This is a genomic window from Kytococcus aerolatus (assembly GCF_900187395.1).
Taxonomy (GTDB): domain Bacteria; phylum Actinomycetota; class Actinomycetes; order Actinomycetales; family Dermatophilaceae; genus Kytococcus; species Kytococcus aerolatus.
In genome coordinates this window covers 1-57,671 of sequence record NZ_FYEZ01000001.1, presented here as the reverse complement: position 1 = coordinate 57,671, position 57,671 = coordinate 1, and the positions used below count along the sequence as shown (strand labels likewise).

The 57,671-nt window shown below is 72.7% G+C and carries 48 protein-coding genes and 1 pseudogene (1 of these 49 running past the window's edge); 10 read left to right on the top strand and 39 right to left on the bottom strand.

All coding sequences use genetic code 11. From position 1 onward, the window contains the following. Together CFT82_RS00245 and CFT82_RS00240 are read right to left on the bottom strand one after the other, a co-directional pair. Positions 1–410, bottom strand: the 5' end (the start) of a protein-coding gene (locus CFT82_RS00245) for an ABC transporter ATP-binding protein (RefSeq protein ID WP_088817113.1). It extends 1,411 nt beyond the left edge of the window; 410 of the gene's 1,821 nt are visible here — the first part of the coding sequence; it begins with the start codon at positions 408–410; the stop codon falls past the left edge of the window. Continuing rightward, complete coding sequence (locus tag CFT82_RS00240; protein WP_088817112.1) at positions 407–2,239, bottom strand: ABC transporter ATP-binding protein; 1,833 nt, start codon at positions 2,237–2,239, stop codon at positions 407–409. The genes CFT82_RS00245 and CFT82_RS00240 overlap by 4 nt, the downstream gene beginning before the upstream one ends. Before the next feature lie 96 nt (positions 2,240–2,335). Between CFT82_RS00240 and CFT82_RS00235 the strand changes: the two genes are divergently transcribed. Genes CFT82_RS00235 through CFT82_RS00225 form a run of 3 tightly spaced genes read left to right on the top strand, consistent with a single transcriptional unit; the run spans position 2,336 to position 4,910 of the window. Continuing rightward, on the top strand, positions 2,336–3,070 hold the full coding sequence (locus tag CFT82_RS00235) for a TIGR03085 family metal-binding protein (protein WP_088817111.1): 735 nt from the start codon (positions 2,336–2,338) through the stop codon (positions 3,068–3,070). Continuing rightward, positions 3,067–3,669: a nucleoside/nucleotide kinase family protein gene (locus tag CFT82_RS00230; RefSeq protein ID WP_200815013.1), complete on the top strand. Its 603-nt coding sequence runs from the start codon at positions 3,067–3,069 to the stop codon at positions 3,667–3,669. Before CFT82_RS00235 ends, CFT82_RS00230 begins: the two co-directional genes overlap by 4 nt. Then, entirely contained in the window at positions 3,666–4,910 is a 1,245-nt protein-coding gene (locus CFT82_RS00225; protein WP_088817110.1) for an FUSC family protein, read from the top strand. Before CFT82_RS00230 ends, CFT82_RS00225 begins: the two co-directional genes overlap by 4 nt. Here the strand turns inward: CFT82_RS00225 and CFT82_RS00220 are convergent. The 18 genes and pseudogenes from CFT82_RS00220 to efp all read right to left on the bottom strand — a co-directional run bounded on the left by CFT82_RS00220 (position 4,861) and on the right by efp (position 24,021). Next, complete coding sequence (locus CFT82_RS00220) at positions 4,861–5,331, bottom strand: PH domain-containing protein (RefSeq protein WP_234994200.1); 471 nt, start codon at positions 5,329–5,331, stop codon at positions 4,861–4,863. The two genes, CFT82_RS00225 and CFT82_RS00220, sit on opposite strands and share 50 nt — an antisense overlap. Further along, on the bottom strand, positions 5,324–5,992 hold the full coding sequence (gene rpe, locus CFT82_RS00215; RefSeq protein WP_088817109.1) for a ribulose-phosphate 3-epimerase: 669 nt from the start codon (positions 5,990–5,992) through the stop codon (positions 5,324–5,326). The genes CFT82_RS00220 and rpe overlap by 8 nt, the downstream gene beginning before the upstream one ends. Then, positions 5,992–7,494 (bottom strand): RsmB/NOP family class I SAM-dependent RNA methyltransferase, encoded by a 1,503-nt coding sequence (locus CFT82_RS00210; RefSeq protein WP_088817108.1) that lies wholly within the window; start codon positions 7,492–7,494, stop codon positions 5,992–5,994. Before CFT82_RS00210 ends, rpe begins: the two co-directional genes overlap by 1 nt. Next, complete coding sequence (gene fmt, locus CFT82_RS00205) at positions 7,487–8,437, bottom strand: methionyl-tRNA formyltransferase (RefSeq protein WP_088817107.1); 951 nt, start codon at positions 8,435–8,437, stop codon at positions 7,487–7,489. The genes CFT82_RS00210 and fmt overlap by 8 nt, the downstream gene beginning before the upstream one ends. Before the next feature lie 11 nt (positions 8,438–8,448). Continuing rightward, on the bottom strand, positions 8,449–10,569 hold the full coding sequence (locus CFT82_RS00200) for a primosomal protein N' family DNA-binding protein (RefSeq protein ID WP_159461802.1): 2,121 nt from the start codon (positions 10,567–10,569) through the stop codon (positions 8,449–8,451). A gap of 7 nt (positions 10,570–10,576) precedes the next feature. Beyond that, entirely contained in the window at positions 10,577–11,794 is a 1,218-nt protein-coding gene (gene metK / locus CFT82_RS00195) for a methionine adenosyltransferase (RefSeq protein ID WP_088817106.1), read from the bottom strand. A 117-nt stretch (positions 11,795–11,911) separates the two neighbouring features. Next, the gene (gene coaBC / locus CFT82_RS00190; protein WP_088817105.1) at positions 11,912–13,159 is read right to left on the bottom strand and encodes a bifunctional phosphopantothenoylcysteine decarboxylase/phosphopantothenate--cysteine ligase CoaBC; all 1,248 of its coding nucleotides are present in this window, start codon (positions 13,157–13,159) and stop codon (positions 11,912–11,914) included. A 173-nt stretch (positions 13,160–13,332) separates the two neighbouring features. Beyond that, a pseudogene (gene rpoZ / locus CFT82_RS12300) lies at positions 13,333–13,584 on the bottom strand (DNA-directed RNA polymerase subunit omega); the annotation flags it as partial. A 56-nt stretch (positions 13,585–13,640) separates the two neighbouring features. Then, positions 13,641–14,228 (bottom strand): guanylate kinase, encoded by a 588-nt coding sequence (gene gmk / locus CFT82_RS00180; protein ID WP_088817103.1) that lies wholly within the window; start codon positions 14,226–14,228, stop codon positions 13,641–13,643. Continuing rightward, positions 14,225–14,548 carry an integration host factor, actinobacterial type gene (gene mihF / locus CFT82_RS00175; protein WP_088817102.1) on the bottom strand — a complete coding sequence of 108 codons (324 nt, stop codon included), beginning with the start codon at positions 14,546–14,548 and terminating at the stop codon, positions 14,225–14,227. Before mihF ends, gmk begins: the two co-directional genes overlap by 4 nt. 62 nt (positions 14,549–14,610) lie before the next feature. Further along, positions 14,611–15,429 carry an orotidine-5'-phosphate decarboxylase gene (gene pyrF, locus CFT82_RS00170; protein ID WP_088817101.1) on the bottom strand — a complete coding sequence of 273 codons (819 nt, stop codon included), beginning with the start codon at positions 15,427–15,429 and terminating at the stop codon, positions 14,611–14,613. Then, complete coding sequence (gene carB / locus CFT82_RS00165) at positions 15,429–18,773, bottom strand: carbamoyl-phosphate synthase large subunit (protein WP_088817100.1); 3,345 nt, start codon at positions 18,771–18,773, stop codon at positions 15,429–15,431. The genes pyrF and carB overlap by 1 nt, the downstream gene beginning before the upstream one ends. Continuing rightward, entirely contained in the window at positions 18,773–20,020 is a 1,248-nt protein-coding gene (carA, locus tag CFT82_RS00160) for a glutamine-hydrolyzing carbamoyl-phosphate synthase small subunit (RefSeq protein WP_088817099.1), read from the bottom strand. Before carA ends, carB begins: the two co-directional genes overlap by 1 nt. Then, the gene (locus tag CFT82_RS00155) at positions 20,017–21,378 is read right to left on the bottom strand and encodes a dihydroorotase (RefSeq protein WP_088817098.1); all 1,362 of its coding nucleotides are present in this window, start codon (positions 21,376–21,378) and stop codon (positions 20,017–20,019) included. The genes carA and CFT82_RS00155 overlap by 4 nt, the downstream gene beginning before the upstream one ends. After that, positions 21,375–22,316 carry an aspartate carbamoyltransferase catalytic subunit gene (locus CFT82_RS00150; protein ID WP_088817097.1) on the bottom strand — a complete coding sequence of 314 codons (942 nt, stop codon included), beginning with the start codon at positions 22,314–22,316 and terminating at the stop codon, positions 21,375–21,377. Before CFT82_RS00150 ends, CFT82_RS00155 begins: the two co-directional genes overlap by 4 nt. Further along, a complete protein-coding gene (gene pyrR, locus CFT82_RS00145) occupies positions 22,313–22,903 on the bottom strand; it encodes a bifunctional pyr operon transcriptional regulator/uracil phosphoribosyltransferase PyrR (protein ID WP_268807399.1) in 591 nt (196 codons plus the stop codon). The genes CFT82_RS00150 and pyrR overlap by 4 nt, the downstream gene beginning before the upstream one ends. Before the next feature lie 144 nt (positions 22,904–23,047). Next, positions 23,048–23,461 (bottom strand): transcription antitermination factor NusB, encoded by a 414-nt coding sequence (gene nusB, locus CFT82_RS00140; RefSeq protein ID WP_088817096.1) that lies wholly within the window; start codon positions 23,459–23,461, stop codon positions 23,048–23,050. Next, a complete protein-coding gene (efp, locus tag CFT82_RS00135; RefSeq protein WP_088817095.1) occupies positions 23,461–24,021 on the bottom strand; it encodes an elongation factor P in 561 nt (186 codons plus the stop codon). Before efp ends, nusB begins: the two co-directional genes overlap by 1 nt. 155 nt (positions 24,022–24,176) lie before the next feature. Here efp and CFT82_RS00130 point away from each other — a divergent pair, with 155 nt between their 5' ends. From CFT82_RS00130 to CFT82_RS00105, 6 genes are all read left to right on the top strand, one after another. Continuing rightward, on the top strand, positions 24,177–25,784 hold the full coding sequence (locus CFT82_RS00130; RefSeq protein WP_088817094.1) for an FMN-binding glutamate synthase family protein: 1,608 nt from the start codon (positions 24,177–24,179) through the stop codon (positions 25,782–25,784). 160 nt (positions 25,785–25,944) lie between these two features. Then, on the top strand, positions 25,945–27,600 hold the full coding sequence (locus tag CFT82_RS00125; protein WP_088817093.1) for a peptide ABC transporter substrate-binding protein: 1,656 nt from the start codon (positions 25,945–25,947) through the stop codon (positions 27,598–27,600). A gap of 194 nt (positions 27,601–27,794) precedes the next feature. Continuing rightward, entirely contained in the window at positions 27,795–28,721 is a 927-nt protein-coding gene (locus tag CFT82_RS00120; protein WP_088817092.1) for an ABC transporter permease, read from the top strand. Then, positions 28,714–29,682: an ABC transporter permease gene (locus tag CFT82_RS00115; protein ID WP_234994199.1), complete on the top strand. Its 969-nt coding sequence runs from the start codon at positions 28,714–28,716 to the stop codon at positions 29,680–29,682. The genes CFT82_RS00120 and CFT82_RS00115 overlap by 8 nt, the downstream gene beginning before the upstream one ends. Before the next feature lie 9 nt (positions 29,683–29,691). After that, positions 29,692–30,762: an ABC transporter ATP-binding protein gene (locus CFT82_RS00110; protein ID WP_088817090.1), complete on the top strand. Its 1,071-nt coding sequence runs from the start codon at positions 29,692–29,694 to the stop codon at positions 30,760–30,762. Further along, positions 30,737–31,936 carry an ABC transporter ATP-binding protein gene (locus tag CFT82_RS00105; protein ID WP_234994198.1) on the top strand — a complete coding sequence of 400 codons (1,200 nt, stop codon included), beginning with the start codon at positions 30,737–30,739 and terminating at the stop codon, positions 31,934–31,936. The genes CFT82_RS00110 and CFT82_RS00105 overlap by 26 nt, the downstream gene beginning before the upstream one ends. A 90-nt stretch (positions 31,937–32,026) precedes the next feature. Here the strand turns inward: CFT82_RS00105 and CFT82_RS00100 are convergent, their stop codons facing one another. The 12 genes from CFT82_RS00100 to CFT82_RS00045 form a co-directional block, all read right to left on the bottom strand. Further along, positions 32,027–33,772 carry a bifunctional shikimate kinase/3-dehydroquinate synthase gene (locus tag CFT82_RS00100; RefSeq protein ID WP_088817089.1) on the bottom strand — a complete coding sequence of 582 codons (1,746 nt, stop codon included), beginning with the start codon at positions 33,770–33,772 and terminating at the stop codon, positions 32,027–32,029. After that, positions 33,769–35,007: a chorismate synthase gene (gene aroC, locus CFT82_RS00095; protein WP_088817088.1), complete on the bottom strand. Its 1,239-nt coding sequence runs from the start codon at positions 35,005–35,007 to the stop codon at positions 33,769–33,771. Before aroC ends, CFT82_RS00100 begins: the two co-directional genes overlap by 4 nt. Further along, positions 35,007–35,891 (bottom strand): shikimate dehydrogenase family protein, encoded by an 885-nt coding sequence (locus tag CFT82_RS00090; protein ID WP_143469436.1) that lies wholly within the window; start codon positions 35,889–35,891, stop codon positions 35,007–35,009. The genes aroC and CFT82_RS00090 overlap by 1 nt, the downstream gene beginning before the upstream one ends. Before the next feature lie 2 nt (positions 35,892–35,893). Next, positions 35,894–36,985 (bottom strand): endolytic transglycosylase MltG, encoded by a 1,092-nt coding sequence (gene mltG, locus CFT82_RS00085; protein WP_088817086.1) that lies wholly within the window; start codon positions 36,983–36,985, stop codon positions 35,894–35,896. After that, complete coding sequence (gene ruvX, locus CFT82_RS00080; protein ID WP_234994197.1) at positions 36,982–37,542, bottom strand: Holliday junction resolvase RuvX; 561 nt, start codon at positions 37,540–37,542, stop codon at positions 36,982–36,984. Before ruvX ends, mltG begins: the two co-directional genes overlap by 4 nt. Before the next feature lie 10 nt (positions 37,543–37,552). Further along, on the bottom strand, positions 37,553–40,234 hold the full coding sequence (gene alaS, locus CFT82_RS00075) for an alanine--tRNA ligase (RefSeq protein ID WP_088817084.1): 2,682 nt from the start codon (positions 40,232–40,234) through the stop codon (positions 37,553–37,555). Positions 40,235–40,364: 130 nt separating this feature from the next. Further along, positions 40,365–41,435, bottom strand: a complete 1,071-nt coding sequence (locus CFT82_RS00070; RefSeq protein WP_088817083.1) for an ABC transporter ATP-binding protein — start codon at positions 41,433–41,435, stop codon at positions 40,365–40,367. Beyond that, complete coding sequence (locus CFT82_RS00065) at positions 41,432–42,511, bottom strand: ABC transporter ATP-binding protein (protein ID WP_088818237.1); 1,080 nt, start codon at positions 42,509–42,511, stop codon at positions 41,432–41,434. Before CFT82_RS00065 ends, CFT82_RS00070 begins: the two co-directional genes overlap by 4 nt. A gap of 35 nt (positions 42,512–42,546) precedes the next feature. Further along, positions 42,547–43,542 (bottom strand): ABC transporter permease, encoded by a 996-nt coding sequence (locus tag CFT82_RS00060; RefSeq protein WP_088817082.1) that lies wholly within the window; start codon positions 43,540–43,542, stop codon positions 42,547–42,549. A gap of 153 nt (positions 43,543–43,695) precedes the next feature. Next, positions 43,696–45,504, bottom strand: a complete 1,809-nt coding sequence (locus CFT82_RS00055; protein ID WP_088817081.1) for an ABC transporter substrate-binding protein — start codon at positions 45,502–45,504, stop codon at positions 43,696–43,698. Positions 45,505–45,594: 90 nt separating this feature from the next. Then, positions 45,595–46,659, bottom strand: coding sequence for an ABC transporter permease (locus CFT82_RS00050; protein ID WP_088817080.1), 1,065 nt, complete (start codon positions 46,657–46,659; stop codon positions 45,595–45,597). Between the two features lie 201 nt (positions 46,660–46,860). Then, positions 46,861–48,273 (bottom strand): replication-associated recombination protein A, encoded by a 1,413-nt coding sequence (locus CFT82_RS00045; protein WP_088818236.1) that lies wholly within the window; start codon positions 48,271–48,273, stop codon positions 46,861–46,863. A 69-nt stretch (positions 48,274–48,342) separates the two neighbouring features. Here CFT82_RS00045 and CFT82_RS00040 point away from each other — a divergent pair, with 69 nt between their 5' ends. After that, positions 48,343–49,143: a GNAT family N-acetyltransferase gene (locus tag CFT82_RS00040; protein ID WP_088817079.1), complete on the top strand. Its 801-nt coding sequence runs from the start codon at positions 48,343–48,345 to the stop codon at positions 49,141–49,143. Between the two features lie 21 nt (positions 49,144–49,164). On the opposite strand, the gene aspS is transcribed toward CFT82_RS00040, so the two are convergent. The 7 genes from aspS to CFT82_RS00005 form a co-directional block, all read right to left on the bottom strand. Beyond that, entirely contained in the window at positions 49,165–51,000 is a 1,836-nt protein-coding gene (gene aspS, locus CFT82_RS00035; protein ID WP_088817078.1) for an aspartate--tRNA ligase, read from the bottom strand. A gap of 268 nt (positions 51,001–51,268) precedes the next feature. Beyond that, positions 51,269–51,946, bottom strand: coding sequence for an NUDIX domain-containing protein (locus tag CFT82_RS00030; RefSeq protein WP_200815012.1), 678 nt, complete (start codon positions 51,944–51,946; stop codon positions 51,269–51,271). After that, positions 51,943–53,586: a CTP synthase gene (locus tag CFT82_RS00025; protein ID WP_200815054.1), complete on the bottom strand. Its 1,644-nt coding sequence runs from the start codon at positions 53,584–53,586 to the stop codon at positions 51,943–51,945. The genes CFT82_RS00030 and CFT82_RS00025 overlap by 4 nt, the downstream gene beginning before the upstream one ends. Before the next feature lie 36 nt (positions 53,587–53,622). Beyond that, complete coding sequence (locus CFT82_RS00020) at positions 53,623–55,443, bottom strand: DNA repair protein RecN (RefSeq protein ID WP_088817076.1); 1,821 nt, start codon at positions 55,441–55,443, stop codon at positions 53,623–53,625. Beyond that, complete coding sequence (locus tag CFT82_RS00015; protein ID WP_088817075.1) at positions 55,436–56,404, bottom strand: NAD kinase; 969 nt, start codon at positions 56,402–56,404, stop codon at positions 55,436–55,438. Before CFT82_RS00015 ends, CFT82_RS00020 begins: the two co-directional genes overlap by 8 nt. Beyond that, complete coding sequence (locus tag CFT82_RS00010; RefSeq protein ID WP_088817074.1) at positions 56,382–57,248, bottom strand: TlyA family RNA methyltransferase; 867 nt, start codon at positions 57,246–57,248, stop codon at positions 56,382–56,384. Before CFT82_RS00010 ends, CFT82_RS00015 begins: the two co-directional genes overlap by 23 nt. Then, positions 57,248–57,463 carry a hypothetical protein gene (locus tag CFT82_RS00005; protein WP_143469435.1) on the bottom strand — a complete coding sequence of 72 codons (216 nt, stop codon included), beginning with the start codon at positions 57,461–57,463 and terminating at the stop codon, positions 57,248–57,250. The genes CFT82_RS00010 and CFT82_RS00005 overlap by 1 nt, the downstream gene beginning before the upstream one ends. Between the last annotated feature and the right edge of the window lie 208 nt (positions 57,464–57,671).

The window sequence follows — 57,671 nt, the reverse complement described above, 5'->3', positions numbered from 1 at the left end:
GTGCTCTGGGTGAGGACCGACAGGTCGTGGATGTGCCGGAAGGCCCGAGTGCGGAGGGTCGCCAGGCCGCTCTCGGCGGCGGTGAACAGGCGGATGTTCACCAGGAAGTTGGCCACCGAGAGGATCACCAGCAGCACGGCCGTGACGGCCGCGAGGCGGAGCACGTGCCCGACGTCCGGGCCCCCCTCGGCCAGCAGTCCGTGGTCGGTGGCCTGCTGCACGGCCACGGGGACGGCGAGCTTGCCGACCGTGGCCGCCCCGGCCAGGGCCAGGGTGAGCCCGAAGCCGCGGGTGAGCTCCGGGGACAAGGACAGCCCGCGACGGATCGTCGCCAGGGTGCCGGAACCGGACACGCCGATCCGGGCCCCCTCGGGCCGGGTGCTCACGGGCTCCGGGGTGGCGGGGCTCATCGGGCGGCCTCCCGCTCCGCGGTGCGCTCGGCGTGGTCCCGGGCGTAGGCCCCCACGACCCCGGCGTAGACCGGCTGGGAGCGCAGCAGCTCCTCGTGCTGCCCCTGGGCCAGCACCCGACCCCGGTCGATGACCGCCACCTGGTCGGCCAGGTGGATGGTCGCCATGCGGTACGCGATGACCACGACGGTCATGTCGGTGGTCCCCTCCCGCAGGCGGGTCAGGATCTGCCTCTCCACGGCCGGGTCCACCGCGCTCGTCGCATCGTCCAGGACGAGCAGCCGGGGGCGGCGGATGATCGCCCGGGCCAGGGCGATGCGCTGCCGCTGGCCACCGGAGAGGGAGCCACCGCGCTCACCCACCTGCTGGTGGAGCCCTCCCTCCAGCCCGTGGACGAAGTCAGCGGCGCAGGCGATCTCGAGGGCCTCCCAGACCTGCTCGTCCGTGAAGCGGTCGTCCCCGAGGGTGACGTTGAAGCGGACGCTGTCGTCGAACATGAAGGCCGTCTGCTCCACCAGGACCACCGCGCCCACCAGCGCCTCCGGGGAGAGCTCCTCCAGCGGGACCCCGTCGTAGCGGACCTCCCCACTGGTGGTGGGCAGCAGCCCGAGCAGCAGCGAGGCGAGGGTCGACTTCCCGGCCCCCGTCGGGCCCACGAGGGCCAGGGTGCGACCGGCGGGCACCGAGAGGTCCACGGCGTCCAGGGCCGCGCTCCCCGTCGCGTCCTCGTGGTGGTGGGAGACGCCCCGCAGCTCGACGGACAGGCCCCCCTGGCCGGGCAGCGCGCGCCCGCCCCGGGCCGGCCCGCCCGGGGTGTCCAGCACCGAGCGCACCCGGCGCCAGCCGACGGCCGAGGTGGGCGCCTCGGAGAGCACCCAGCCCAGCGCGCGGACCGGCATGGCCAGCAGGGTGAACAGGTAGGCGACCTGCACCACCTCGGCGGTCGTGACCTCCCCCTGCCGGGCGCGCAGCGTGCCGACCACGAGCACCGCCAGCGTGCCGAGCTGGGGCAGCACGTCGATGAGGGGGTCGAACACCCCCCGGACCCGGCCCATCGAGACCGCGGCGTCCCGCAGCTCCTGCGCGCTCCGACCGAAGCGTGCGGTCTCCCGCTCCTCCCGGCCCATGGACTTCACGAGCACCCCGGCCTCGAAGGACTCGTGGGCGATGCGGGAGACGTCCGCCCGGAGCTCCTGGGTCCGCTGCGCCCGCGGCGACATGCTGCGCTGGTACCAGTAGTTCAGACCCGCCAGCACCGGGAAGACCACACCCGCCACCGCTGCCAGGAGCGGGTCAACCAGGACGATCTGGATGCCGGCGAAGACCAGCAGGAAGATCACCCCGATGAACATGGGCAGCGGCATGAAGATGCGCCAGGTCGCGTCCACGTCGGCGTTGGCGTTGCTCAGCAGCTGCCCCCCGGGGTGGCGCCGGTGCCAGGAGAGGGGCAGCCGGAGGTAGGCGTCCGTGACCAGGCGGCGGAAGGTGGCCCCGAGCCGGAAGGTCACCAGGCCGCCGGCGATCCGTCGCACGAGCATCGAGGCGGCCTGCAGCAGGTAGGCACCCAGCACGACCCCGAGTGCCCCGGCGGCTGCCCGCCACCCGCCACCGGCTCCGCCGGCAGCCGGCTCCAGCACCTCGCCGGTGGCCCAGCCGACGGCGCGCGAGACCGCGATGATCGAGGCCGCCCACGCGATCGACCCGAGGACGGAGAGAGCGAAGAGCCAGGGCTCGCGGCGCACCCCCTCGACCACCACCCGGAGGGCCTCGACCGCCGAGACGTCCTCGGCCAGGAGGTCGCGGCGGGCCGACGGAGCCGTGGGGGGCATGGGTCTCTCCGTTCAGCGGGGGCCGGGGCAGGGGGTCAGGATAGGCCCCTCACCCTCCCACGCCACCCTCCCGGGCGGTGGTGCGAGGATGAGCCCATGGCTCCCGCGACCCGCCCCTCCCGTGACGCGATCCCGCCCCGGACCCCGGCCACGCCGCCGGTTCCCGTGCCCCCGGCACGGCAGCGCGGCGAGTCCTTCGTGGACACCGAACGGCGTGCCCTGCTGGACACCCTGCGCGGGCTCGGCCCGGAGGCCCCCACCCTCTGCGAGGGCTGGGACGCCCGCGACCTCCTGGCCCACATGGTGCTCCGGGAGTCGCGCCCCGACGCCCTGCCCGGCATCGGCATGCCGCAGGGCCCGGCCGGAGCGCACACCGCGCGCCTCCAGCGGGAGCTGGCCGCGGCCGAGTGGGGCACCCTGCTGGCTCGCTTCTCCCGGGGACCGGCCCGGTGGATGCCCTTCGCCCTGCCCGGCGTCGGCGAGGCGGTCAACAGCGCCGAGTACCTGGTCCACCACGAGGACCTGCGCCGGGCCCAGCCAGGGTGGATCCCCCGGACGGACCGCGCCGTGCAGGAGGCCGCCTGGTCGGCCGTCCGCCGAGCGGGCCGCGTCCTGCACCGCCGCGCCCCGGGTGGAGTCGTGCTGGTGGCCCCCGGGTTCGGCCGGAAGGCCGTCAAGCGCCCCGGTGAGGGGCGCTCGTCGGTCGTCCTGACCGGGGAGCCGGTCGAGCTCCTGCTCCACGCGTTCGGCCGGGACTCCGTCGCCCGGGTCGAGATCACCGGTGACCCCGGTGAGGTCCAGGCCTTCCGCTCCACCCCCCGAGGGGCGTGACAGCACCGGCCCGCTCCCCCCGCCTGCCCGCCTCCTGGGAGGAGGTGTGCGGGCGGGTCACCCCTGAGCGCCTGCTCGTCGTGGCCGTCGACGGCCGCTCCGGAGCGGGCAAGACGACCTGTGCCGACCGGCTGCGCACCGATGCCGCAGCCCGGCTCGGGTGCCCGGCGGAGGCGGTCGGGCTGGTCGCCGTGGAGGACATGTACGCCGGCTGGGACGGCCTGGCCGCCGGACCGGCGCTGCTCGAGCGCTGCGTGCTGGCCCCGCTGGCCGGGGGTGCGGGCGTCGTGAGCTGGCCCTGCTGGGACTGGGAGGCCGGTGCCTACCGGCGGACCGGGCGGCTGGAGCGGCCCTCCTCCGGCCTGCTCCTCGTCGAGGGGGTGGGCTGCTCCGCCCCACCAGCCCGCGCGCTCGTCGACCACACGTTCTGGCTCGAGGCCCCCGAGCCGGCCCGGCGGGCCGCCGTCCGCCGGCGGGAGGAGCGGGCGGAGGGGGAGCCCAGCGACAGGTGGTGGCCCGGCTGGGCCGCAGCCGAGGAGCGGCTCCTGGCCCAGCACCCCCCGGTGTGGGACGAGTGCCTCGAGGGGGTGCTGCCATGACCACCGGTCCCACCCCCATGCCTCCCGGGGCCGGTCCCCCGGGGCCCGCGGGAACGCACCCCCGGCGCACTCCCACCGGGACGGTCGTCCTGCCGCCGGACACCCAGGACGAGGCCAAGCGCCTCAAGGCGCTCGAGCGCGCTGCCCGCCGGTCGGCCGAGGACGCCCAGATGCGGTGGAGCCGCCTGCGGGAGCGCTTCCTGCGCCTCGCGCAGGCTGCCCTCGGTGCCGGCCTCTCCTGGTGGGTGGCCCGCAACGTCTTCGAGCACGAGGCCCCCATATTCGCCGGGGTGGTGGCCCTGATCTGCCTGGGCATGACCTTCGGCAGCCGCCTCACGCGCGCCCTGGAGATCACCGTCGGCGCCGCCACGGGCATCCTCACCGGCGAGCTCATCGTCCACTACCTCGGGGTGGGCGGCTGGCAGGTGGCGCTCATCGCCCTGCTGGCCATGGCCATCGCCACCTTCGCCGGCGCCGGTGGACTGCTCACCATCCAGGCCGGGGTGCAGGGGGTGGTCGTCGCGACGGCCACCGCCCTGCCCGGTGGTGCCCTCTCGCGCTGGATCGACGCCCTCATCGGGGGGACGGTGGCGATCGCCATCGCCATGCTCACCCCGACCTCCCCCCTGCGGCGCCCCACCTCCGTCGCCCGGCGGCTCACCCGGGAGGTCGCCCGGGTCTTCGACCGCACCGCGCACGGTCTCACCGAGCGCGACGAGACGATCGTGGCCACCGCCCTCCGCGACGCCCGGTACACCGATCGGCTCATGGACGAGCTCCGCAGCCAGGTGGAGGAGGGAATGGCCCTGGCCCGCACCGTCCCCTGGTGGTGGGGGCGCCGGAAGGACATGCGCCGGATGGAGCGGCAGCTCACCGCGTACGACCGCCTGCTCCGCAACGCGCGCGTCATGGTGCGCCGCGCGGACGCCGCCCTGCTGGAGGGCGAGCCGGTTCCCTCCGACTACGTGGAGCTGGTGGCCGAGGCCGGGGACATCGCCTCCGAGCTGGCCAAGGTGGTGGGGACCGACCAGAGCATGAAGCCGATCCGCGCCCAGCTGGGCGAGCTGGCCCAGCGGAGCAACGTCCGGGCGGCCCGGCCCTCCCTGAGTGCCGAGGTGATCCGGGCCCAGGTCCGCTCGTCGATCGTCGACATGTTCATGGTGACCGGGCTGTCCTACGGCGAGGCGCGGGTCAGGGTGCCGGCGCGTCGTCTGGACGAGGACGACGAGCCGCAGGACTGAGCGCCTGCACGATGCCTGCCAGCCGGGCGGCCTCCTGCTCCGAGCTCCGCCCGTCGGCGGCCTGGATGGCCATCACCGCGAGCTCCTCGTCGCCCCGACGGGTGAGGCGCGCCCAGGGGTCACCCGGGGAGAAGCGGACCCCGGTGACCTGGTCCCACTCCACCCGCTGGGTCGTGAAGAGATTGCGCACGGTCATGCCCGACCGGTCCGGCACCGCCCGGATCATCGCGTAGCGCCACAGGAAGGACGCGATGGCCACCCCCGCCAGGGCAGCGGCGATCCGGTCCGGCAGGTTCCACGAGCTGGCCTCCCAGCCGATCATCGAGAAGACCACGACCATGGCCACGGCGGCGACCATCGCCATCCACCGTCCGCGGCGGGAGCGGAAGGGACGCAGCGGGTCCTGCGAGCGGTCAGCCACGGCGGGCCTCCTCGGCGAGGGCACGGAGCTCCTGGACGGCGGCGGCCGGGTCCTGGGTGCCGTAGACCGCGGAGCCGGCCACGAAGACGTCGGCCCCGGCCTCGGCGCAGGAGGCGATCGTCTCGGCGGACACTCCCCCGTCCACCTGGATGGCGAGCTCGAGACCCGCGGCCCCCACCGCCCGGCGGACCTCGCGGACCTTCTCCAGCTGGTCGGCCATGAAGGCCTGTCCGCCGAAGCCGGGCTCGACGGTCATCACGAGCACCATGTCGACCTCCGAGAGGAGGTCGGCGTGGTCCGCGAAGGGCGTGCCGGGCTTCAGCGCCATCGCCGGGGAGGCCCCGGCGGAGCGGATGTCACGGCAGAGCGTGCGGGGGTCCCGGCTCGCCTCCACGTGGAAGGTCACCGACTGCGCACCGATCTCGGCGTAGCGGGGTCCCCAGCGGTCCACCTCCTCGATCATGAGGTGCAGGTCCAACGGGACCGGGGAGACGGCGCGGATCGCCTCGACGACGGGCAGGCCGAGGGTGAGGTTGGGGACGAAGTGGTTGTCCATCACGTCCACGTGGGCCGCCTCGGCGGTGCGGATGCGGTCCAGCTCCTCCGCCAGCCGCGCGAAGTCGCACGACAAGATGCTGGGGTGGATGGCCAGGGTGCTCATCAGTCCTCCGGGGTGGTCCTGCGCAGCAGGCAGATGTACATGGCGTCGGTGCCGTGGACGTGCGGCCACAGCTGCACCGAGCTGGCCCGGGAGCCCTTGCCCTCCGGCACCCCGGCGGCCTCGTGCAGGGCCAGCTGCGGGGAGACCTCCGCGAGGACGGCACCGGTGTCGACCAGCTCGACGTCCTGCCGGCCCTTGAGCACGTCGTCGACCACGACAGAGGTCTCCGCCGGGTGGGGCGAGCAGGTCACGTAGGCCACCACGCCGCCTGGGCGGACGAGGTCCAGGGCGGCGCCCAGGAGGGATCGCTGCGTGGGACCGAGGGTGGCCAGGTCGGAGAGCTGGCGACGCCACCGGGCCTCCGGGCGGCGGCGCAGGGAGCCCAGACCGGTGCAGGGCACGTCGACGAGGACCCGGTCGAACTGGCCGGAGCGGTCCGCGGCCAGGTCGGCGCCGTCGCCGACGGTGATCTCCACCGGAGGATCGAGCGGGTCGACCCCTTGCGGGTGGAGCGCCTGCCGCACGAGCTCCGCCCGGTGCGCGTGGAGCTCGTTGGCCACGAGACCGGCGCCCCGCTGCGTGGCGGTGGTCGCCAGCAGGGCTGCCTTCCCACCGGGGCCGGCACACAGGTCCAGCCAGCGGCCGGTGTCCTCCCCGGTGGTCGTGGCGGCGGCCAGCACGAGGGCGGAGAGCTGCGAGCCCTCGTCCTGCACCCCGGCCCGGCCCTCGGCCACGGCGCGCAGCGCGCTGGGGGCACCCTCGGTGAGGGTGACCGCCGAGGGGGCCCACCGGCCGGGCTCGGTGGCACCGTGCTCCAGCAGCTCCTCGGGGGTCGACCAGCCCGGACGGGCCACGAGGGAGACGAGCGCCGGGGTGTTCTGGGACTCCAGCACGGCCTCGATCTCGTCCACCGGACGGCCCCGGTCGATGAGCCCGGCCTGCAGGGCGCGGACCACCCAGACGGGGTGCGAGTGGGCGACGGCGAGCCGCTCGGCGCCGGTGAGGCCCTCCGTGACCTCGGCCAGCCAGGTGTCCCGGTCCTTCTCGGTCATCCGGTGCATGGCGGCGTTCACCAGCCGGGCCGGGCCCGCCCCGTTCGCCCAGCGGGCCAGCGCGACGGTCTGGTCGGCGGCCGCGTGCGGGGGCACGCGCATGCCCAGGGCCTGGTGCGCCCCCAGCCGCAGGGTGCGGAGCAGCTCCGGGTCGAGGGTGTCCACCGCGCGCCCGGTGGCCCGCGCGATCACCGGGTCGTACAGACCCTGCATGCGCAGCGCCCCGAAGGCGAGCTCGGTGGCGAAGGCCGCGTCCCGGCCGGAGAGCCGGAAGCGTCGCATCACGTGGGGCAGCTCCAGGTTGGCGAAGGCGCCCTCGTCGACCGCCGCGAGCAGCTGGTAGGCCGCGGTGCGGGCGCCGTCGGCGCGGCGGGCACGGTCCCGCGGCGCACGCTCGGTGCGGCCGGGGCGGCGCTCGGGCTGGGAGCGGGTCCGGTTCTGGTCACTCACCGAGGGTCTCCTCCTGCGTCAGGCGGGCCCCACGGGCCCAGGCGTCGGCGTCCATCGCCGGCTTCCCCGGCGGTTGCACCCGGAGCAGCTCGAGCTCCCCGGAACCGGTGCCCACGAAGAGCGACCCCCCACGGTCCGCGAGGCGGCCGGGCGGCAGCGCCGACTCCTCCCCGGTCGCCTCCACGGGGCGGGCCAGGAGCACCTTGAAGCGCTGGCCTCGGAAGGTCGTCCAGGCCCCCGGGGCCGGGGAGCAACCCGCGACCCGGCGGGCCAGGACGTGCGCGGGCTGGTCCCAGCGGAGCTCGGCGTCGGCCGGGGTGAGCTTCGGGGCCCTGGACACGCCGTCCTCCCCCTGCGGGCGGGGCTCGAGGCCCCCGTCCACCAGGCCGTGCAGGCTCTCCCCCAGGAGGCGCGGCCCGGCGTGGGCGAGGCGCTCCAGCAGGTCCCCTGCGGTGTCCAGCGGGCGGATCGTCTCGGTCATCACGCCGAGGACGGGCCCGGTGTCCATCCCGGGCGTCAGCACGAAGGTGGTGGCCCCGGTCACGTCGTCACCGGCCATGAGGGCGTGCTGGACCGGGGCGGCACCCCGCCACGCCGGGAGGACCGAGAAGTGCAGGTTCACCCACCCGTGGCGGGGGATCTCGAGCACGGACGCCGGCAGGAGGGCACCGTAGGCCACGATCGCCCCGACGTCGGGCTCCAGGGCCCGTAGCGCGGCGGCGGGCTCGTCCTCCCACGGCCGGTCGGACTCGATGACGGGGATCCCGTGCCGCTGGGCCGCCGCCTTCACCGGGCTGGGGCGCAGGGTGCGCCCGCGCCCGACGGGGGCGTCCGGGCGGGTCAGGACGCCCACGACCTCGTGGGCTCCCTCCGCGGCGAGGGCCACGAGGTGCTCCAGCGAGGGGACGGCGGGTTCCGGGGTTCCGGCGAAGACGATGCGCACGAGGCAGGAGTCTACGGAGCGAGCCACTCGTCGGGGTCGACGGTCACCAGCAGGTGCCCCCCGGCACGGCGGGCGGAGCGATGGGCCCGGAGGTGGTGCACCGCCCGGGCGAGCTCGTCGTGCTCGGCGTGGGGGGCCCGGACCCAGGCCTGCGCGGCCTCCTCGGGCTCCAGCCCCCACCGGGCCGGGATCGCCCCCACCCCCACGGGGACCGGCCCGAGCACCTCGTGCAGGGTGGTGGCGGCAGCGAGCTCCTCCAGGCCGCCGACCACGTCGTGCCGGTGCCCGAGCAGGTGGACCATCGACACCGCCGGGGGCAGCCGGGTCTCCCGCCGCTCCGCGAGCTGCTGACGCGCCAACCAACCCGGGGTGTGACGGACGAAGGCCTCGACGGCCGGGATGCCCCCGTGGGCCGGCACCCCGCAGAGGACGACCCCGGCTCCGTCCCGGCGGGCGTCGGCCGCTGCGGAGGACCAGCGGCGCATCGCCTCCCCCTCGGCGTCGGTGAGGGGGAGCTCCAGGCTCACCGCACCGTCCAGGAGCAGGACCGCTGCCCAGCCGACGGGCGTCCGCGGCTCGCAGCCCGGGGTGGCGATGACCAGGGCCGGTTCGGCATCGACCTCGTGCAGCGGGGACGCGGCGGTGGACTGCCGGACCGGGACCCCGGGGAAGGCCCGCCCCAGGTCGTGCACGGTCCGCGCGGTCCCCGGTGAGCCCCACCGCAGGCGCTGGCCACCGCAGTGCGTGCACTCCCACCGGTCCACGGTCTCCCCGCAGGTGCGACAGGCCAGGGACGCCTCCGGGCCGTCCTGCCCGAGCCGGCCCGGGCAGCGCGGGCAGCCGGCCTCACGGCGGCACTCGGCACAGCGCAGCGAGCGGGCGAATCCGGTGCGAGGCACCTGGACCAGCACCGGGCCGGTCTCCAGCCCCCGCCGAGCGGCCTGCCAGGCGACGCTGGGGATCCGCGCCACGTGGGCGCCGGCGTCCCGCTCCGCGTCCTGCCCCTCCCCCGCCACGTGGCGACCTGCACCGAGCCGGCGAGCTGTGGCGGGGTCGGCCTCCAGGTCCACCAGCCGCCCCTGCTCGACCCACTGCTGGACCGTGAGGGTGCGCGAGGGACCGGCCGCGACGAGGGCCGCCCCCTCCAGCTCCGCCCGGAGCGCGGCCACCTGTCGGGTGTGGGGGTGCGGGGTCCGCGGCTCGATCCACGAGTCGTCGGCGTCGTCCCACCAGGCGACCACCCCGAGATCACGCACCGGGGCGAAGGCGGCCGAGCGGGTGCCGACGACGATCCGGTGCCGCCCGTCGAGGACCCGCAGCCAGGTGGCGGCCCGGGCCCGTGGTCCGTCCGCCGCGGTGAGGCGGACGACCTCGCCCAGACAGCTCTCCTCCCGGGTCGCCGCCACCGCCAGCAGGTGCTCCACCTCCCGCTCGTCCGGCACCAGCAGGAGCGCGCCCCGGCCGCCGGCGTGCGCCGCGACCGCGAGATCGCAGAAGGCGTGGGCCCAGTCGGCCGCCGGATCACCGGCCGAGGGGGCCGCCACCCAGGCCGCCCCCGGGGCCTCGCCCGCGCTGATGCGCTGCAGGAGGGCCGCCGCCGCGGCCACGCCGCGCCAGGCCGGACCGGGGGACGGGGCGGCGGGTGCCGGGAGCGCGCCCGCTCCCTCCCTCGCGTCGGACACCCCCTCCGTTCCCGCCTGCTGCTCGGCCAGCCAGGCCTTCTCCACCGAGGCGTGCCGGGCCGGGAGGGCGAGGCGCACCACGTCGGCCACGGTCCCCCCGTAGTGGGCGGCCACCCGCCGGCACAAGGCGTGGAGCCGCTCGGTGAGCACCGGCACCGGCGAGACCACCGCGCGCAGCGAGGAGAGGCGTCCGGCGTGCTCGGACTGCTCGACCCGCTCGGTGATCCATCCTTCCTCGGTGCGACCGGCCATCGGGACGGTGACCCGCACGCCCGGCCGCGCCCGCTCGTCCAGGTCGGCTGGCACGAGATAGTCGAAGAGCCGGTCCAGGTGGGGCAGCGCCCCGGCCACGAGCACCCGCGCCACGGGCAGGTGCTCGGCCGGCTCGCCACCCCCGACGGGCTGCTGGGGCACGCTGAGCCCCGGCACCGGGAGCAGCGGCTCGGTCATCGGCGCCTCAGCGCTGCGCCACGCGCTGCAGGGCCTCCACGCGGTCGGTGTTCTCCCAGGTGAACGCCCGGGCCACACCGGGGGCCGCGCGGCGACCGAAGTGCCCGTAGGCGGCGGTCGGCTGGTAGATGGGTCGCTTGAGGTCCAGCGCCTCCACGATCGCGCCGGGCCGCAGGTCGAAGACCTCCCCGATGGCCTTCTCGATCCGCTCCACCGGGACGCGCTCGGTGCCGAAGGTCTCGACGTACAGGCCCACCGGGTGCGCCGAGCCGATGGCGTAGGCCACCTGGATCTCGCAGCGGTCGGCCAGCTCGGCCGCCACCACGTTCTTCGCCACCCAGCGCATCGCGTAGGCCGCCGAACGGTCCACCTTGGAGGGGTCCTTCCCGGAGAAGGCACCCCCGCCGTGGCGCGCCATGCCGCCGTAGGTGTCCACGATGATCTTCCGCCCGGTCAGGCCGGCGTCCCCCATCGGCCCACCGATGACGAAGGTGCCGGTCGGGTTGACCAGGACGCGCAGCTCGTCGGTCCCCAGGGCGATGCCGGAGTCCGCCGCCTGCTGGAGCACCGGGTCGATGACGTGCTCGCGCACGTCGGGGGTCAGCACGCCCTCCAGCGGGATGCCGGGTTCGTGCTGGGAGGACAGGACGATCGTGTCCAGCCGCACCGGGCGTTCGCCGTCGTACTCCACGGTCACCTGCGTCTTGCCGTCCGGGCGGAGGTAGGGCAGCGTCCCGTCCTTGCGCACCTGGGTGAGGCGCTGGCTGAGGCGGTGCGCCAGCCAGATCGGCAAGGGCATGAGCTCAGGGGTGTCCCGGCAGGCGTAGCCGAACATCAGCCCCTGGTCGCCGGCCCCCTGCCGCTCGTGGGCGTCGCCCTCGCCGCGACGGGACTCGTAGGAGTCGTCGACCCCCCGGGCGATGTCGACGCTCTGGTCACCGATGGAGACCTCGACCCCGCAGGTCAGGCCGTCGAAACCCTTCTCCGAGCTGTCGTAGCCGATGGTGCTGATCGTGTCGCGCACCACCTTCGGGATGTTCACGTACCCGCTCGTGCGCACCTCGCCGGCGACGTGCACCAGGCCGGTGGTCACCATCGTCTCCACCGCCACCCGGGCGTCGGGGTCCTGGCGCAGCATCTCGTCGAGGATGCCGTCGGAGATCTGGTCGCAGATCTTGTCGGGGTGACCCTCGGTCACGGACTCGCTGGTGAACAGGCGGGGCATGGCTTCTCCTTGGTGCAGCGGCTGCTGTCTGACGACGCGTCGACCCGACGCGCGGCACAGCCTAGGGGCAGGCCCCGACAGCCGGGGCTCCGCGCCGTGCTGCGGGGTGGACCGGTGTCAGGTGCGTGCGGGGGTGGGCAGGGCCTGCACCGCGTCCCAGACGGCCTCGGCCAGCTCGGTCTTCGGCGCCGGCCCGACCGTGCGCTCGCTGCCGTCGGCGCCGAGCAGGTGGACGGTGGCCGAGTCCTTGCCGAAGGTCGTGTCCACCCCGACCTCGTTCGCCACGAGCAGGTCCACCCCCTTGCGGGCGAGCTTGGCCCGGGCGTGCTCCAGGACGCTCGCGCCGTCGTCGCCGGTCTCGGCGGCGAAGCCCACGATGACCGGGTCCGGCCCACCCGCCGCACGCTCGGCGTCGCGGCGCTCCACGGCGCCGGCGAGGATGTCGGGGGTGCGCTCGAGCTCCAGCACGAGGCCCTCGTCCTCGCCCTGCTTCTTGATCTTGCTCTCCTCCACCCGGGCCGGGCGGAAGTCGGCCACGGCGGCGGCCATGACGAGCACGTCAGCCTGCCGCTCGAAGAGCTCCTCCGCGACGGCGAGCTCCAGTGCGGTGGCGTCCGGGGTCGGCACCACCTGCACACCGGCCGGGGGCCCCACGTCCATGGCACAGGCCAGCAGCACCACCTCGGCCCCGCGGTCCCGGGCGGCGGCGGCCAGGGCGACCCCCATCCGCCCGGAGGAGCGGTTGCCCAGGTAGCGGACCGGGTCCAGCGCCTCGCGCGTCCCCCCGGCGCTCACCACCACCCGGCGGCCGGCCAACGGACCCTCCGAGACGCCCACCGGGGCGTCGACCCGGGCGAGGGCCTCAGCGTGGATGAGCTCCGGGTCGGGCAGCCGGCCCGGACCGGAGTCCTTCCCAGTGAGGCGTCCCACGGCCGGCTCGATGACGTGGACCCCGCGCTCGCGCAGCGTCGCCACGTTGGCCACCGTGGCCGGGTGGTGCCACATCTCGGTGTGCATCGCCGGGGCCACCACCACCGGGCAGGTCGCAGTGAGTAGGGTGGTCGTCAGCTGGTCGTCGGCCAGCCCGGCGGCCATCCGGGCCAGCAGGTCGGCCGTGGCCGGGGCCACCACCACCAGGTCGGCCTCCTGGCCGACCCGCACGTGGCGCACGCCGGGCACGTCGGTGAACACGTCCGTGGCCACCGGGTGGCCGCTCAGGGCCTCCCAGGTCGGGGCACCCACGAAGCGCAGCGCGGCCTCGGTCGGCAGCACCGTCACCTCGTGGCCGGACTCGGTGAAAAGCCGCAGCAGGCTCGCGGCCTTGTAGGCGGCGATCCCCCCGGCGACACCGAGCACGACCTTCATCAGGCCTCCGGAGCCTCGTCGGTCGCGGCCTCGTCGGCCGGCGCCTCCACCGGGGCGGCGTCGGGCGCGTCGACGCTCACGTCCACGTTCTCCGCGGGCAGGACGACGTCCTCGTCCTCCTCCACCGCCTCGATCGCGGGCAGGTCGTCGGCCTCCTCGACCTCCCCGAGGACGGTGCGGACCAGCTTGTCCTCGTTGATCTCGCGCAGCGCCACCGAGAGCGGCTTGTCGGAGCCCTCGGCCTCCACCAGTGGGCCCACGTACTCCAGCAGGCCCTCCTCGCCCTGCTGCGAGTAGTAGGCGTTGATCTGGCGGGCGCGCTTGGCCGAGTAGATGACCAGGGCGTACTTGGAGTCGACGTGCTTGAGCAGGTCGTCGATGGGCGGGTTCGTCACGCCGATGGGGGCGGCCTTGGTGCCGGACATGGATCCTCCTGTGGATCGGGACTCTGGATGATGGGCGCCCCGGACGGGGCGGGAGCTCACGGGGTGGCGCGGCGCTCGGCGGGGACCGGCGGCGGGTCGAGGATCAAGTCTACGAGGTCGCGTCCTGCCTGCTCGACCGTCTCGTTGACGACGGTCACGTCGAACCAGTCCCGGGCGGCCATCTCGGTGCGGGCCGTCTCCAGCCGCCGCTCCCGCTCCTCGGGTCCCTCGGTCCCCCGACCGACCAGGCGGCGGACCAGCTCGTCCCAGGACGGGGGGGCCAGGAAGACGAAGAGCGCCTCGGGCATGGACTCGCGGACCTGTCGGGCGCCCTGGAGGTCGATCTCCAGCAGGGCGGGTCGGCCGGACCCCAGCGCCTCCTCCACGGGGCCGCGGGGGGTGCCGTAGCTGTGGACGCCGTGGACGACCGCGTGCTCCAGCATCTCCCCCTCCTCCACCATGGCCGAGAAGCGCTCCGGGTCGACGAAGTGGTAGGTGCTGCCGTCGACCTCACCGGGGCGGGGCTGCCGGGTGGTCGCCGAGACCGACACCCAGACCTCCGGGTGCTGCTCCATGACCCACCGGCACACCGTGCCCTTGCCGACCGCGGTCGGACCGGCCAGCACCACGAGACGTCCGCTCATCGCACTCCCTCTGCACATCGGCGCGCGAGGCGCTCTGACTGGTGGACACCCAGCCCCCGCAGACGGCGGGAGGGGGCGATGCCGAGCTCGTCGACGAGGCGGCCGGCGCGGACCGGCCCAATGCCGGGCAGGCACTCCAGGAGCGTGGTGACCCGCAGCTTCGCGACCGCCTCGTCGGTGCGGGCGACGGCGAGGACCTCCCCGATGCTCATCCGGCCCTCGCTGACGGCCTGCTTGACCTCGGCGCGCCGGAGCCGGGCCTCGACGGCCGCACGCGCGGCGTCCTGCCGCTGCTCGGCGGTGAGGGCGGGAAGGGACACGCAACTCTCCTGGGCGTCGGGACGGACCACTCCCCCGGACCGGGCCAGGGGGAGGTCGCAGTCTACCGCTGGCCCGCGAAGGCCGACGCCCAGCCGTCGACGGCCTCGACGAGCTCCTCGACCGAGCCGGCGTGGCGCAGCACGTCCCGGCTCACCGAGGCCAGCGACCGACCCGCGGCCGCCTCGCCGAGCACACCGACGAGATCAGCGGCCGCGCCGCCCTGGGCGCCGAAGCCCGGGACGAGCAGCGGAACCTCCCCCCGGTCCAGGTCCAGCTCCCGCCGGGCGTCGGCGACCGTGATCCCGACGACCAGGCCGACGTCCCCGTCGTGCCCGGCGGCCCAGCGCGCGACGGACCGGGCGACGGTCTCCCCCTCGGCGACGAGGGCCGTCTGGACCGCGGCCGCCTCCGGGTTGGAGGTCCGGCAGAGCACGAAGGCCCCCGCCCCGTCGGCCCGGGCCGCCGCGACGATCCCGTCCAGCGACTCCGGGCCGAGGTAGGGGGACAGGGTCACCGCGTCGCAGCGCAGGGGTGCGCCCTCGCCGAACCAGGCACGGGCGTACCCCGCGTTCGTGGAGCCGATGTCACCGCGCTTCGCGTCGAGCACCACGAGCGTGCCGGCGGCGCGCAACCCGGCGATCGCCTCCTCCAGCACCGCGATCCCCGCCGCCCCGAAGGCCTCGAAGAGTGCCGACTGGGGCTTGACCGCGGCCACCCGGCCCGCGAACGCCGCGACGCAGCGCTGCGTGAACTCCCGCAGCCCCTCGACATCGGCCTCCAGCTCCACCGACTCCAGAAGGGCCGGATGGGGGTCGATCCCCACGCAGAGCGGACCGTGCTCGGCCAGGGCGGCCTGCAGCCGCTCACCGAACCCGGCCATCAGGCGTCGGCCCCGGTCCGGCTGGCGGCCGCGATGCCGTGCAGGTCCAGCCCGGCGGTGTGGGCCTGCAGCGGCTTCACCTCGAGCTCGGAGTCGCGGAGCGACTCGATGGCCTGCACCGCGGCACCCAGCTGCTGCACGGTGGTGATGACCGGCACCCCGGCGGCCGCCGTGGCCGCCCGGATCTCGTAGCCGTCGGCCCGCGCGTCACGCCCCGAGGGGGTGTTGACCACCATCGCGACCTCGCCGGCGGTGATCTGGTCGATGATCGTGGGCTCCCCGTTCGGACCACGGCCCTCGCTGAGCTTGCGGGCCGGCTCGGCGGTGACCCCGTTGCGGCGCAGCACCTCGACGGTGCCGGCGGTGCCCAGCAGGCGGAAGCCGAGATCGGCCAGCCGCTTGATCGGGAAGATCACGCCCCGCTTGTCCCGGTTGGCCACGGAGACGAAGACCGTCCCGGACTCCGGCAGCGGCGTCGTGCGCCCCATCTCGGCCTTGGCGAAGGCCGTGCCGAAGATGCTGTCGATGCCCATCGCCTCGCCGGTGGAGCGCATCTCCGGGCCGAGCAGGCTGTCCACGATCTGCCCCTCCCGCGTGCGGAAGCGCTTGAAGGGCAGGACCGCGGCCTTCACCGAGACCGGGGCGTCCGGGGGCAGCAGCCCGCCGTCGGCGTGTGCCGGGAGCAGGCCGTCGGCCTTGAGCTCGGCGATCGTCTCCCCGAGCATGATGCGGGCCGCGGCGCGGGCCAGCGGGACACCGGTGGCCTTGGAGACGAAGGGCACCGTGCGGCTGGCGCGCGGGTTGGCCTCCAGCACGTAGAGGACCCCCTGGGCGATGGCGAACTGCACGTTGAGCAGGCCGCACACGCCGATGCCCTCCGCCAGCGCCCGGGTGGCCTGGCGCACCTTCTCCAGCTCCTCGCTGCCGAGGGTGACCGGCGGGATGACGCAGGCCGAGTCGCCGGAGTGGATCCCGGCCTCCTCGATGTGCTCCATGACCCCGCCGAGGTAGAGCTCGGTGCCGTCGTAGAGGGCGTCGACGTCGATCTCGACGGCCTCGTCGAGGAAGCGGTCCACGAGGATCGGCTTGTCGGGGGTCACCAGGGCGGCCCGCTCCACGTAGCCCCGCAGCGAGTCGTCGTCGTAGACGATCTCCATCCCCCGCCCGCCCAGGACATAGCTGGGGCGCACGAGCACCGGGTAGCCGATCTCCTGGCTGATCGCCACGGCCTCGTCGGCCGAGAAGGCGGTGCCGAAGCGGGGTGCCGCGAGGCCGGCCTCGGCCAGCACGCGGCCGAAGTGGCCGCGGTCCTCGGCGCGGTCGATCGCCTCCGGGGAGGTGCCCACCACCGGCAGGCCGGCGTCGGCGAGCTCCTGGGCCAGGCCGAGCGGGGTCTGCCCCCCGAGCTGGACGACCACCCCGGCGATCGGTCCCGCCTGGAGCTCGGCCTGGTAGACCTCGAGCACGTCCTCGAGGGTCAGCGGCTCGAAGTACAGGCGGCTCGAGGTGTCGTAGTCCGTCGAGACGGTCTCCGGGTTGCAGTTCACCATCACGGTGTCGTACCCGGCCTCGCGCAGCGCGAAGCTGGCGTGCACGCACGAGTAGTCGAACTCGACCCCTTGGCCGATGCGGTTCGGGCCCGAGCCGAGGATGATGACGGCCGGGTTCTCCCGCGGCGCCACCTCGGACTCCTCGTCGTAGCTGGAGTAGTGGTACGGCGTGCGCGCGTCGAACTCCGCCGCGCAGGTGTCGACCGTCTTGTAGACCGGACGGATGCCCAGGGCGTGCCGGACGCCGCGGACTACGGCCTCCTCCATGCCGAGCAGGAGGGCCAGCTGCGGATCGCTGAAGCCGTGTCGCTTGGCGTGGGCGAGCACCTCCGGGCGCAGCCGGCCGTGCCGCTCCACGTCGGCCACGATCGCGTCCGCGGTCTCGTTGAGGGAGGCGATCTGGTCGAGGAACCACGGGTCGATGGCGGTGGCGGCGTGGGCCTGGTCGACCGTCGCCCCGCCCCACAGGGCCCGCTGCACCTGCTGCAGGCGGCCGTCGGTGGGGGTGGCCGCCTCCGCCAGGAGCTCGCGCACCTCGTCGACGTCGGGGCGGTCCGCCGGGTCCCAGCGGAAGGAGGAGTCCTTCGCCTCGGTGGAGCGCAGGGCCTTCTGCAGCACCTCGGTGAAGTTGCGGCCGATGGCCATCGCCTCCCCCACCGACTTCATGGTGGTGGTCAGCGAGGGGTCGGCCGCCGGGAACTTCTCGAAGGCGAAGCGGGGCACCTTCACGACGACGTAGTCGAGGGTCGGCTCGAAGGACGCCGGGGTGGAGCCGGTGATGTCGTTGGGCACCTCGTCGAGCGTGTACCCGATGGCCATCTTCGCGGCGATCTTGGCGATCGGGAAGCCGGTGGCCTTGGAGGCCAGCGCCGAGGAGCGGGAGACGCGCGGGTTCATCTCGATGACGATCATCCGACCGTCCTCGGGGTGGATCGCGAACTGGATGTTGCAGCCGCCGGTCTCCACGCCCACCTCCCGGATGACCGCGATGCCGACGTCGCGCATCCGCTGGTACTCGCGGTCGCTGAGCGTCATCGTGGGGGCCACGGTGATCGAGTCACCGGTGTGCACGCCCATCGGGTCGAGGTTCTCGATCCCGCAGACCACCACCACGTTGTCAGCGTGGTCGCGCATGACCTCGAGCTCGTACTCCTTCCAGCCGAGGATGGACTCCTCGATGAGCACCTCGGTGGTGGGCGAGTCGCGCAGCCCGGCCTCGCCCATCCGGCGCAGCTCGGCCTCGTCGTGCGCGAAGCCCGAGCCCAGCCCGCCCATGGTGTAAGAGGGCCGCAGCACCAGCGGGTAGCCCATCTCGTCGGCGGCGGCGAGCATCTCGTCCATGCTGTGGCAGATGACGCTGCGGGCCGTGTCGGCCCCGCAGCGCTCGACGACGCCCTTGAACAGCTGTCGGTCCTCGCCGAGCTGGATGGCCTCGACGTTCGCCCCGATGAGCGGGCAACCGTACTTCTCCAGCACACCCGCCTCGTGCAGCGCGATCGCGCAGTTCAGGGCAGTCTGCCCGCCGAGGGTGGCGAGCACCGCGTCGGGACGCTCCTGGGCGATGATCCGCTCGACGACCTCGGGGGTGATCGGCTCGATGTAGGTGGCGTCTGCGAACTCCGGGTCGGTCATGATCGTGGCCGGGTTGGAGTTGATGAGGATGACGCGCAGGCCCTCCTCCTTGAGCACCCGGCAGGCCTGGGTGCCCGAGTAGTCGAACTCGCAGGCCTGGCCGATGACGATCGGGCCGGAGCCGATGACCAGGACGGACTGGATCTCAGGGTTGCGGGGCATCAGCGGGACTCTCCTGCGGTGGTCAGGGCGGCGATCTGCGCGCTGCGGTCGGCAGCGCTGCGCGTGGTCATGAGCTCCACGAAGCGGTCGAAGAGGTACTCGCTGTCGTGGGGCCCGGCGGCCGCCTCCGGGTGGTACTGGACGGAGAAGGCGGGGCGGTCGAGCATCTCCAGCCCCTCGACCACCTGGTCGTTGAGGCACACGTGGGAGACCCACACCCGACCCAGGCTCGCGTCGTGCGGCGCGGTGACCACGGCGTCCAGCGGGGCGTCCACCGCGAACCCGTGGTTCTGGGCGGTGATCTCCACCTTGCCGGTGGTGCGGTCCATCACCGGCTGGTTGATGCCCCGGTGCCCGAAGTCGAGCTTGTAGGTGCCGAAGCCGAGGGCGCGGCCGAGCAGCTGGTTGCCGAAGCAGATGCCGAAGAAGGGGATGCCCTGCTCGAGGACGCCCCGGAGCAGCGCGACGGCCTCGTCGGCGGTGGCCGGGTCACCGGGCCCGTTCGAGAAGAAGACCCCGTCTGGCCCGTCGGGGGTCGTGACCCCGGGCACCGCACGCAGCTCCTCCAGCGTGCTCTCCGCGGGCAGCACGTGCACCTCGATACCGCGGGCGGCCAGCAGACGCGGGGTGTTGCTCTTGATGCCCAGGTCCAGCGCGGCCACCGTGAACCGGTGCTCGCCCTGCGCGGGCACCACGACCGGCTCGGGAGTCGTGACGGCGCTGGCGAGCTCGCGGCCCACCATCGCCGGGGCGGCCCGCACCTCGTCCACGAGCGCAGTCACAGGGCGCTCGCCGGCCGGTCCGGAGAAGATGCCGGCCCGCATGGCCCCCCGGTCCCGCAGGTGGCGGGTCAGGGCGCGGGTGTCCACCCCGCTGATACCGACGACCCCGCGCTCGGCGAGGACCCCCTCCAGCGGCTGCTCGCTGCGCCAGCTCGAGGGCCGGGGGGCGGGGTCCCGGACCACGAAGCCCTCGACGAAGACGTCGCGGGACTCGTCGTCCTGGCCGGTCCACCCGGTGTTCCCGACGTGCGGGGCGGTCATGGCGACGATCTGCCCGGCGAAGCTGGGGTCGGTGAGCGTCTCCTGGTAGCCGGTCATGCCGGTCGTGAAGACCATCTCCCCCAGGGTCGTGCCGCGGGCGCCCCAGGCATGGCCGCGGTAGCGGGTGCCGTCCTCCAGGACGAGCACGGCGGGCTCGGGGCTGAAACGGTCCGGGGAGCCGGTGGGCTCGGTGGTCGCGGTCATGCGCGGTCCTCCTGGCTGGGAACGCCGCCGGTGGGCAGCTCGTCGAGGGTCGAGTGGGTGGCGCGGCCGGCGCGGAGCGTCGCGACGACGGCCCCGTGGAAGGTCTGGCCGTGCCAGGGGTTGTTGCGGGAGCGCGAGAGGGAGGCCTCGCGGTCGATGGTGCGGGCGGCCTCCGGGTCCACCAGCGTCACGTGGGCGGGTGCCCCCTCCACCAGGCCGGCCCCCTGGCGCCGGGCGCCGGGGAGCTCGTCGAGGCGGGCGATGCGGGCCGGGGCGCTGGACATGACCCGGGCGACGTCCGCCCAGTCGAGCAGCCCGGAGCGCACCATGACCTCGCTCACCACCGGCAGGGCGGTCTCCAGGCCGAGCATGCCGAAGGCGGCGTCGACGAAGGCGTGGTCCTTGTCCTGCCGGGCGTGCGGGGCGTGGTCGGTGGCCACGATGTCGATGGTCCCGTCAGCCAGCGCCTCGCGCAGGGCCTGCACGTGCTCGTCGGGACGCAGCGGCGGGTTCACCTTGAAGACGGGGTCGTAGCCCTCGAGTCGGTCGGTGGTGATGGCCAGGTGGTGCGGGGTGACCTCGGCGGTGACGTCGATCCCCTGCGCCTTGGCCCAGCGGACGACCTCGACACCGCCGGCGGTGGTCACGTGGGCCACGTGGACGCGGGAACCGGTGTGCTTCGCGAGCATCACGTCGCGGGCGATGATCGTCTCCTCGGCCACCTGCGGCCAGCCGGGCAGTCCGAGCCGACCGGAGGTCTCGCCCTCGTGGCAGCAGGCCGTGCCGTCGGCCAGGCGCGGGTCCTGGCTGTGCTGGGAGATCACGCCGTCGAAGGCGCGGAGGTACTCCAGGGCGCGCCGCATGAGCCGCGCGTCGCCCACGCACCTCCCGTCGTCGCTAAAGACGCGGACCCGGGCGCGGGAGCGGGCCATGAGGCCGAGCTCGGCGAGCTCCTCCCCCGCCAGCCCCTTGCTCACGGCGCCGACCGGGTGGACGTCCACCAGGTCGGCCCGCAGGCCGAGCTCGTGGACGTACAGGGCGCGCTCGGCGGTGTCGGTCACCGGGTTGGTGTTCGCCATGGCGAGCACGGCGGTGAAACCGCCGGCCGCGGCCGCGGCCGAGCCGCTGGCGACGGTCTCGGTGTCCTCGCGGCCGGGCTCCCGGAGGTGCACGTGCATGTCCACCAGCCCCGGCAGCGCCACCAGGCCGGCGGCGTCCACCCGCCGCGTGCCGGAGGGCGCGACCGCGGCCGCGTCGCCACCGACCGCACGGACCGTGCCGTCGACCAGCAGCAGGTCTCCCGGACCGCCGCCGGCCAGGTCCGCCCCGGTGAGGAGCAGGGAGGAGTTCTGGGTCATGAGTTCTCTCCGTTCAGCAGCAGGTCCAGCACGGCCATCCGCACCGCGACCCCGGCCCCCACCTGGTCGAGCACCCGGGAGCGCGCGTCGTCGGCGGCCTCGGTGGCGATCTCCAGGCCCCGGTTCAGGGGCCCGGGGTGGCAGATGGCGGCGTGGTCGGGCAGCAGGGCCAGACGGTCACGGGTGAGCCCGTAGCCGATCGTGTACTCGCGCGGCGTGGGGAAGAAGCCGCCGGCCATGCGCTCGGCCTGGACGCGCAGCATCATCGCGGCGTCGACCGTGGGGAGCACGACATCCAGGTCGTCGGCGATCTCGAAGCCCTCGGCCTGCGACCAGGAGCGCACCCCGCTGGGCAGAAGCGTCGGGGGCGCCACCACCGTCACCCGTGCCCCCAGGGCCCGCAGCGCAATGACGTTCGAGCGGAAGACCCGCGAGTGGGTCACGTCCCCGACGATCGCCACGTGCGCCCCCTGAAGGGAGCCGAGTTCCCGGCGCAGGGTGAGCGCGTCGAGCAGCGCCTGGGTGGGGTGCTCGTGGGTGCCGTCGCCAGCGTTGAGCACGGAGACGCCCGTGCCGGCCTCGTCCAGCCAGCGGGCCACCTGGTGCGGGGCCCCGGAGGCGGGGTGCCGCATGACGATCGCGTCCACCCCCATGGCCGCGATGGTCGCCGTGGTGTCGCGGAGGGACTCCCCCTTGCTCACCGAGGAGCCCTTGGCGGCGATGTTGATGGTGTCGGCGCCGAGCCACTTGCCGGCGATCTCGAAGGACGAGCGGGTGCGGGTGGAGTCCTCGAAGAAGAGGTTGATGACGGTCCGCCCGCGCAGCTCGTCGCGCTTCTTGACCCGCTCGGTCCGCAACGGGGCGAAGCGCTCCGCGGCGTCGAGGATCTCGACCAGGGTGCCGGCCGACAGTCCGGCCAGTCCGAGCAGGTGCTTCATGCGTTCTCCCGGGGGTGGGGGCGGAGGATCTCCACGGCATCGCGGCCGTCGTGCTCGGCCAGGCGCACCTGGACCCGCTCGTCGGTGGCGCTGGGGAGGTTCTTGCCGACGTGGTCGGCGCGGATCGGCAGCTCGCGGTGGCCGCGGTCGGCGAGCACGGCCAGGCGGATGGCCCGCGGGCGCCCCACCGCCGAGACGGTGTCCATGGCGGCCCGCACCGTGCGGCCGGTGTGCAGGACGTCGTCCACGAGGACGACTACGCGGCCGTCGACGCGCACCTGCGGCTCGAGGAAGGCTCCGGTCCCCGCCGGGCCGCCCACCGACCGGTCGGAGGGGTCGGCGGCGAGGTCGTCGCGCCGGTGGCGGGGGTCGATCGCAGCCACCGGCACCTCGATGCCCTCGATGGCGCGCAGCGCGTCGGCCAGGCGGTGGGCCAGCGGGAGGCCCCGGCGGGGGATGCCCAGCAGGACGAGGTCCTGCGGGCCGTGGTTGCGCTCGAGCAGCTCGTGCGCCATGCGACGGACGGCGCGGGCGATGTCGCGCTCGTCGAGGACGGCGCGCACGGGTTCGGGCAGGGTGGGTTCCACGGTCACTCCTGGGACTCCTTGCCCGCCTCACAGGACGGGTCGTTAAAGGACGTCGGACGGCCCAACCCTAGAGCATGCTCGAGGCCCCCGGCACCGGTGGTGGCGGGGGCCTCGAGGAGGGTCATGCTGCGGGGTCCGCCCTCCTCAGAGGACGGTGGCCTTCATCTGGCTGATCCGCGAGAGCAGCCCGGAGACGAAGTCCGGCGAGTCGTCCGTGGAGAGCGCCGAGGCCAGGGCCACGGCCTCGCTGATGGCCACCGCGTCGGGAACGTCCTCGGACCAGACGATCTCGTAGACGCCGAGGCGCAGGATCGCCCGGTCCACGGCTGGCATGCGGTCCACGGACCAACCCTGCGACCAGGTGGCCAGGGCCTCGTCGATGCTCGCCCAGTGCTCGACCACACCGTCGACCAGCTCGACGGTGAACGCCGGGATGCCGACCGGAGCCTCCGGGTCCTCGCGGCGGGAACCCATGAGGGCCCGGACGTCGATCTTGCGCTGGTCGGCCTCGTAGAGGAGGTCGACGGCGCGCTTGCGGGCCTTCGAACGGGCCGCCATCAGCTCACGCGGGAGATGTACGAGCCGTCGCGGGTGTCGACCTTGACGACCGTGTCCTGCTCCAGGAAGAGGGGCACCTGGATCTCGGCGCCGGTCTCCAGGGTGGCCGGCTTGGTGCCACCGGTGGAACGGTCGCCCTGGAGGCCGGGCTCGGTCTCGGTGATGCGGAGCTCCACCGACGGCGGGAGCTCGATGTAGAGCGGGTTGCCGTTGTGGGTGGCCACCATGACCATCTGGTTCTCGAGCATGAACTTCGCGGCGTCGCCCACGATGGTGGCCGGGACCATGAGCTGGTCGTAGTCGCGGGTGTCCATGAACACGTAGGAGTCCCCGTCGGCGTACAGGTACTGCATGTCACGGCGGTCGACGTTCTCCGTCTCGACCTTGGTGCCGGCGTTGAAGGTCTTGTCGACGATCTTGCCGCTCATCACGTTCTTGATCTTCGTGCGCACGAAGGCGGGACCCTTGCCCGGCTTGACGTGCTGGAACTCCTGCACCTGCCAGAGCTGGCCCTCGAGGTTCAGCACCATCCCGTTCTTGAGGTCGTTCGTCGTTGCCACGTCATCGTCCTTCGTCGTCGTCGGTGGCCAGCGGGCTCCTGCCCGGGACCGGCCGGGGTCACGGTCGGGGCCGACACAGCGGCCTCGTGCTCTCGCTAGTCTACCGAGGTGCTCCTCGCTGCCCGGCCCTCCTGCGGCACTGGTAGGAAGGTGCCATGCAGCTGATCAAGGTCCTCGCCCTCCCCGCCGCCGGCCTGGCCGGCTGGGCGGCCCAGAACGCCTTCCAGAAGAAGCACGCGATCCTGCGGAACTTCCCGGTGCTCGGCAACGCCCGCTTCGCGCTGGAGACGATCGGACCGGAGCTGCGGCAGTACATCGTCTCGGCGAACAACGAGGAGCGCCCCTTCACCCGCGACCAGCGTTCCTGGATCTACGCCTCGGCCAAGCAGCAGAACACGTACTTCGGCTTCGGCACGGACAACAACGTGGAGTTCGACGAGGGCTGGCTGGTGGTCAAGCACCGCACCTTCGCCAGCGAGGCGCCCCCCACCTCCCACGGTCACGGCGACGACCCGGCGATGATCCCGTCGGCCAAGATCCTCGGTGGCCCCCGTGGGCGCCGGCACGCCTTCCGCCCCGCGTCCATCGTCAACGTGTCCGCCATGAGCTACGGCTCGCTCTCCGGCGCGGCGATCCGCGCTCTGAACAAGGGTGTGGCGATGGCCGGGGCCATGCACAACACCGGCGAGGGCGGCCTCTCCGAGCACCACCGGCAGGGCGGCGACCTGATCCTCCAGGTCGGGACCGGCTACTTCGGCTGCCGGGACGAGCAGGGTCGACTCTCGATCCCGAAGCTCGTGGAGCTCACGGCCGACGCCCCCGTGCGCGCCATCGAGATCAAGCTCTCCCAAGGGGCCAAGCCGGGCCTGGGCGGCATGCTGCCCGGGGAGAAGGTGACCGAGGAGATCGCCGCCATCCGTGGCGTCCCGGTCGGCGAGGACGTCGCCTCTCCTTCCCGCCACACCGCCTTCCACGACGTCGACTCGATGCTGGACGTCGTCGAGGAGATCGCCGAGGCCACCGGGCTGCCGGTCGGGATCAAGTCCGCCGTGGGCGAGATGGGCTTCTGGGAGGAGCTCGCCGAGCTCATGCAGGACCGCACCCGCGGCGTGGACTTCATCACCATCGACGGTGGTGAGGGCGGGACCGGCGCCGCTCCCCTGCTCTTCGCCGACCACGTCGCCCTGCCCTTCCGGCTCGGCTTCGCCCGCGTGTACTCCACCTTCGCCCGGGCCGGGCTGGCGGACGAGATCACCTTCATCGGTGCCGGGAAGCTCGGCCTGCCGGCCAACGGCATCGTGGCCATGGCGCTGGGCGCGGACATGATTTACGTGGCCCGCGAGGCGATGATGGCGGTCGGCTGCATCCAGGCGCAGAAGTGCCACGCCGACAGCTGCCCGACGGGCGTGGCCACCCAGAACCCCTGGCTGGAGCGGGGGCTGGACGTGCCGAGCAAGGCCGTGCGCTGCGGAAACTACCTCCGTGCCCTCCGGGCCCAGCTGCTGCGGCTCTCGGAGGCGGTGGGCGTGGCCCACCCGGGCCTGGTGACCACCGACGACCTCGAGCTCATGTGGGGCACCCGCGAGGGGCGCAGCATCCGCGAGGTCTACGGCTACGAGCCGGACTGGGGATACGTCCACGGGCAGGCCCGGGAGCAGATCGTCGACATCATGCACCAGCTGGTGGCGCCGGACCCCCTGGACCACACCCAGGCTGACGAGCCCAGCACCGCGGGCCGCCAGCCCAGCACCGTGGCTCACTGACGGGAGCTCCGCCCCACGACGTGCCGCCCCTCCGTCGGGCGGCGTGTTGCATTTCGGTAACAGGGTGCTCTGGCGTTCGTGTCCCCACCCCACGCCTGTCTATGGTGAGCCCGGCCACACCGAGTCGTGTTGTGGCGTCCCGTCAGCTCAGGAGGATCCCATGCCCAAGACCAACAAGTGGCTCGCGTCGATCGCGGGTGCAGCAGCGCTGTCGATGACCTTGTCCGCCTGTGGTGGCGGCGACTCCGAGGGCGGCGGCGGCGAGAGCGGTGGCGGCGAGGGTGGCGGCAACGCCGAGGCCATCATCATCGCCAACGGCACCGAGCCCCAGAACCCGCTGATCCCCGCGAACACCACCGAGGTCGGCGGCGGCAAGATCCTGGACATGGCCTTCGCCAAGCTCGTGGACTACGACGCCGAGGGCGAGACCGTCATGGACGTCGCCAAGTCCATCGAGTCCGAGGACAACAAGACCTGGACCGTGAAGATCAACGACGACCGCAAGTTCTCCGACGGCACCAAGGTGACCGCGAAGTCCTTCGTCGACGCCTGGAACTGGGGCGCGCACATCGACAACAACAACTCCGCGGCCTACTTCTTCGAGCCCATCAAGGGCTATGCCGAGGTGCACCCCGAGGAGGAGGGCGCCAAGGCCAAGGCCGAGAAGATGTCCGGCCTGAAGGTCGTCGACGACACCACCTTCGAGATCACCCTCGAGGAGCCCTATGCCGACTTCCCGCAGCGCCTGGGCTACACCGCCTTCGCCCCGCTGCCCGAGTCCTTCTTCGACGACCCGAAGGCCTTCGGTGAGAAGCCGGTCGGCAACGGCCCGTACATGGTCGAGAAGTGGAACCACAACACCGACGCCAAGCTCGTGAAGAACCCCGAGTACGTGGGTGACCAGGAGGCCCAGAACGGCGGCGTCACGCTGAACTTCTACCAGAAGCAGGACGCCAGCTACACCGACCTGCAGGCCGGCAAGCTCGACGTGCTCGACGCCATCCCCGAGACGGCCCTGTCCACCTTCGAGTCCGACCTGGGCGACCGCGCGATCAACCAGCCGGCCGGTGTCTTCCAGTCCTTCTCCTTCCCGATGTACACCGACGCCCCCTACGCCGGTGACTCCGAGGACGCCAAGAAGATCCGCAAGGCGATCTCCATGTCGATCGACCGCGACAGCATCACCGAGAGCATCTTCCAGGGCACCCGCACCCCGGCCAAGGACTTCACCGCCCCGGTGGTCGACGGCTACGACGACAAGATCTGCGGCGAGCTCTGCGAGTACAAGCCCGACGAGGCCAAGAAGCTCCTCGAGGAGGCCGGCGGCTGGAAGGGCGACGCCCTGACCATCGCCTTCAACTCCGACGGTGGCCACCAGGCCTGGGTCGACGCGGTCTGCGGCTCGATCACCAACACCCTCGACATCGAGTGCAAGGGCAAGGCCTACCCGGCCTTCAAGGCGCTGCGTGACGACGTCTCCAACCAGAAGATGAAGGGCGCCTTCCGCACCGGCTGGCAGATGGACTACCCGTCCGTGGAGAACTTCCTCACCCCGCTGTACAAGACGGGCGCCTCGTCCAACGACGGCCAGTACTCCAACAAGGAGTTCGACAAGCTCCTGGAGGAGGGTGACGCCGCCAAGGACTCCAAGGAGGCCCTGAAGAAGTACCAGGAGGCCCAGAAGGTCCTCGTCGAGGACGCCCCGGTCGTCCCCTTGTGGTACTCCAACCTCACCGGTGGCTACGGCGAGACCGTGTCCGACGTCTCCTTCGACGTCTTCGGTGTGCCGGAGTTCCACCAGATCACGAAGAACTGACCTGTGGGGGAGGCGACTCCGGTCCTCTCCCCCACCCCCGGCGCAGCCCGCCTGCCGGTGGAGATCCGCACGGATCCCCGCCGGCAGGCGTGTTGTTGTTGCATGGGCCACATCGAGAGGTAGCCTTCCGCGTGGCCCGGGTCGGGTCATCTTTTCCCGACCCCGCCGGCCACCCGTCTATCCGAGGAGAAGTTGTGGGTACATACGTGCTCCGGCGGTTGCTCCAGATGATCCCCGTGTTCATCCTGGCCACGCTGCTGCTGTACGCGATGGTCTACGGACTCCCGGGCGACGCCGCCGCCGCCCTCTGCGGCGACCGCGGCTGTGACCCGGCGTTCATCGAGCGTTTCAACGAGCAGCACCACCTGGACGAGCCCCTGCTGGTCCAGTATGGGTACTACCTCAAGGGTGTGCTCACGCTCGACTTCGGTGAGACCTTCACCGGGCAGCCCGTCATCGACGTCATGAAGCAGACCTTCCCGGTCACCCTGAAGCTGGCCCTCATCGCGTGGGTCCTGGAGGTCCTCATCGGCATCCCACTGGGCCTGCTGGCCGGTCTGCGCCGTGGGACGCTGCTCGACAGCGCCGCCCTGCTGCTCAGCCTGCTCATCATCTCGATCCCGGTGTTCGTGCTGGGCTTCCTCGCCCAGTACTTCCTGGGGCTGCAGTGGAAGGTCTTCGAGCCGACCGTCGGCGGCGACGCCTCGTGGGGCAACCTGCTCCTGCCCGGCTTCGTCCTGGCCGCGGTGTCCGTGGCCTACATCATGCGCCTGATGCGCACCTCCATCGTGGAGAACAAGTCCTCGGACTACGTGAAGACCGCGCTGGCCAAGGGGCTGCCGAAGTCGCGCATCATCGGTGTCCACCTGCTGCGCAACTCGCTCATCCCGGTGGTGACCTTCCTGGGCACCGACCTGGGCGCGCTCATGGGCGGCGCGATCGTCACCGAGGGCATCTTCAACGTCCCCGGAGTGGGCAACCAGATCTATCGCGGGATCCTGGCCGGCGAGAACGCCACCGTCGTCTCGTTCGTGACCGTCCTGATCTTCGTGTACCTCGTCGCGAACCTGATCGTTGATCTGCTCTACGCCGTGCTCGACCCGAGGATCCGCCTTGACTGACCACCAGAACGTCGCCACCGAGCTCGAGGTCGAGGAGGGCATCGCCCCCGCGTCCGTCGACGATCCCAACGCGAACGTCGGCAAGCCGCGTTCCCTGGCGCAGGACGCGATGTCGGACCTGCTGCGCAACCCGATGTTCCTGGTGAGCCTCGCGCTCATCCTCGTCCTGCTCGTGATGGCCGTCTTCCCGCAGCTCTTCACGAGCGTGGACCCGCAGGCCCAGGACATCTCCAAGAGCCTCAAGCCGGCCGAGCCGGGCCACCCGCTGGGCTTCGACCGGCAGGGCCACGACATCTGGGCGCGCCTGGTCTACGGTGCCCGCGCCTCGATCTCCGTGGGCGTGCTCACCACCCTCGGCGTGGTCCTCCTCGGCGGCACCATCGGGGCCGTGGCCGGCTACTTCGGCGGCTGGGTCGACGCCGTGCTCTCGCGCATCCTCGACACCTTCCTGGCGCTCCCCCTCATCCTGGCCGGCATCGTCGTGATGTCCCTGGTGGAGCAGATCGACCTGCCGGGCATGGGCTGGCTGGGGCGCAACATCCCCACCGTCGCCCTGATGCTCGTGCTCTTCGGCTGGACCAGCGTGGCCCGCATCATGCGCGGATCGGTGCTGCAGGCCAAGCAGGCCGACTACGTCACCGCGGCCCGCTCGATGGGTGCGAGCACCTGGCGCATCCTCACCAGCCACATCATCCCCAACGCCATCGCACCGGTGATCGTCATCGCGACCATCTCGCTGGGCATGTTCATCGTGGCCGAGGCGACGCTGAGCTACCTGGGCATCGGGCTCGACCCGGAGTCCGTGGTCTCGTGGGGTGGTGACATCTCCACCGCCCAGGGCGAGATCCGCACCACTCCGCAGATCCTCTTCTGGCCCTCCCTGGCCCTGTCGCTGTGTGTGCTGAGCTTCATGCTGCTCGGCGACGCGGTCCGTGACGCCCTCGACCCGAAGCTCCGCTGAGAGGACCCCATGAGCACCAGCACCAATCCCCGCGGGGCCGAGAAGGCAGCCCGTGTGCTCCCGGAGGGCCGCGCCGCCGCCGGTGAGACCCTCCTGGAGGTCGAGGACCTCCACGTCGAGTTCAAGACCAAGGCCGGCATCGCTCGGGCCGTCAACGGGGTGAACTACACCCTCCGCGCCGGCGAGACCCTCGCCGTGCTCGGCGAGTCCGGCTCGGGCAAGTCCGTCACGGCGCAGGCCGTCATGGGCATCCTCGACACTCCACCCGGAAAGGTCACCGGCGGGCAGGTCCGCTTCCGGGGCAAGGACCTCCTGCAGATGAAGGAGTCCGAGCGCCGCCTGTACCGGGGCGAGAAGATCTCCATGATCTTCCAGGACGCCCTGAGCGCCCTGAACCCGGTGTACTCCGTCGGCTCGCAGATCGCCGAGATGTTCCGCGTCCACCGCGGCCTGGGGCGCAAGGAGGCCAAGGAGAAGGCGATCGAGCTCATGGACCGGGTGCGGATCCCGGCCGCCCGGGAGCGGGTGGACGACTACCCGCACCAGTTCTCCGGCGGGATGCGTCAGCGCATCATGATCGCCATGGCGATCGCGCTGGACCCCGAGGTGCTCATCGCCGACGAGCCGACCACCGCGCTCGACGTGACGGTGCAGGCCCAGGTCATGGAGCTCCTCGCCGAGCTGCAGCGCGAGATGAACATGGGCCTGATCCTCATCACCCACGACCTGGGCGTGGTCGCCGACGTGGCCGACCAGATCGCCGTGATGTACGCCGGCCGGATCGTGGAGCAGTCCCCCGCCCGGGAGCTCTACCGCAACCCGGCCCACCCGTACACCGAGCGCCTCCTGGCCTCCATCCCCCGCGTGGACCAGAAGGGTCAGCAGCTCACCGCCATCGAGGGCCTGCCCCCGATGCTCACGAACATCCCCCCGGGCTGCGCCTTCAACCCGCGCTGCCCGTACGCCAGCGACATCTGCCGCACCGACGTTCCGCCGCTCGAGCGCTTCGCCGCCGACCGCGCGTCCGCGTGCCACTTCTGGAAGGAGACGCTCGATGGGAGCCACCGCGCTGCGCGATGACCACGGCGACGCCGAGGACCCCCGCACCGGGATCCGCGGAGCCACCGAGGAGGAGATCAACCGCGACCACTCGGCGGAGAACCCCAACAACCCGGGGACCCCGGCCCGCGCGATCAGCCGGGAGGTCGACGACGTCCTCGCGACCGGCGTGTCCGAGGCCCGTCAGGGTGAGACCCCGGTCCTCTCGGGCCGTGGGCTCAAGAAGCACTACCCGATCACCAAGGGCGTGCTGAAGCGCGTCGCCGGCCACGTGCGGGCCGTCGACGGCGTGGACTTCGACCTCTACCGCGGGGAGACCCTCGGCGTCGTCGGCGAGTCCGGCTGTGGCAAGTCCACCCTGGGCCGCCTCATGATGTCGCTGGAGAAGCCCACCGAGGGCCAGCTCTTCTACAAGGGCCAGGACATCTCCACCATGAGCTCCAAGGAGTTCCGGGAGATGCGCCGCAACGTCCAGATGGTGCTGCAGGACCCGTACACCTCGCTGAACCCGCGCATGACGGTCGGCGACATCATCGGGGAGCCGTTCAAGATCCACCCGGACGTGCTCGACCGGTCCAAGCGCACCGCCCGGGTCCGCGAGCTCATCGACCTCGTGGGCCTGAACCCCGAGCACATCAACCGCTACCCGCACCAGTTCTCGGGCGGTCAGCGGCAGCGCATCGGCATCGCCCGCGGCCTGGCCCTGAACCCCGAGGTGATCGTCTGCGACGAGCCGGTCTCCGCGCTCGACGTCTCGGTGCAGGCGCAGGTCGTCAACCTCATGGAGGACCTGCAGCGCGAGCTGGGCCTCTCGTACGTGTTCGTGGCCCACGACCTCTCGGTGGTCCGTCACATCTCCGACCGCGTGGCCGTCATGTACCTCGGCCGCATGGTGGAGCTCGGCGACGAGGACCAGATCTACTCGCGCCCGGTCCACCCGTACACCCAGGCGCTGCTCTCCGCGGTGCCGGTGCCAGACCCGGAGATGCGCGGGAAGCGTGACCAGATCCGCCTCGAGGGCGACGTGCCCTCCCCGGCGAACCCGCCCTCGGGCTGCCGCTTCCGCACCCGCTGCTGGAAGGCGGTGGACCTGTGCGCCACCTCCGACCCGCAGCTGGAGGTCCGCGAGGGCACCGACCACCCGAGCCGGTGCATCTTCTCCGAGGAGCGCCAGGTGGTCGAGGCCGTCCGCTGACGCGGGCCTGCCCTATCACACCGAAGAGCCCCGCTGCGCGTCCGATCCGGACGCACGGCGGGGCTCTTCGCCGCTGTGGCGCGCTGCGCATCAGGTGACGGCGGCCCAGGCCCGCTCGAGGGCGGTCTCGTCCGGGGCGTCCACCGCCGTGGGCTCACCCGGCTCCTCGAGGAGGACGAAGCGCAGTGCGCCTGCGCGGGCCTTCTTGTCCCCCGCCATCACGGCCCGGACCTGCGGCCAGGTCGCGTCACCGGTGTAGCGGGTGGGCAGGTCCAGGCCCGCGAGGATCTCGCGCACCTCGCCGGTTCCCGGCCAGAGCCCGAGCTCCTCCCCCAGTGCCGCGGCGTAGACCATCCCGATGGCCACCGCGTCCCCGTGACGCATCCGGTAGTCCTCCACCTTCTCCAGCGCGTGACCGAGGGTGTGGCCGAAGTTCAGGTGCTCCCGGACTCCCGCCTCCCGGGTGTCGGCCGCGACGGCCCGGGCCTTGACGCGCAGCGACCCCTCCACGAGCCGGGCGAGCACCGGCCATGCGCGGGGGTCCTCGGCCGTGCGAGGCCCCTCGCGGAGAAGCTCGAGCAGCTCGGGCCCCTCGGTCTCGGCCGCGTCGATCCACCCGCACTTGGCCACCTCGGCCAGCCCGGCCCGCACGTCCTCCACCGGGAGCCCGTCAAGCAGGTCCAGGTCGGCCACGACGGCCCGGGGTTGGTGGAAGGCCCCGACGAGATTCTTCCCGGCGGCCGTGTTGATCCCCGTCTTCCCCCCGACCGAGGCGTCCACCATGCCCAGCAGGGTGGTCGGCAGGTGGACGACGTCGATGCCCCGCATCCAGGTGGCGGCCGCGAAGCCCGTCACGTCGGTGCAGGCTCCGCCACCGACGGAGACGAGCAGGGCACGGCGGTCCAGGCCGGCCGCCGCGCACGCCTCCCAGATGCCGGCGACCCCCTCCAGCTGCTTGCCCGCCTCGGCCGGCTCGATGCGGTGCAGGGCGACCGGGAGCGTCCTTCCCTCACCGGTCCGCAGCAGGTCACGCACCCGCGCGGCCCTCTCCTCCAGGCCGGGCTGGTGCACCACGAGCACCCCCGTCGGCGGCCGGCCGGTCGCGGCGACGAGGGCGGGCAACCCGTCGAGCACCCGGTGGCCCAGCTCGACGGGGTAGCTCCCCTCGGTGGTGGTCACCCGGATCCGCAGGCCGGTACCCCGGTCCACCGGCCACAGCCCGGCACCGAACGGCTCGCCGGGGTCCTCGGTGGTGTGCCGCTCCACGAGGCGCTGGCCCACGATCTCTGCGACCTCGTGGGCCGGTCGGCCGGTGGTGTCCACCTGCACGGTGGCGGACGCCGCCCAGGCCTCCTGTCGGCGTGCCACCAGCTCGCGCCACCGGTCCACGCCCGCCTCCCCGGCGAGCAGGGGCCGGCCACCGCCTGCGAGCCGGCCGGCCACCGCCTCCGGGGCGACCTGCAGCCACACCACGTCCCCGCCGGCGGTCACGTGCTCGGCCAGCAGCTCACACACCCGGGGGGTCTCCACGGCCCCGCCTCCGAGGCTGACGACGCCGAGCGGCAGGACCTGACCGTCCATGGTCCGCAGCGCCCGTTCGGCCGCCTCGGCCTCCAGCCGGCGGAAGCCCTCCTCCCCCTGGGCGGCGAAGACCTCCGGGATGGTCCGGCCCGCCGCACGCTCCACCATCTCGTCGGTGTCGAGCTGCTGGCCCCCCTCCCCGGCCAGGATCCGACCCACCGTGGTCTTGCCCACCCCCGGGGGCCCGACGAGCACCACGTCGGCCCGAGGCGCTGCGGGGGTCGACCGCCGCCACCCCGGCAGCAGCGGGCTCATGCGCCGCCCCCGGTGGCCGCGACGCGCTGCCGGTAGTGCTCCAGCGCCGCGACGGTGTCGTCGACGTGGTCGCCGCCGAACTTCTCCAGCAGCGCGCGCGCCAGCACGAGGGCCACCTCCGCCTCGGCCACCACCGCGGCTGCCGGGACGGCGCAGACGTCGGAACGCTGGTGGTGGGCGGTGGCCGCCTCCCCCGTGGCCGTGTCGACCGTCCGCAGCGCCCGCGGCACGGTGCTGATGGGCTTCATGGCGGCGCGCACCCGGAGCAGCTCGCCGGTGCTCATGCCGCCCTCCACGCCCCCGGAGCGGTCCGAGACGCGCCGCACATGACCGTCCTCCCAGACCATCTCGTCGTGGGCCCGGGAGCCGGGGGTGTCCGCCAGGTCGAACCCGTCCCCCAGCTCGACGCCCTTGATCGCCTGGATGGACATGAGCGCCCCGGCGAGCTGGGCGTCGAGCCGGCGGTCGCCGTGCACGTGCGACCCGAGACCCGACGGCAGCCCGGCCACGACGACCTCGACGACGCCCCCGAGGGTGTCGCCCTCCCGCTTGGCGGCGTCGACCGCCGCCACCATGCGCTCGGAGCTCGCCGCATCGGCGCAGCGCACCGGGTCGGCGTCCAGCCGGCTCCGTCCGGCCTCGGTGGTGAGCGCCGACCAGACCTCACGTCCCAAGGCCTCCGCAGGGACGTGCTCCCCACCGAGGGCCACGACGTGGCTGCCGAGCCGGATCCCGGTCGCCGCCAGCAGCTGTCGGGCCACCTCACCCAGGGCCACCCGCGCCGCGGTCTCCCGCGCGCTGGCCCGTTCCAGCACCGGGCGCGCCTCGTCCAGACCGTACTTCTGCATCCCGGCCAGGTCGGCGTGGCCGGGCCGCGGGCGGGTCAGGGGACGGTTGCGGGCCACCTCTCGCGCGTCCCCCTTCCCGGCGTCCACCAGGAGCTCCTCCGGCGTCACCGGGTCGGCCGACATCACCTTCTCCCACTTCGGCCACTCGGTGTTGTCGATGCGGATCGCCACCGGTGAGCCCATCGTCACCCCGTGCCGGACCCCGCCCACGAGGGTCACCCGGTCGGCCTCGAAGGACATCCGGGCCCCGCGGCCGTACCCGAGGCGCCGCCGCGCCAGGGCCCGCTGCAGGTGCTCGGTGGTCACCTCGACCCCGGCCGGCACCCCCTCCAGGACGGCGGTCAGGGCCTCGCCGTGGGACTCCCCAGCGGTCAGCCAGCGCAGCATCAGCTCTCCTTCGTCGTGCTCCCGAGGTCGTGCAGGGTCAGCAGGTCGGCCGGCAGGCCGGTGAGCAGATCCTCTCGCGTCGGACGGTGCCCCGTCATGAGCTCCACCTGGTCCACCGCCTGCTCCACGAGCAGGGACAGACCGCTGAGCACCCGTCCACCGGCCGAGGCCACGGCCGCTGCCCACGGGTGGGGCCAGCCACCGTACTGGGCGTCCAGCCACCGGACCCTCGACAGGTCCGCAGCCGCCAGACCGTCCGGGACGTGCTCCCAGGCCGCCGTCGGCACCGTGCTCACCACGAGCGTCCCGGCCCCCAGCGCCGCGGGCAGCTCGTCCGGCGTCAGGCAGCGGTGGGTGACACCCAGCAGGTCGGCCAGCTCGATCCACTCACGCCGGGCACCGCGGCGCACCACGAGGGAGAGCTCCTGCACCCCGCAGCGGGCCAGGGCCACGGTCGCCGACCGGGCGGTCGCGCCGGACCCCACGAGGACGACCCTGGCCGTGGGCCCCTCGACCAGGAACCCGTCGAGCAACCGCTCCAGGGCGGTGACATCGGTGTTCGCCGCCCACCATCCGCCGTCACGGCGGACCAAGGTGTTCGCTCCCTGCGCCTGCTCGGCGGCCTCGTCCGCCCCGACACCGACCAGGCCCGGGGCCTCCCCCCGGCCGATCGCCAGGGCCTCCCCCTTGAGCGGCATGGTCACCGAGAGCCCCGTCAGCCCCGGGCGGCCGGCCAGCAGGGCGGCGAGCCCCCCGGCCTCCACCCGCTGCCGGTCGTAGTGCCCGCCGCCCAGTCCGAGAGCGGCCCAGGCGGCCCGGTGCAGCTGCGGGCTGAGCGAGTGCTCCACCGGGTCCCCCACCACCACGGCACGCGGCGACTGCATCGTCAGCACATCTGCTCGTTCTGCGAGCACCAGCGGTTGAACATCTTCACGTACCTCTGGTGCTGCGCGAAGTCCTCGGAGAACTTCGTCTCCCCGGTCGCCGGGTTGACGGCCACGAAGTACAGGTAGTCCGTGTCGTCCGGGTCCACCGCCGCGTCCAGCGCCGCCTTGCCCGGGCTGTTGATCGGGCCCGGGGGCAGGCCCGTGCTCGTGTACGTGTTGTACGGGCTCTTCGCCTGCCGCTGCTCGTCGGTGGTGCCTGCCTTGCCGCGCTCCTGGGCGATGAAGTGGATGGTGGAGTCCATACCCAGGGCCATGTTCGCGTCCAGACGGTTCATGATCACCGAGGCGACCTTGCCCCGGTCGGCCTGCCCGGAGCTCTCGGCCTCCACGATCGAGGCGATGGTGAGGGTGCGCTGCCACTCCTCCGCCGGCACCTCCTCGCGCTCCAGCTCCTTCGTGGTCTGCTCGACCATCTTCGAGACCTGGGTCCGGGCATCGTCGTCGATGTCGAAGGCGTAGGTGGCCGGGAAGAGCCACCCGTCCAGCCGGCCCTCGGCCTCCGGGGGCAGCCCGACCTCCTCCGGGGTGAGCTCGTCGTACTCCGAGCGGGGGACGCCCGTGCCCTTCGCGAGCCGATCGAGGGTCTCGTCCACCCACAGCCCCTCGGGGACCACCACCCGGTCCACCCGGAGGTTCCGCTCGTCGAGGAGCGCCTCCACCGCGGCCACGGAGCTCATCTGCTTCTTCATCACATAGGTGCCCGGCTGGAGGCGTGCGATGCGGGGCTCCAGCCGGGCGAGCTCGTTGAAGGCCTCCGGCGAGGCCACGACGTCGGCCTCGGCGAGGATGCTTCCCACCCCGGAGCCGCTCGTGCCCTCGGGCACCTTCACCTGCACCTCCCCGGTGCCGGGCCCCTCGTAGTCGGGCGCGCTGGCGAGGTCCGGGATGGCCACGGCCGACAGGACCGGGGAGAGGGTGTCCCAGGTCAGGGCGGCCCCCACCCCCGTCAGAGAGAGGGCACCGGCGAGGACGGCCGCGACCCGGGCCTTCGGCGGACGGGCGGGTGCGCTGCGGTGGGTGACCTTGCTCATGCGTTCTCCCCGGGGTGCGTGGGCTGGGCCGACCTGCGGTGACGGCTCTTGCGACCGGTCACCCGCTCCCCCGGCAGCGTGCCGGAGGCGCGGGCGTCGAGGACGGTCTGGAGGATCGCCACGGCGGCAGCCTGGTCGATCCGATCGCGCTGCTGGGCGGCCGCCACACCGGCCGAGCGCATGGCCCGGGAGGCGACGACCGTGCTCATCCGCTCGTCGACGAGACGGACCTCGACCCCGACGCCGAGGGCCCGGGCCAGGTCACGGGCCCAGTGGCGGGCCAGCGCAGCCGAGCTGCTCTCGTGACCATCGAGGTGGCGGGGCAGGCCGACGAACACCCCGACGGTCCCGGGCTCGGCCCGCACCAGCTCCAGGACGCGCTCGAGGGCGCTGCTGCGGTCCTCCGGCGTGGTGGGGACGGTCTCGACGGGGCTGGCGAGGATGCCCGCGGCATCGCTGCGGGCCAGACCGACCCGGGCGGTGCCCACGTCGAGTCCCCAGAGCACCCCCGCCCCGGAGGGCGAGGGTGACTGCTGCGGCTCGACGAGTTCGCTCACGCTGCTCCCGTCAGGCCCCGGCCACCGCGGCGCGGATCGCCTCGAGGGCATCCGGCGCCTTGCTGGCGTCCTGCCCACCGCCCTGCGCGAGATCATCCTTGCCCCCGCCGCCGCCGCCGAGAGCGGTGGCGGCGGCCTTCACCAGCGCACCGGCCTTGACCCCCTGCTCGCGGGCGGCCGAGGTGGTGGCCACCACGACGACCGGCTTGGCGCCGGCGGTGGAGACGAGGGCCACTGCGGCCGCGGTGTCGCCCAGCTGCTGGCGGACCTCCTGGGCGACGGCGCGGAGCTCCCCGCCGTCGATGCCGGGCAGCACCTCGGCCACGAGCTGGACGCCGCCGACCTGCTGAGCCTTCTGGGCCAGGTCGGCGGTGGCGCCCTTCGCCTGCTCGCGCTTCAGCGCGGTGATCTCCCGCTCGGCCTCCTTGAGCCGGGACACCATCTGCGAGACCCGGTCCTTCAGCTCGGTGGGCTGCACGCCGGCGATGCCGGAGAGCTCGGCGACCAGCGCCCGCTCGGTGGCCAGGTGGCGCAGGGCGTTGAGGCCGACGAAGGCCTCCAGCCGGCGCAGGCCGGAGCCGACCGAGGACTCCCCGGTGAGGGTGAGGGCCCCGATCTGGCTGGAGTGCTGGACGTGGGTGCCACCGCAGAGCTCCCGCGACCAGGGTCCACCGATCTCGATGACGCGCACGTCCTCGTCGTAGGTCTCGCCGAAGAGCGCCAGGGCGCCCCACTCACGGGCCGCGGGCAGGCTCATCCAGTGGGCGGAGACGGGCAGGTCGTCCCGGACCGCGAGATTGGCGATCTCCTCGAGCTCCGACTTCGTGGCCGCGTCCAGGGCGCCGGTCCACTGAAAGTCCAGGCGCAGGTATCCGGGCTTGTTGTACGAGCCCGACTGCAGGGCCGAGGGGCCGAGCACCTGGCGCAGCGCAGCGTGGACGACGTGGGTGCCGGAGTGGGCCTGGGCGGCCTCGATGCGCCAGGTGGGGTCCACCTGGGCGCGAGCGTCGACGCCCTCCCGCAGCTCACCCTCGACGACCTTCACGGTGTGCACGACGAGGCCCTTGACGGGGCGCTGCACGTCGGTGACCTCGAGCCGTCCCCCGTCGAAGGTGATGAGGCCGGAGTCGGCGATCTGGCCACCGGACTCGGCGTAGAAGCTCGTGGTGTCCAGCACCACCTGGCCGGTCTGCCCGGGCTCGAGGGCCTCGACCCGTTGCCCGTCGCGCACCAGGCCGACGACGCGACCGTCGGTCTCCAGGTCGGTGTAGGCGCGCCAGTCGGTGGCACCGGCCTCGCGCAGCTCGCGCCACACGCCGGTGTCGGCGTGACCGGACTTCTTGGCCCTGGCGTCGGCCTTGGCCCGCTCCCGCTGCTCGGTCATGAGCGTGCGGAAGCCCTCCTCGTCGACCGAGAGCCCCTGCTCGGCCGCCATCTCCAGGGTGAGGTCGATCGGGAAGCCGTAGGTGTCGTGCAGGGCGAAGGCCTTGGCCCCGGGGAGCACCTTCCCGCCGGTCTTGCGGGTCTCGGTGGCAGCGACGTCGAAGATGCTGGTGCCCGCCTCGAGGGTGCGCCGGAAGGCGTCCTCCTCGGCGTAGGCGATCTGGCTGATGCGCTCCCAGCCGCTGACGAGCTCCGGGTAGGAGGTGCCCATGAGATCGCGGGAGATCGGCAGCAGCTCGGGCAGGGCCGGCTCGGTGACGCCCAGCAGGCGCATGGAGCGCACCGCGCGGCGCAGCATCCGGCGCAGCACGTAGCCGCGCCCCTCGTTGCCCGGGGTGACGCCGTCGCCGATGAGCATGAGGCCGGAGCGGACGTGGTCGGCCACCACGCGCAGGTGCACGTCGTGCGGGTGGCTGCGGGAGGCGACCTGCTCCTGGGTGGCGCCGTACTCCACGCCGGCCATCTCGGCGGCACGGTCGAGCACCGGGAAGACCTGGTCGATCTCGTAGAGGTTGTCGACACCCTGCAGGATGGAGGCCATACGCTCCAGGCCCATGCCGGTGTCGATGTTCTGCTGCGGCAGGTTGCCGGCGATGTCGAAGTCGGACTTGGAGCGCACCGCCGAGAGCTCGTGCTGCATGAAAACGAGATTCCAGATCTCCATGAAGCGGTCCTCGTCGACCGCCGGGCCCCCGTCGCGCCCGTACTCCGGGCCGCGGTCGAGGAAGATCTCCGAGCTCGGACCACCGGGCCCGGGCACGCCCATCGACCAGTAGTTGTCCTCCTCGTCGCGGCGGACGATGCGCTCGGCGGGCAGGTCGGTGAGCTGCAGCCACAGATCGTGGGCCGCATCGTCGTCCTGGTAGACGGTGGCCCACAGGCTGTCCTTGCGCAGCCCCAGCCCGCCGGCGGACTCCGGCGAGGTGAGGAACTCCCAGGCCATGGAGATCGCCTCGGCCTTGAAGTAGTCGCCGAAGGAGAAGTTGCCGTTCATCTGGAAGAAGGTGCCGTGGCGGGAGGTCTTGCCGACCTCCTCGATGTCCCCGGTCCGGACGCACTTCTGGACGCTCGTGGCCCGCGTGTAGGGCGGGGTCTGCTGGCCGAGCAGGTAGGGCTTGAAGGGCACCATGCCGGCGTTCACGAAGAGCAGGTTGGGGTCGTCGTGGATCAGCGGGGCGCTGTCCACCACGGTGTGACCCTTGCCCTCGAAGTAGGCGAGCCACCGGCGGCGGATCTCAGCGGTTTCCATCGCGTCTCTCCCTGCGTTGCGTCGAGTCTGTCTGGGCGGGTGCGTCCGGCGGGCCTCCCGGAGCTGGTCGGGCCGGACACGCCTGCACCGTCGACCCCTTGGGGCCGACGGTGCAGGATATCGCGCTGTCTCAGGCGCCGATGCCGTCCGTCGTCAGCACCCGCGACTCCGGGAAGTGGCAGGCGATGCGGTGCCGCTCGTCACCGGGGTCGGGGCTCAGGTCAGGACGGGTGGAGGCGCAGACGTCCTGGGCCTTCCAGCAGCGGGTGCGGAAGGTGCATCCGCTCGGCGGGTCGATCGGGCTGGGCACGTCGCCCTCGAGCCGGATCCGCTCCTGCTTGGCCAGGCCACGCACCACGTTGATGTCCGGGGCGGCCGAGAGCAGCGCCTGGGTGTAGGGGTGCTTCGGGTTGCCGTAGATCTGCTCCCGGTCCCCGATCTCCACGATCCGGCCGAGGTACATGACGGCCACCCGGTCGCAGAAGTGCCGCACCACGCCGAGGTCGTGGGCCACGAAGACGAAGGCCAGGTTGAACTCGCGGCGGAGCTTCTCCATGAGGTTCATGACCTGCGCCTGGATCGAGACGTCCAGGGCGGAGACTGGCTCGTCGGCCACGATGACCTGCGGCTCGACGGCCAGCGCCCGGGCGATGCCGATGCGCTGGCGCTGGCCGCCGGAGAACTCGTTGGGGTACCGGTTGATGTGTTCGGGGTTGAGCCCGACGAGCTCCAGCAGCTCCTGCACCCGGCCCTTGATCTGCTTCTCCGGCAGGAGCTTGTGCACCCGGATCGGCGTGGCGATGATGTTCCCCACCGTGTAGCGCGGGTTCAGCGAGGCGTAGGGGTCCTGGAAGATCATCTGCAGCTCGCGGCGCAGCGGTCGCAGCTTCCCCTCGGAGAGGTCGGCCAGCTCCTGCCCCTGGAAGGTGATGCTGCCGGCGGTGGGCGTCTCCAGCCGGGTGATGAGGCGGCCGGTGGTGGTCTTCCCGCAGCCGGACTCCCCGACCAGGCCGAGGGTCTCCCCGGCTGCCAGGTCGAAGCTCACCCCGTCGACCGCCTTGACGGTCTTCTTCTTCGGCAGCAGGCCCTCGTACTCGGTGATCGGGAAGTACTTCTGCAGGTCCTTGACCTCCAGCAGCACCTCCCGGTCGGCGGTGGCGCGGCGGGGGTGGACGATCGCGTCCTCCAGGCGGGTGCTCATCGCAGGCTCTCCTCTCGGGCCGGCAGGGCCTCCTCGGGGGTCAGGCCCAGGTCGGCCAGGTGGCATCGGACCAGGCGGCCCTCGGTGCCGGGCGGCGGGGTGAGCCCCGGGATCTCGGTGAGGCACCGGTCGTGCGGCACCGCCTGGGCGAACTCGCAGCGCGGGTTGAACGAGCAGCCCGGGGGCAGGTTGGTGAGGCTGGGCGGCGCGCCCTGGATGGGGGTGAGCTCCTCGCCGATGGTCTCGGAGATGCTGGGCACCGAGCCGAGCAGCCCGCGGGTGTAGGGGTGGCGGGGGTCGGCGAGCACCGCGTGGGTGGCCCCGCGCTCGACGCCCCGGCCGGCGTACATGACCAGCGTGTCGTGGGCCACCTCGGCCACGACGGCCAGGTCGTGGGTGATGAGGATGATCGCCGAGCCGAACTCGTCCTGCAGGTCCTTGAGCAGGTCGAGGATCTGCGCCTGGACGGTGACGTCCAGGGCGGTGGTCGGCTCGTCGGCGATGAGCAGCTTCGGGTCGTTGACCAGGCCCAGCGCGATCATGGCGCGCTGGCGCATGCCGCCGGAGAACTCGAAGGGGTACTGCTCCGCCCGCTTCCTCGGGTTGGGGATGCCGACGCGGTCGAGCATCTCCACCGCCCGGGCCATCGCCTTCCCCTTCGAGACGCGGTGGTGCACCCGGTAGGCCTCCACGATCTGGTCGCCCACCCGCTTGTAGGGGTGCAGGGAGGACTGGGCGTCCTGGAAGATCATCGAGGCGACGTTGCCGCGGATCTTGCGGAACTGCGCCTGGGAGGCGCCGACGAGCTCTCGCCCGTCGAGGACGATCGAGCCGGACATACGGGTCCGCTTCGGGTCGTGCAGGCCCATCACGGCCATCGTCGAGACGGACTTGCCGGAGCCGGACTCCCCCACCACCGCGAGGGTGCGTCCGGGGTAGACGTCGTAGCTCAGGCCGTTCACCGCGCGGACGAGGCCGTCCTCGGTCGGGAAGGCGACCTGGAGGTCGCGGACGCTGAGCAGGGGGTCCCGGCCGTCGCGCTGCTGGACCGGTAGGGAGGTGGTCTGGGTGGTCATGGTGTTCTCCTCGGGGAAGGTGCGTCGGGCCGAGCTCACTGGAGCTTCACGCGCGGGTCGAGGACGCTGTACAGGATGTCGACGACGAGGTTGCCGATCGTCACCAGCACCGCGCCGACGATCACCGTGCCGGCGATGACCGGCAGGTCGTCCTGCTCGAAGGAGTTGATGGCCAGCAGGCCCATGCCCGGCAGGCCGAAGATCCGCTCGGTGAAGATCGCCCCCTGCAGCTCCATCGCCACCGACATCCCGACGAGGGTGACGAAGGGCGTGATCGCGGCACGCAGGGCGTGCTTGGCGGAGATGATGAACTCCGAGAGGCCCTTGGAGCGCGCGGTGCGGACGTAGTCGGAGTTCTGCACGTCGATCATCGAGGCGCGGACGTACCGGATGTAGCCGGCCGAGGCCCAGATGCCGTAGAAGACCCACACGCCGAGCAGGCCGGTGAACCACCTCACCGGGTCGCTCCACGGCTCGGTCCAGCCGGAGCGCGGCACGATGCCGGTGTAGACCATGCCGTAGAGGAAGAAGACCAGGGCACAGACGTAGTACGGGATCGAGGTGACGAACTGGCTGAAGCCGACGATCACCCGGTCGACCCAGGTGCCGCGGAACTTCGCGGCGAGCACGCCCAGGGCGAGGGCGGCGAGCACGTAGACGACCATGCCGCCGACGACCAGCGAGGCGGTGACCGGGAAGGCCTCGGTGATCATGTCGCGGACCGGGCGGTCCTGGGCGTAGGACCAGCCGAGGCAGGGGGCCGGGCACTCCTTGACGAACTCACCCTGGCTGATGGTGCGGCCGGTGAAGATCCCGCCCACGAAGTCGGTGAACTGCTGCGTCGCCGGGACGTCGAGACCGAGCGACTGCCGGATCTCCTCCACCCGCTCCGGGGTGCACATCGGGTTGTCACCGCAGATGGCACCGGCAGGGTCGCTGGGACCGAGGAAGAAGACGACGAAGGTGATGACGGTCACCGTGAAGAGCACGGCCGCGGAGATCGCGAGTCGGCGGAGGATGTAGACGAGCACCAGGACTCCTGGGGTGGCGTGTGGGCGGGTGGGGTGCTGCTCGGGGCGTCCACCCGCGGGGGGCGGGGTGGTGGGATCGCTCCCACCACCCCGGGCTCAGCGGTGGAGGTGCCCGGTGGGCCGGCGCTCAGGGCCGGCCCACGGGACGGTGGATCACTTCTCGACGTAGACGCCCGCCAGGTCCGGCATGCCGGAGTTCGGGTCGAGGTTCACGTTGTGCACCTTGGTGCCGAAGATCGCCGCGGACTTGGTGTAGTCGGTCGGGATGGCCGGCAGGTGCTCCTCACGGAGCTTCTTGTCGAACTTCGCCCACTCCGGACCCTGCTCCTCGGCCGGCAGCTCCTTGATCCGGTCCATCTCCTTGTCGAGCTCCTTGTCGGCGAGCATGCCGACCGAGTGGCCCGACTTCTGGATCGCGGAGTCGAAGATCGGCGGGTACACGGCGTCACCCACGGGCCAGTCGTAGCACCAGCCGGCCGGACCGGTCATCATGTTGACCTTCGGCTCGGGCTGCGCCATGAGCTCACGCATCTCGGCGCGCGGCACACCCTGGTCCTTGACCGTGAAGCCGGCCTGCTCGAGGGCCTGCTTGCGGACCTGGTTGCCCTTGACCGCCACCGGGTTGTCGACCGAGTAGTACCAGGAGAGCTCGAAGCCCTCCTTGCCGGCGTCCTGCAGCATTTTCTTGGCCTTGGCCGGGTCGCCCTTGCCCTCGCCGGTGAGGCCCTCGGTGGGCTCCGGCTCGAAGCCCGGGACGGTGTCGGTCATGTAGGAGATGGCCGGCTCGTAGTCGAACTCCGTGGCACCGGTGGCGGTGCGGATCTGGTCGATCGGGTAGGCCGCGGCGATGGCCTTGCGGACCTCCAGCGGGATCTTCTCGGTGTTCATGTTCACGTAGCTGACGCACGGGCCCTGGGTGTTGGCGATGCGGTCCTTGTTCTCGCCCTTGAAGGACTCCGCGACGGAGGCGTCGACACCGTCGTAGATGAGCGCGCTTGCGTCGGGCCCGTTGGAGGCCTCGACCTGCTTGTTGATGGCCACGAAGTCCTGGGCGAACTTGAAGTCGATCTTGTCCGGGTACTGGTGGCGCGCCGGGTCGGTCTTCGGATCCCAGTTCTCGTTCTTCACGAGGGTCAGGCTGCGGCCCTTCTTGTAGTCGCCCTCGAACTTGTACGGGCCGGAGGCCACCGGCTTGTTGCCGTACTTCTTCTGGGTGTCCTTGTCCTGCGGGATCGGCCCCATCTGGGTGAAGCCGGCGAAGTAGGGCAGCGACGGCCACGGCTTGGAGAGGTGGATCTCGATGGTCTTGTCGTCGACAGCCTTGGCGCCGGCGAACTCGCCCTTGTCCTTGAACGGGCCCTTGTACTTGTCGCCGCCCTTCAGGTACTCCATCTGGAAGGCCGGGCCGCCCGGGAGCTCCTCGGTGGCGAAGGAGCGCTTGATGCCGTAGACGACGTCCTCGGCGGTGATCGGCGATCCGTCCTCGTACTTCAGGCCGTCCTTGAGCTCGAAGGTCCAGGTCAGACCGTCCTTGGACTCCTTGCCCAGGTCCTTCGCGAGGTCCGGCACCAGCACGGAGCTGCCGTCCGGCTCGACGCGGTACTGCGTCAGCCGCCGGTTCGTGAGGTTCATGATGGCGTTGACGTCCTGGTAGTACTGCGCCGAGGGGTCGAAGTGCTCCGGCGCCGCGGCCGACAGGATGGTCAGGGTGCCGCCCTCCGTGGCGCCCTCAACCTCGGGGGCCGGGCCCTTGGCGTCGGCGACCATGCCGGCGGAGGACTCCTTCTTCTCGGTGCCGCCCTCCTCGCCGGAGCCGGACTCGCCCCCGGAGCCGGACTCCTTGCCGGCGCCGCTCTCGGGCTTCTCGGCCTCGCTCTCCTTCTCGGCCGGGCTGCCTCCGCCGCAGGCCGCCAGGGTCAGGGAGCCAGCGGCCGCCAGGGCTGCGAACTTCGTGAGTCGCATGGTGTTTCTCCTCTCCGAACCCCTGGCTGATCCAGGGGACGTACGGGGTCGTCGGCCAGTCGACCGGCGACGAGTCAGGGGTCGCTCGGGTCAGCGACGGGTGTGGGGGTTGAAGGCGTCGTTGATCGCGTCACCCAGCAGGCTCAGCGAGAGCACGAGCAGGCAGAGCCCGATCACCGGCATCCACATGTAGATGGGGTGCTCCATGAAGGAGTTCTGGGCGGACTGGATCGTCAGCCCCCAGGAGATCGACGGCTCGCGGAGCCCCACGCCGAGCAGCGAGAGGCCGGCCTCGGTCGCGATGTACGCGGGGATCGCGGTCGTGAGGGCCACGATGATCGGGCTGATGAGATTCGGCAGGATCTCCTTGAAGAGGATCTGGCTCGTCGGCACACCCAGGGCGCGCGCCGCCTGCACATACTCCCGCTCCCGGATCGAGATCACCTCACCGCGGATCAGGCGGGCCAGTCCCGCCCAGCCGAACATGATGAGCACGAAGACCAGGACGCCGAAACGGATCGAGGCGAGCTGCTCGTCGGTCACGAACTCCCCCTCGCCGACGCCACCGATGCGGTTGGTGGCGATGGGCATGAGGGCGATGGCGAAGAGCAGGAAGGGCAGCGAGAGGACGACGTCGATGATGAAGGAGATGACGTTGTCGACGATCCCGCCCAAGAAGCCCGCGAGCAGGCCCATCACGGTCCCGATGATCGTGGTCGCGATGGCCGCGGAGAAGGCGATGATCAGCGAGGGACGCATCCCGAGGATCCAGCGGCTGAAGAGGTCGCGCCCCATGCCGACCTCGACGCCGAAGGGGTGCTCCCAGCTCGCGACGAAGATCGGGTACCCGTTGGAGTTCACCAGGTCGAAGCGCTGCTCGGTCGGGTTCAGGCCCAGGGCGCCGTTGATGACGTCGGCGAAGATCGCCAGCAGGATGAACAGGAGCGCCGAGCCCAGCGACATCATGGCCACCTTGTCGTAGGCCAGCCGACGCAGCGCGATCTGCACCGGCGAGCGGCTCTGGTACCGATCGGCCTCGTCGCCCTTCACCCGCTGGGCCGCCGCCACGTCCCCCTCGTGCTCACGCTCCAGCAGGTCCCCCTCCAGGGCGGCACCAGCCTCGCTGGTGGGGTTCAGACCGGGATTGGTCGTCACGGGTGTGCTCCTCGGTGGTGGTCGGGGCCGGTGAGCCGTCAGGGCTGAGCGGCTGGCTTCATCCTGAGCCCCCGGAACCCCCTGCGCCACACCTCGCCACCCGATGCAACCGATTTGTTACCAAGCAGTGATCGCCCCGCGATTTCGCGGGAACGAGTGCCTCGCACGCACCTGCTCCCCCGTCGCTGCGCCCCGGCCCGGTCAGTCGCGCAGCCGGTCGCGCAGGCGCTCCCAGCGCTCCGCGAGGCGCGCCTCGAACCCACGCGTCCCCGGGCGGTAGTACCGCGCCTCGACGAGATCGTCCGGGAGGTGCTGCTGCGCGGCCACACCGTCCGGGGCGTCGTGGGCGTAGACGTACTCCGTCCCGTGCCCCAGCCCCTCGGCCCCGGCGTAGTGGGCGTCACGCAGGTGGGCGGGCACCGGGCCCCCGCGCCCGGCCCGGACGTCGGCCAGCGCGTCGTCGACGGCCCGGTAGACGGCGTTCGAGGGCGGGGCCAGGGTCACGTGGACGACCGCCTGGGCCAGCACGATCCGCGCCTCGGGCATGCCGATCTGGGCCACGGCGTGCATCGCGGCCACCGCGGTCTGCAGGGCGGTGGGATCGGCCATGCCCACGTCCTCGCTCGCCGCGATGACCACCCGCCGCGCGATGAAGCGAGGGTCCTCCCCCGCCGCGATCTGCCGCGCCAGGTAGTGCAGGGCCGCGTCGACGTCCGAGCCGCGCATGGACTTGATGAAGGCGCTGGCCACGTCGTAGTGCTGGTCCCCCGCGCGGTCGTGGGCCACCACCGCCTGGTCCATGGCCTGCTCCAGGTGGGCCCGGGTGATCGGCAGCGGGTCACCGGTCCCGGCCTCCTGCTCGGCTCCCGGGGGCACCTCGGCCTCCGCTGCCCCGGCCGCGGCCTCGAGGGTCGTCAGGGCCCGGCGGGCGTCCCCGCCGGCCAACCGGAGCAGCCCCTGCCGGGCGTCCTCCTCCAGCGAGAACCGCCCCGCCAGCCCGCGGTCCTCCGCCAGCGCCCGGTCGAGCAGGCCGGAGAGCTCGTCGGGCGTGAGGTGCTGCAGGCGCACGAGCAGGGAGCGCGAGAGCAGCGGGGTGACCACGGAGAAGCTGGGGTTCTCGGTGGTGGCGGCCACGAGGATCACCGTCCGGTCCTCCACGCCGGGCAGCAGGGCGTCCTGCTGGGCCTTGCTGAACCGGTGGATCTCGTCGAGGAAGAGCACGGTCTGGCGCCCGTACATCGCCTTCTCCCGCCGCGCGGACTCCATGACGGTTCGGACGTCCTTGACCCCGGCCGTCACCGCGGACAGCTGGACGAAGGTGCGGTCGGCCGCGGTCGCGACCAGCCGGGCCAGCGTCGTCTTCCCTGTCCCGGGCGGTCCCCAGAGGATCGCCGAGGAGGAGGCGCCCACGCCGCTGCCCCCCTCGATGAGGCGCCGCAGCGGGCTCCCGGCGCGGAGCACCTCGGTCTGCCCCACCACCTCGTCCAGGCTGCGGGGGCGCATCCGGGCGGCGAGGGGCTGCCCGGGGTCGACGCCCACCTCCACCTCCTCTCGGGTGCGGGAGCCGGTGGCCGGAGCGCTGGCCGCGGCGGCGGAGAAGAGGTCGTCTGTCATGGCACCGGCCACCGTATCCCGCACGGGGCGTCCGTGGCCGTTGCCTCCCGTCGGTGGCACCATGCCCTCGTGCACGAGATCACCGACCACGCCCAGCTGACCGCCCTCCTCGGCGACGACCCGTACCTGCGCTGGGGCGTCCCCCAGGAGCTCCCCGCGCCCGCGGTGGTGGCCGGTGAGGCGGTGGCCACCCTGCGCGTCCGCCACCGGCTGGGCCAGGTGCGGCGCAGCGCCTTCGTCCTCGGCGACGGCCCGGGCGTGGCCGAGCTCGTGGCGCTCCTGGTGCGGGGCGGGCTGCTCACCGCCTGGGAGGCGACCGGCATTAGCGTGCCGCAGGCGCACGGCCACCTGCTGGACGCCCACGGCATCGCCCCCGGCGGGCGCTGGGACTGGATGTGGGTGGACTCCCCCACGCCCCGCACCACCGACGACCAGCGCAGCGTGGTGCTCACCCTCGCCGACGCCACTGACGCCCCGGAGATGGCCGCCTTCTCCGAGCGCTGGAGCCCCACCGCCGAGGGTGAGCCCGGCACCGGGTTCTCCACCCTGTGGCGAGGCGTGCGCGCCGGTGCGCTGGAGGGCGACCCCACCGCCGGGGAGCTGCTCTCCCTGGGTGCGAGCCAGCCCTTCACCGACGGGGTGCCGCACCTGGCCGGGATCGTGACCCACGGGCAGCACCAGGGGCGGGGCCTGGCCCGACTGGTCACCGAATCGCTCACCCTCACCGAGGTGGAGGCCACCGGGGTGTGCACCCTGGGCATGTACTCGGACAACGCCGTGGCCCGGCGTCTCTACGAGAGCATCGGGTACCGGGTGGCCTGGGCATGGGACAGCCGGCGGTGGGACGGGACCACCGCCGGCTGCGGGTGAGGCAGGCGGGCCTGCCGCAGGTCAGCTCTGCGTGGAGTTGACCTCCTCGGCACCCTGCGGGGCCGGGGCGTCCTCGTCCTCCTCCGGCTCGAAGTCCACACCGGCCTCTTCGCGCTGCTGCGCGGTGATCGGGGCCGGGGCGTCGGTCAACGGGTCGTACCCGCCACCGGACTTCGGGAAGGCGATGACGTTCCGGATCGAGTCCGAGCCGGTGAGCAGGGAGACGACGCGGTCCCACCCGAAGGCGATGCCGCCGTGCGGCGGGGCGCCGAAGGCGAAGGCGTCGAGCAGGAAGCCGAACTTCTCCCGGGCGGTCTCCTCGTCCAGGCCCATCACCCCGAAGACGCGCTCCTGCACGTCGCGGCGGTGGATACGGATCGATCCGCCGCCGATCTCGTGGCCGTTGCACACCATGTCGTAGGCGTAGGCCAGGGCCTCGCCGGGGTTCGTGTCGAAGTCCTCGAGACACTCGTCCTTCGGCGAGGTGAAGGCGTGGTGCACGGCGGTCCACTGACCCGAGCCGACGGCGACGTCCCCGGAGGCCACGGCGTCGGCCGCCGGCTCGAACATCGGGGCGTCCACCACCCAGAGGAAGCTCCAGGCGTCCTCGTCGATGAGCCCGCAGCGGCGGCCGATCTCCAGGCGGGCCGCACCGAGCAGGGCACGGGCCTCCTTGGCGGTGCCGGCGGCGAAGAAGATGCAGTCGCCCGGCTGCGCACCGGTGTGGGCGGCGATACCGGCCTTCTCCTCCTCGGAGATGTTCTTGGCCACCGGCCCGGTGAGCTCGCCGTCCTCACCGACGAGCACGTAGGCCAGGCCCTTGGCGCCCCGCTGCTTGGCCCAGTCCTGCCAGGCGTCGAGCTGGCGACGGGCCTGCGAGGCACCACCGGGCATGACCACGGCGCCCACGTAGGGGTTCTGGAAGACGCGGAAGGGGGTCTCGGCGAAGAACTCGGTGCAGTCGACCAGCTCGTTGCCGAAGCGCAGGTCCGGCTTGTCCGTGCCGTACTTCTCCATCGCCTCGCGGTAGGTCATGCGCTGGAAGGGGGTGCTCAGCTCCACCCCGATCAGGCTCCACACCTCCCGGGCGATCTCCTCGCCCAGCGCCATCACGTCGTCCTGGGTGACGAAGGACATCTCGACGTCCAGCTGGGTGAACTCCGGCTGGCGGTCGGCGCGGAAGTCCTCGTCGCGGTAGCAGCGTGCGATCTGGTAGTAGCGCTCCATGCCGCCGACCATGAGCAGCTGCTTGAAGAGCTGCGGGCTCTGCGGCAGGGCGTACCAGCTGCCCGGGGCCAGGCGGGCCGGGACGAGGAAGTCGCGGGCGCCCTCCGGGGTGGAGCGGGTGAGGGTGGGGGTCTCGATCTCGACGAAGTCGTGCCCCTCGAGCACCTTGCGCGCGGCCGCGTTGGCCTTCGAGCGCAGGCGCAGCGCGTGGCCGGCCGAGCCCGTCCCGGGGCGGCGCAGGTCCAGGTAACGGTGCTTGAGGCGGGCCTCCTCGCCGACCTCCACGCGCTCGTCGATCTGGAAGGGCAGCGGGGCGGCCTCGTTGAGCACCTCGAGCTCGGAGGTCACGACCTCGATCTCCCCGGTGGGCAGCTCGGGGTTCACGTTGCCCTCGGGCCGGACGCGCACCTCGCCGGTGACCTTGATGACGTACTCGTTGCGCAGGTCGTGGGCGCCGCCGGTCTCGAGGACCTCGTCGCGGGCCACCACCTGGGCCACGCCGGAGGCGTCGCGCAGGTCGAGGAAGGCCACGCCACCGTGGTCGCGGCGGCGGGCCACCCAGCCGGTGAGGGTGACGGTCTGGCCGGCGTGCTCCGCGCGGAGCGTGCCGGCCTCGTGGGTTCGCAGCATGGGAGTCCTTTCGGGTCGGGTTCCCGTCAGGACCGGGGTGCGGCTCCGACGGGGAACGGCAGCCCAGGAGGTGTGGGCGGGGGCCAGGTCGCGGTGCCACCACACCTTCGCCGAGGGATCCCCGGCCTCTCGTCGGTCACGCCGGACGCACGACCCGGGAGTGCGCACGAGGCGCGGGCGGGTCGTCACTCCGCCTCCCGGGCGGGACCGAGATTATCAGCCGCGGCACGCCCTTCCGACCGATTTCTCCCCGGCGCCCGAGCCTCCCTCAGCCGCGGTGTCCCACCGGTCCGAGAACGAACGGGGCGTCCACGGGGCGGGTGGCGCCGCGCCCCTGCAGCACGCGGTCCACGGTGAGGGCACCGATGACGGTGCTCGGGTTGTGGACCCGCCCGTCGTGCACGGCCTCCAGGAGCGTCCCCAGCGGCACCCAGTGGCCGGACATGTCGACCTCCTCGGCCTCGGCTTCGAAGTCCTCGATCTCGGCGTCCCGCAGGTCGCGCGCCCAGAAGACCCGGATGGCCTCCGCGGAGCCCCCGGGGGTCGTGTGGAAGTCCACGAGCACCTCCCAGGTGCCGGCCGCCAGGCCGGCCTCCTCCGCGAGCTCGCGGGCCGCGGCCTCGTGCATCGGCTCGCCCTCGACGTCGAGCAGACCGGCCGGGATCTCCCAGGCCTCGGCCCGGACCGGGTGGCGGTACTGGCGGACGCAGTAGAGCTCCACCCCGTCGGCGGCCTCCCGGGTGGCGACCACGGCGACCGCCCCGGGGTGCTCGGTCCACTCGCGGGTGTGCCGCGCTCCCCCGGCCTCGATCTCCGCGGAGACCACCGGGTAGCGGGGACCCTCGTGGACCACCTGCTCGGCCCCCGCCGCGCGGTCGGCCGGCCGGTCGCCGAAGGACGCCTGCTCGGCGGGCGCGAGACGCGCGGCGCGGGTGCCCCGGCTCACGACTGCTGCCGCTCCACGGCCGCCCCGATGAGAGCGGCGAACAGCGGGTGGGCCCGGTGCGGGCGCGACTTCAACTCGGGGTGCGCCTGGGTGCCCACGTAGAAGGGGTGGGTCTCGGCCGGGAGCTCCACGAACTCCACGAGCTGGCCGTCCGGCGAGGTGCCGCACAGGCTCAGGCCGCTGGACTCCAGCTGCTCCCGGTAGGCGTTGTTCACCTCGTAGCGGTGCCGGTGGCGCTCGGAGACCTGGGTGGCGCCGTAGGCCGCAGCGGCCACGGAGCCCTCGGCGAGGGTGGCGTCGTACGCACCCAGCCGCATGGTGCCGCCCATGTCGCCGGCTCCCTCCACGACCTCGCGCTGCTCGGCCATCGTGGCGATGACGGGGTGCTCGGTCTCGGGGTCGAACTCCGAGCTCGAGGCGCCGTCGATCCCCGCGTGGTTCCGGGCGTGCTCGATGACCATGCACTGCATGCCCAAGCAGATGCCCAGGGTGGGCACGAGCTGCTCCCGGGCCCAGGCCAGGGCTCCGAGCTTCCCCTCGATGCCGCGGATGCCGAAGCCGCCGGGGACGAGGATCGCGTCCACGCCCTGCAGCGCCGCCTGCGCTCCCTCCGGGGTCTGGCAGGAGTCACTGGGCACCCAGCGCAGCGAGACCTTGGCGCGGTGGTGGAACCCACCCGCGCGGAGGGCCTCGGAGACCGAGAGGTAGGCGTCGGGCAGGTCGACGTACTTGCCGACGATGGCCACCTCGACCTGGTGGTCTGGGCGGTGGACCCGGTCCAGCAGGTCGTCCCAGTCGCTCCAGTCGACATCCTTGAAGGGCAGCGCGAGGCGCCGCACGACCACGGCGTCCAGCCCCTCGGTGTGGAGCACCTTGGGGATGTCGTAGATGCTCGGCGCGTCGGGGCAGGTGGCCACGGCCTCCCGGTCGACATCGCAGGCCATCGAGATCTTGTTCTTGATGCTCTCGGGCAGCTGGCGGTCGGCGCGCACCACCACCGCGTCGGGCTGGATGCCGTACTCCCGCAGCCGGGCCACGGAGTGCTGGGTGGGCTTGGTCTTGAGCTCGCCGGAGGGGCCGATGAAGGGCACCAGGGAGACGTGCAGGAAGAAGACGTTGTCGCGCCCCAGCTGGTGCCGGACCTGGCGGGCGGCCTCGAGGAAAGGCAGCGACTCGATGTCACCGACCGTGCCACCGATCTCGGTGATGATCACGTCCGGCCGGTCGCTCTCGTCCTCCACGGTGGCCGCGGCGCGCATCCGGGCCACGATCTCGTTGGTGATGTGCGGGATGACCTGGACGGTGTCCCCCAGGTACTCCCCGCGCCGCTCCTTGGCAATCACCGAGTGGTAGACCTGCCCGGTGGTCACGTTGGCCCCGGCAGTGAGGTTGTCGTCGAGGAAGCGCTCGTAGTGCCCGATGTCGAGATCGGTCTCACCACCGTCCTCGGTGACGAAGACCTCGCCGTGCTGGAACGGGTTCATCGTTCCCGGGTCGACATTGATGTAGGGATCCAGCTTCTGCATGGTGACCTTGAGGCCACGCGAGCGAAGAAGCAGACCCAGCGAGGATGCGGTCAGTCCCTTCCCGAGGGAGGAGACGACGCCGCCGGTCACGAAGATGTGTCGAGTCGTATGCACCACGGGCTGCCAGCATACCCATGACCCGGGAGCTGGTCACCGGCGGCCCGCGGCGGCCTCCAACAGCTCGGCCGCGTGCTCGCGCGCGCTCCGGCTCGCGGAGACCCCGCCCAGCATCCGGGCCAGCTCGGCCAGCCGCTCCTCGCCCTCCACCTGCTCGATCCCGGAGGTGGTGACGCTCCCGTCGTCCGACTTGGCGATGACCAGGTGGCGGTCGCCGTAGGCGGCCACCTGGGGCAGGTGGGTGACGACGACCACCTGCCGGTCCCGGGCGATCCGCGCCAGGCGGTCCCCGATGGCGTGGGCGGCCTCGCCGCCCACGCCGGCGTCCACCTCGTCGAAGACCATGGTCGGCACACCGCCGTCGCCGTCCCCGAGCACCACCTCGAGGGCCAGCATGAGACGAGAGAGCTCTCCACCCGAGGCGGCCTTGGCCACCGTCCGGGGCGGGGCGCCAGGGTTGGGGGCCATGCGGATCTCCACGGCGTCGGCACCGTGCGGCCCGGGGGCGACCGGCTCGACGGCCACCTCCACCACGGCCTTGGGGATGGCCAGCGCCCGCACCTCCTGGGTGACTCGGTCACCCAGCCGCTGCGCGGCGGCCCGGCGCACCTCGGTGAGCCGGTCGGCGGCCCCACGGGCCTGCACCTTGGCCTCCTCCAGGCGGGCGACGAGCTCTTCCCGGTCCTCGTCGCTCGTTCCCAGGCTCTCGAGCTGGAGGGCTGCCTGCTTCCCCCACCGCAGGGCGTTGTCGACGCTCGGAAGGTCCGGGGAGTCGGCGGGAGGCGGCTCGACCACCACCTCACCCTTGACCTCAGGGTCAGCGTGGACGGCGTCGAGGAGCTCGGGGCGCCCGAACTCCACCGCCAGGGTTCGCAGGGCGGCCCGGCGCTCGTGGAGGGCCTGCAGCTCTCCCGGGTCCGCCTCCAGTCCGTGCACCCACCCGGCGACGTCGGCGGCCAGGTCGGTCAGCAGCACCGACAGCTCCCGCGTCCGGTCGTGCAGCGCCTGGACCGCCGGGTCCAGGTCGGCGACCCTCGCCAGGGACTCCACCGCACGGGCGACGAGCTCGGTGGACCCGGGCTCGTCGACCGTCGCGTCGGCGGTCCCCGACAGGCAGCGGGTCGCCGTGGCCCCGGCCTCCAGCAGCTCGCTGGCGTGGTCGAGTCGCTCCACACGCTGCCGGAGCTCGGCCTCCTCCCCCTCGTGAGGCTCGAGCTCCTCCAGCATCTCCAGGCCCCGACGCAGCCAGGCCGCCTGCTGGGCCCGCTGGGTGCGTTCGGCGTCGAAGTCCCTCAGGCTCCGGTCGAGGGTCACCACCTCCCCCCGCGCCTCCCGGTAGGCCGCCAGGGCACTCTCCAGCGTCGCCCCGCCGAAGGCGTCCAGCACCTCCCGGTGCGCCTCGGCCGAGAGCAGCCGCCACTGGTCGGCCTGTCCGTGGATGGCGACAAGCTGACCGGTGATGCCGGCCAGCGTGCCCACCGGGACCCGGGCACCGCCGGCAGCCGCGGTCGACCGACCCGCTGCCCGGACCCGCCGCGTGACGATCAGCTCGTCCTCCACCTCGCCCCCGGCGGCCCGCACGGCCTCCACCGCCCCGTGGTCCTCGTCGGGGACGAGGTACACGCCCGTGACGGTGGCGTCCCGGGCACCGTGCCGGACCCAGCCGGACTCCGCGCGCCGGCCCAGCAGCAGCGAGAGGCTCTGCACCAGCATCGTCTTGCCGGCGCCGGTCTCACCGGTGATCACCGTGAGACCGGGTGCCAGGTCGACCGTCGCCTGCCGGATCACCCCGAGGTCGGCGATCTCCACGCTCTCGAGCCACGGCCGCGGACGGTGGGCGGTCGGCTCAGTCATCCTGCGCCTCCTGGGCCCGGCGGGCGGCCGCACCGCGCCAGCCCTCGACGCTCAGGCCGAACTTGCGCACCAGCCGTTCCCCGAAGGGCAGGCTGCTCAGGCGCGCCAGGCGAACCGGACGGGGACTCCGCACCACCTCGACGCGGGACCCCGCCGGGAGGTCCGCCACGGCGTGGCCGTCGCACCACAGGACTCCCGGGCCAGCCGACTCGGGAACGACCTCCACGGCCACGGAGGCCGTGGGACCCAGCACCAGCGGCCGGGCGAACAGCGCATGGGCCGAGATGGGGACGACGAGGATGGCCTCCACGTCAGGCCACACCACCGGGCCCCCGGCGCTGAACCCGTAGGCCGTGGAACCCGTGGGAGTGGCCACGACGATGCCGTCGCAGCCCCAGGCGGCCAGCGGACGCCCCTCCACCTCCAGGGCGAGCTCGACCATCCGTTCCCGGGACCCCTTCTCGACGGTGGCCTCGTTGAGGGCCCACCCCCGGCCGACAACCTCCTCCCCGCTGAAGGCCGTCGCCTCGAGGGTCATGCGCCACTCGACGTGGTAGTCACGACGGACGATGTGCTCGACGGTCCGCTCCAGCTCCTCGCGCTCCACCTCGGCGAGGAAACCCACGTGGCCCAGGTTCACGCCCAGCAGGGGGACGTCCGCCTGTCGTGCGACGGTCGCACCGCGCAGGATCGTGCCGTCACCCCCGAGCACGACCACGAGCTCCGGAGGCGCGTCCTCGCTGAGCGGCTGACAGTCGGCGCCGCCCCCCTGGAGCACCTGCACCTGGTCCGAGGGGGCGTAAAGGTCGAAACCACGGCCCTGCAGCAGACCGATCAGACGCACGGCGGCCTGCACCGCCTCCTCCCGCCCGGGGTGACACACCACGGCCACCCGTCGGCGGTCTGCGGGCAGCGGTGGGACAGACCGGTCCACCGGCTCACAGGTCGAGGGTGCACTCATCATGGCCTTCCCAGAAGGAGTCGTCGGCATCGGGAAGAACACCTTCCCACGCGGCACCGACAGCCCGCGCGGCGGGGAGGCGGGTGAGCCGCAGGAGGAACTCAACGTTCCCGTGGCGCCCGGGGAGGCCGCTGGCGGCCAGCGCCCGGGGGTGGAGTCCCTCCCGCGAGGCGCTCACGCACACGGCGTGCACGGCCCCGCGGCGCCGAGCGGGCGCCCGGACCACTCCCCCGGAGACCCCCTCGGGCCCCACCTCGAACTGCGGCTTGACCAGCACCACGGCCGTGCCCCCGGAGGCCAACAGCCACGCGATCGGCCCCAACAGGTGTCGAACCGAGATGAAGCTGACGTCGCTCACGACGAGATCCGTCATCCCTCCCGTGAGCCCCGCGGCCTGCAGCTCCTCGACATGACGGGCGTTGACCCCCTCCCGGACCCGGACCCGCGGGTCCTCCCGGAGCTCGGGCACCAGCTGGTCGTGCCCGACGTCCACCGCCCAGGCCCGAGCGCACCCCGCGTGCAGGAGCACCTGGGTGAACCCGCCGGTGGACGCACCCAGGTCGACAGCGGAGGCCCGGGGTGCGTGCAGGTCGGGCCACAGCTCCAACGCCCGCTCGAGCTTGCGCTGGGCCCGGGAGACGCGCTGCACCTCGGGCTGGGCTCCCTCGACGAGGGAGAGGGACTCGGGGAGCACCACCTGGCTTCGGGCCCGGACGGGGGCACCGTCGGTCAGCACGAGCCCGTTGTCGATGAGGGACTGCGCCCGCTGCCGGGACCGGGAGAGGCCGGCCAGGAGAACCGCCCTGTCCGCCCGGAGGGGCGCGCCCGGGGAATGGGAGGACATCACCGGGTCCCGGGCCGCCGAGCGGACGAGGAGACGTCGTGGAGCCGCCCCTCTAGCTCCTCCACCTCCGCCTCCAGCTGCCGGACCCGCTCCTGCAGGCGCGCCAGATCAATGGCCTCCGTGCCGGGAAGGACCTCCTGCCGACCCGCGGAGGGTCCAGCACCGGTGCTGTCCCCCGGCGTTCGGGGGGTGTGGTTCACCGGAACATCACTCATACCCCCACTCTACGACCACACCCCACACCCCCACCCCACACAAACCACCACCCCCCACAACAAGCCACACCCCCCAAACACACGCCCACACAACCCCACCCACCCGGACACGTGGGGGGACGGGTGTGGGCATGCGAAAGAGGGCCCCCCACCACCAGGCAGGAGACCCTCTTCCAAAAAATGTGTTCGGCAGTGTCCTACTCTCCCA

Coding starts and splice junctions, on each gene's coding strand:
- CFT82_RS00240 (WP_088817112.1), bottom strand. CDS start 2,239: ATGCCCCCCACGGCTCCGTCGGCCCGCCGCGACCTCCTGGCCGAGGAC.
- CFT82_RS00235 (WP_088817111.1), top strand. CDS start 2,336: ATGGCTCCCGCGACCCGCCCCTCCCGTGACGCGATCCCGCCCCGGACC.
- CFT82_RS00225 (WP_088817110.1), top strand. CDS start 3,666: ATGACCACCGGTCCCACCCCCATGCCTCCCGGGGCCGGTCCCCCGGGG.
- rpe (WP_088817109.1), bottom strand. CDS start 5,992: ATGAGCACCCTGGCCATCCACCCCAGCATCTTGTCGTGCGACTTCGCG.
- CFT82_RS00200 (WP_159461802.1), bottom strand. CDS start 10,569: ATGACCGAGCCGCTGCTCCCGGTGCCGGGGCTCAGCGTGCCCCAGCAG.
- metK (WP_088817106.1), bottom strand. CDS start 11,794: ATGCCCCGCCTGTTCACCAGCGAGTCCGTGACCGAGGGTCACCCCGAC.
- coaBC (WP_088817105.1), bottom strand. CDS start 13,159: ATGAAGGTCGTGCTCGGTGTCGCCGGGGGGATCGCCGCCTACAAGGCC.
- gmk (WP_088817103.1), bottom strand. CDS start 14,228: ATGAGCGGACGTCTCGTGGTGCTGGCCGGTCCGACCGCGGTCGGCAAG.
- pyrF (WP_088817101.1), bottom strand. CDS start 15,429: ATGGCCGGGTTCGGTGAGCGGCTGCAGGCCGCCCTGGCCGAGCACGGT.
- carB (WP_088817100.1), bottom strand. CDS start 18,773: ATGCCCCGCAACCCTGAGATCCAGTCCGTCCTGGTCATCGGCTCCGGC.
- carA (WP_088817099.1), bottom strand. CDS start 20,020: ATGACCGCGACCACCGAGCCCACCGGCTCCCCGGACCGTTTCAGCCCC.
- CFT82_RS00155 (WP_088817098.1), bottom strand. CDS start 21,378: ATGACCCAGAACTCCTCCCTGCTCCTCACCGGGGCGGACCTGGCCGGC.
- CFT82_RS00150 (WP_088817097.1), bottom strand. CDS start 22,316: ATGAAGCACCTGCTCGGACTGGCCGGACTGTCGGCCGGCACCCTGGTC.
- nusB (WP_088817096.1), bottom strand. CDS start 23,461: ATGGCGGCCCGTTCGAAGGCCCGCAAGCGCGCCGTCGACCTCCTCTAC.
- CFT82_RS00130 (WP_088817094.1), top strand. CDS start 24,177: ATGCAGCTGATCAAGGTCCTCGCCCTCCCCGCCGCCGGCCTGGCCGGC.
- CFT82_RS00125 (WP_088817093.1), top strand. CDS start 25,945: ATGCCCAAGACCAACAAGTGGCTCGCGTCGATCGCGGGTGCAGCAGCG.
- CFT82_RS00110 (WP_088817090.1), top strand. CDS start 29,692: ATGAGCACCAGCACCAATCCCCGCGGGGCCGAGAAGGCAGCCCGTGTG.
- CFT82_RS00105 (WP_234994198.1), top strand. CDS start 30,737: ATGGGAGCCACCGCGCTGCGCGATGACCACGGCGACGCCGAGGACCCC.
- CFT82_RS00100 (WP_088817089.1), bottom strand. CDS start 33,772: ATGAGCCCGCTGCTGCCGGGGTGGCGGCGGTCGACCCCCGCAGCGCCT.
- aroC (WP_088817088.1), bottom strand. CDS start 35,007: ATGCTGCGCTGGCTGACCGCTGGGGAGTCCCACGGCGAGGCCCTGACC.
- CFT82_RS00090 (WP_143469436.1), bottom strand. CDS start 35,891: ATGCAGTCGCCGCGTGCCGTGGTGGTGGGGGACCCGGTGGAGCACTCG.
- mltG (WP_088817086.1), bottom strand. CDS start 36,985: ATGAGCAAGGTCACCCACCGCAGCGCACCCGCCCGTCCGCCGAAGGCC.
- alaS (WP_088817084.1), bottom strand. CDS start 40,234: ATGGAAACCGCTGAGATCCGCCGCCGGTGGCTCGCCTACTTCGAGGGC.
- CFT82_RS00070 (WP_088817083.1), bottom strand. CDS start 41,435: ATGAGCACCCGCCTGGAGGACGCGATCGTCCACCCCCGCCGCGCCACC.
- CFT82_RS00065 (WP_088818237.1), bottom strand. CDS start 42,511: ATGACCACCCAGACCACCTCCCTACCGGTCCAGCAGCGCGACGGCCGG.
- CFT82_RS00055 (WP_088817081.1), bottom strand. CDS start 45,504: ATGCGACTCACGAAGTTCGCAGCCCTGGCGGCCGCTGGCTCCCTGACC.
- CFT82_RS00045 (WP_088818236.1), bottom strand. CDS start 48,273: ATGACAGACGACCTCTTCTCCGCCGCCGCGGCCAGCGCTCCGGCCACC.
- aspS (WP_088817078.1), bottom strand. CDS start 51,000: ATGCTGCGAACCCACGAGGCCGGCACGCTCCGCGCGGAGCACGCCGGC.
- CFT82_RS00020 (WP_088817076.1), bottom strand. CDS start 55,443: ATGACTGAGCCGACCGCCCACCGTCCGCGGCCGTGGCTCGAGAGCGTG.
- CFT82_RS00015 (WP_088817075.1), bottom strand. CDS start 56,404: ATGAGTGCACCCTCGACCTGTGAGCCGGTGGACCGGTCTGTCCCACCG.
- CFT82_RS00010 (WP_088817074.1), bottom strand. CDS start 57,248: ATGTCCTCCCATTCCCCGGGCGCGCCCCTCCGGGCGGACAGGGCGGTT.
- CFT82_RS00005 (WP_143469435.1), bottom strand. CDS start 57,463: ATGAGTGATGTTCCGGTGAACCACACCCCCCGAACGCCGGGGGACAGC.